The following is a 54,875-nucleotide window of genomic DNA, read 5'->3' as shown; positions in this document are numbered from 1 at the left end:
TGGAGATCGATTGCTCCCGAAGTCGCCAGGAACGTCGTGGACGTTTCCATTTCTGAAGGTTGAGAATTCACTCTGGGCAGCAAACTCCGTGCAGGCGATCACCTTCGCTGATTCCCCGCACCACTACTGCATCATTTCCGGCAGTGATATCGTGGATGTGCTTTCCCTCGAACCGCCGCAGGTGACGTGGACCACCTCTGCGGAGGCAAGCTTCGTCATGGACGCGATTGGGAGGCTCGGCGCAGTTTGAGAGTCGTCCAACCCGGCCACCGCTTCGTGACTGCGGATCGCCCCGGACATCATGCCCCCAAGGAACGGTACTTGAATGGCCATCACGCAGGAACAAGTGCTCGCATTCGCTGTCCATGAGATCCGGCTTCTACTCGCCCATCATCTTGGCTCTGGAGACAGCCAGGATCCGGCGGTCAAAGCCGCTGCCCATCTGTCATATGCGCTGCACAACCAAGCTGCCACCGTCCTGGAAGGCGGCAGGTTTGATCCGCAGCAAGCCACGCGGGCTCTGGCCGCAGTAGATCAGATGCTGGCAAGCAACTTTGAGGCAAGGCTCACTCAGGCTGTACGCGATCAGGCATAACGGTATGCTCTGGTTTGCGCCGGTAAGCAACACTGAGTGATTCAGGACTATGCTTGCACCCATCAATTCACTACACACAGTCGACGTCGCCATCGACTGATCTGCAAACCAAGCGGCTAAGGAAGGTCGTCATGATGTTCATGATTGGACAAGGGGAGCGAATCGTCCCACTGGGCTCTCCAGAGCAGAAGTATTGTCCGGGCTGTGACCAGACAACAGACTTCCAGACGCAACTCAGATACAGGTTCGGCGAGTTTGATCTGCTTTTTGGCTTTGTCTACGCCAAGCGCTACCAGCTTGCCTGCACCCGCTGCAATCACGGCTGGATCCTGGATAGGAAAGCCGTTGAGCGGACGTACGGTAAAGGGCCAATTCCTGCTCGTCTCCGTTTCGGATTCGTGATTCTTCTCGGTGCGGTTGCAGCGCTGGGGGCGGCCGCTTACGTCATCACGACTTCCGCGTAACCGTTCGTCGGGACCTGCATCCAAGATGTCTCAGGCATGTCCAAGTGCAAGCAACATCGTTGGCATCACCAGCAACGCCGCCTGTTGTTGCGCATGTCCTCTATAGAGAGCTCTTTCAACACGTTGCTGCCTCGACCGGCAGCCTGATCAAGGACATCTACCACGATGACAAACAAGCGCGAACTCGGCCTCGGCACCCGCCTCGTTGGCTGGCTTTGGCTGCTCACAGCCCTGGTCATGCTGGCGATACTGCTGAAGGCGGGTTCTGGGTCAAAGCCAATCCAGTGGGTTCATGCCAGCTTTGTCTTTCTAACAGGCGTCGCGGGAATTGCTGCAGGCATCGCTACCGGACGTGGTCGCAGCTGGGGCGCGCGTGTACTGCTGTTCCTTTCCTGGACCGGCGTGATCTATTTCGTCGCTTGGGGTTTGGCTGGGGCGTTCCTCTCTGCCCTATCCCGCCTCCATCCGCTGATAGGCGTTGCTCCCCTGATCCTCATGGGCTTGCCGGCATACCTGTTTGCCGGCTTTGTAGTCACGCTCAGCCTGGGACTGCGAGCGGGCGCGCGGTCTGGCGGACGCTTGTCCAGCCCGGGCTGATGGCTTTTCAGGATGCGCAACCCCTACACTGGATGCTGAAACCCGGCAATTCTGGATGCGTTGCCGGCGCCGGTTGATGAGCTTTCTGGCCTGGTTACGGTTGCACGACCAAAGCAGACACAGCTTCGCGTAACAGCACAACTCACTACACGGGCGACGCATCACGGCTACTGGATTGGTGCCGGATATATCTTCAAGCGCTTCCAGGTGGCCAACCGGCCAGATGCCTGACAATCCTTCCACGTAGAAGCCGTTTCGCGGCTCGGCTCGACTCAGACGTTGGATCACGGAGGCCAGATGGGCAGTACCCACAGATTCATAGCGGATCCTACCGAACCCTCCGAAGTGCTGGGGTGGTTCCGCGCGCTAGGGCGAGCCCCTGTGGAGACTCCCTCTGAGCGGGGTGCGATCCTGTCTTTCCCTGACTATGGGCCGACTTCCTATCGCGCGGACGGATCCATTGACCCATTGGCGTCCCCGGTTGTCACCGTCTTTCTCCCCCGGATTAGGCGTGGTCAGCTGTGGACCGTTGGGGAGGTGCACTTTCTGCCGACACCACTCCGACAACGGTTTCCGGAGCTGCACAGGGTGAACTCGGCATTTGGCAAGTGGTTAAGCCGCCTGGAGTGTGTCCATTCAAACAAGAGATCCGACGGTCCCTACAACTACTATCTTGAAGGATCAGTGCGGAACCATGATTCACCTGTGTTCGCATTCGCGTCGGGGATGGCCGCCCTCCGCAATGGCCGCTATTTCATTGCAGATGACGATTCCGACGGCAGGCTCGATGCCCTGTACAAGGCGCTGCGGCTGCGGGGTGTCGCGTGTTCCGCGGCCTGAGAATTCACCCAAACCAACGCCGCTTCACGGCACGGCACAAACCAGGCGTCAACCATCATGTCCCATCGCCCTGTGCAGATCGTTGATACAAGACCGCCGACACCAGAGCAGATCGAGTTCCTGAACACGGCGGGCATGATCGGCTTCGGAATCACCGCCATTGCGTTCATATGCGTCGTGATAGCCGCTTCGCTGGTTGCGGCCAAAACAAGATTGCCCGGCCGCTTTGGTGTGCTGTCAAGTATCTTGTTACTGCTTACCTGGTGGATATTCGAGCAATCGATGGGCGGCAGCCTGGAGATGACGTTTGGTCCGCAAGCGCTTCTGGTGACCCCTATCGTGTTCGCGATATTCTCGACGATCTTCTCGTTCGGATTTGTGCGCATGTGCAGAGTATTCCTGATGCAAGCCCCGGCGCACAGGCACGAAAGCTGACGGTTGGTGCAGGCCAACATCACCTCGCAACGCGACTTGATTCAGGTGTCAAAGCAATGAAGCAGGTGTTTGGCAATCTGATGCTCGCGCTTCCGCCACTAGCCAGCTTTGTTGTTTGGCGGACCGGCGCATGGGCATTCGATTACTTTGGATGCCAGGACCTCGGCAAATCCATCGAGCCATGCATTGCATATGGTCACAACATCCAGGGCGTGCTTGGCATTTCGCTTTTCTGGGCTCCGCTTCTACTCTTGGTGTCGCTTCCGGTTTGCGGCTGGTTGCTGTTTGAGCGTCTTTTGCGCGGGCTCCACACCAATGGGAGCTAGCTGCTCACGCAACGTGGCCGGACGCACCTCAGGCGTCTATTCCCTTAGGCCATGCTCGAATAGCGCCCGCCTTTTAACGGCGGCCTTGCAAACAGGGTTCATGGCACCGTGTTCGATGAATCGACCGCCGGCCATGTTGCGCAAGGGCCTGGCCGACGACGCGCTCCTCATCCACAGTGACTGCAGTAGCGCACCACGCAGGCACCGATTCAAACGCGACGTCCTCCTTGCGGCAACACCCTGCTGGTCAGTCCGAAGCCAGTTGGCTGACTTGCCACAAACATCAGGTGAAAAGCACTCATGACCGCAGAAGCACGCAAGATCCCACTGGATATCGCCCATATCGTGCTGGAGACCTTCGACATTGGCCCAGACTCGCGCAAGTACCAACGATGGCGAACGGATGGTGGATTCGAAGCGAGTGACCTTGAGTCCGTACTGTCTGAAAGTCCCTTCATATTTGCGGTGGACTGGCGGGGATGGCTGCAGGAAGCCGTCGAGGACATGGCCGTTCAACTCGGTCGCCTGGACCTGGACCTCCACCATGATCTTGGCGAAGACGGGGACGAAGGACAGATCTCCGTACTCGGCCGATCAGCGCGCATCCGGTATAGCATCGAGCAGGACGATCAGTTCCCGGACGTTGTCGCCGCTGTGAACGATCTGATCTCCACCAAAGCCCACTACCGGATGTTTCGCTCATCCATCGACACTGATGGATGGTGGTTTGGCGTATTGCCAAACAGCAAATGGCATGAACTTGATGTGGCGGCTGCCGGCGCCGTAGAACTGATGTTTGTCCAGGTATCGCCACTCGGCGATTCGATCGGCCCCAACTAGCTTGGTGACCGCGTCCTGCGGTTCAACCCGACGCGTCGGGGCACCGAAACGGCGATGCGCTTGGTCGTCCTTTCCGTTTCATTCTCGCCGGCTGCCGGCGTCTCGCTTCGCAGGTCAAAGCCACTTTCAGACTCCGACCTTGCAGAGATGCAAGCTGCTGGGATGCCCATTCTGCCGCACGGTTCTACGGACATTGGGCATCTATGCGGGGCTCCCGGAAGAATGGAGAGGTGCTGGGCCCTGTTGCCTTGCACGTCGATCCCATCAAGTGGTGCAAAGAAGCGACCGAACCAGAAACCTTCGCTATCGCTGAGGCTCGTCCGCTTGTCTCATGGATTACTTTCGGTGATCACGAAGATTCCAAGCGTGCAGCGCTTTCCGAGTGGGGTGGAAGGCGATAGTTCGGGGTGCTGCATTCACAAGCCATGATTGGTCAGTTGCGATGGGCCCGTCTTCCAACGAACCCGTCAGCCATGCATGACGTCGGTCAACCCTGGATTGATAAGCCAGCTGGCGTGATTCAGGATAGCCGCATGACCGACCCCCAGCGTATCGAGCACCATCTGGCAACCCGGTTTGGTTTCGACCAATACCAGGCTTGGCGCCATGCAACAGAGAACCGCACAGAGATCTCAAACAGTATTCGATGTGCATGCTTCTTCTGCTTCGCCGACTTCGCCCCTGACGCAATCATTCGTTGGATGGACGGCGGCCAGACCGCGTGCTGCCCAGCCTGCGGTACCGGCAACACAGTTATCGGCTCTGCCTCCGGATTGCCCATGAATCAGGATTTCCTTGAGCTTGTCCACGCCCATTGGTTCCAGGCTGCGCCCTGAGCATTCATTCCAGCCTCACCCGGCCTGCGGGATGGCGTCACCTGGATATCCCGTCCATGGAAGAGATCAGCCAACGATCTGGACGGCAGGCACAGGGTACGGTGGCACTGCTGCTAGGTCGCAACCTCCATCTGGCCCAGAATCGAGACAGCGCCTGCCAGCTAGGACACGATGCCGGTACGTCTGACCAGCGAGCTCACAATCCTGGATGCCAACCCGCCCACCCTCAGAAAATCTGATGAACAATCTTTGTTACGCAATCATTGGCGCGGCATGCTTCCTCGAGCAATCGAGTGAAGCCCTGGTCGACCCTGATGCAGCCATTGCTGCATTGGAGGAGATGGCCGCAGCCCTGCAGGCCGCTACGCTTCCAGAGAAAGCTGCATTCATCACCACCTGCCAGTCCGAGGCCATCCGCCTGCGCGCGGCTGGTGCGTTGCACTCCAGTACCTTTGTTGCCGAGCTACCTTCCACCATGGGCCTTTCCATGGTGCCGTGACCATCCTCGCCATGTCTTTCGCGGGCGCCTGCAACGGTGACTCCAGGTGCCGCCGACTGCGAAGGCGATTCAAGGGAATCCTCCAATGCGCGATCAACACATGGGTGCGTGTCTATGCGGAGCCAACCAGTTTGAAGTTGAAGGTGCGTTCGAGAGCTTCTACCTATGCCACTGCACGCATTGCCAGAAGGACTCCGGCGCTGCGCACACCGCCAACCTGTTCTCGTCATCGGCAACACTGGTTTGGCGTTCCGGGGAGGGACAGCGGACCACCTACACACTACCGGGAACAAGGCATACCCGATCTTTCTGCGCCGCCTGCGGATCTGCCCTTCCCTATACGCTGGACGGCCTGCTCGTTGTTCCTGCAGGCGCCTTGACGACGGACGTTGATATCGCGCCGAGCGCGCATATCTTCGTCGCCAGCAAGGCCGGATGGGAGCGGAAGCTAGCCGAGACTCCGAGCTTCGATGGCTTCCCGATGTAAGGCTCACCTTGTAATCTGCCGGTCCGATGCTGCGGCACGATTCCGCCCACCTCCAACGCACTACAGTGATCGATGATTTCCGCCGAAGATGCAAGATCCACGGTTCTACGTCGCTGCGAGGAAAGCGCGCCAGGGGAACGGTTCGCCATCCAGTCCTGTGATCTTTCCCCACGCGGGGATTACTGGGTGGTGTGCTGCAACAGCGAGGACTATGTCGTCCACGGGACGCTCGATCGTTGTTATGTAGGTGTATCCGCGCACCTGGTCAGCGTGTCGTCCGGCGATGTCGAAACGGTTGGCAGCGCGCAATCCTGGATGGAGTACCTGCAGGACACGTACGACCTTTCGGCCGCGGCCGGCGCGCACTATGTGATCGAACCGACCTTTGACAGGACGGACAAAGCGGCGCTGATCAACCTCCGGCAAAAGCTGTCCTGCTCGATACCGGACGCAATTGCCATGCTCGCACCTGGGCGACGGCAATGGTTGACCGGCAATCGCCGTCTGCTACAGCGAACGCAGGAGATCCTTCGGGACAAGGGGATCGACACGGTTGTCGTTCTGCACCCAACGCCGCTGGCCGCGGCAACCATCGACGAGCGATCCTGGTACTGGGACGCGGTTGCATCGTTGTTGCGCCCCTGACCGGATGCTTGAACCGGGATCGGCGCCTGGATGCGGCGAAACCGATGCTACGACCAGGTGGAAAACAATGGACGAGTCATTTGCAACAGAACTGGAGAACATCCCCTGGTTCAATGACTGCGGGCAACCCCTCATCGCGCCCCTGCCATTCGACGCAGAACAGGTATCAGGCTGACCACAGGCGATGGATCTGTGCAGCAGCCAGGCCTGGGAGGATGCGACGCTTGATGCAAGGAATCGATTGACGGAGTTCCTGCACAGGCACCATCGCGACGCATATCAGCGCTGGAATGGAATCGCTGTTTCCGCCAAGGAGCGCGTTGTTTCGCGGTTGTGCGAGACCTCATGGCGCGCTTTCGCTGACAGGATGGGGCTCGGCAAGAGCCTGCTGGACGCAGCAAGCTGGGACGTCATCGCCGCGGTGATGGAACATGAGTACCGGAGCTGCAAGGGGCGTCCAGATTTCTTCCTGCAGCTCCTGCAAGTGTACCGGGCGGGGCATTTTCCCTGCGGGTGGCAGGGACGTTGGCCAGGCGGAAGGCTATTGGTGTGGTAGTTCGCACACCTGTCGATCATTGCGGGCGAGGTGGTCGCCGGACAGTCGTGTCGTTGCTTGCGGATTGCCGAAGCGCGATTGCGTCGAACTGACACAGGGTCCATGGGCTGGACGCCATGTCGCGCATGCGTGAACATGCCCAGCAACCGTCATCCAGCATGGCGGGTGCGGCTGATGGGTCGATCCGGCCCGCAGGTTGATGGTCATCCAGGGGTATTCGTGCAAGGTCCAGGCAAGGAAGTCGGCAATCGGATCATCAAGGTCAATCACGCCGGTGAACATGGCGCGGTGAACATCTACGCCGGCCAGATCTTGATGGCCCGGCTTACCGCGCCGGCGATGCTTGCGCAGCTGGCGGAGTTCCGCTCCCACGAGCAAGGACACCGGGCGATCTTCGCTGCCGAACTCCAGCGACGCGGCGTCGGCCGCTGCCGCAGTTATTGGCTCTGCGGCGCGGGAGGTTTTGCGCTGGGCGTGGTAACCGGCCTGCTGGGTACTGCTGCCATAGCCGCCACCACCGCAGCCGTTGAGGCGGTGGTGCTCAGGCACCTGGAGCAACAGCTGTCCGTGCTTGAGGGCCGGGACCCGTCCGCCATCGCGGTCATTTCGTCCATTGTCGCGGAGGAGCAGCAGCACCATGACCAATCACTTGACCACATCGGGCCTGGCGCCTTCTGGCCCAGGTTGCTCACCCCGATAGTGTCTGTGTCGACCGAAGCCGTCATATGGGCGGGCATGCGATTGTGAGCGGGTCCGCTGCGTTTCGGCGACACGTCCTTATGACGACACGCCACGTTGGGTGCCGACCGCATGATGGATGAGCTCCGCGAAGAACTGAACTGCCTCGCCATGGCGTTCTGGTGCGGAGTCGGCAATCCCGATGAGCTGGCACGCTGGGCGGACGCTGTCGTACTGGCTACGGATGAGCTCCATCCCCTCATCTGGGAACTGTATCCCCTCCCCGCGCCAGACCTGGCCGAGGGTCTCCTGCTGACGATGGCTGCAGACCTCAATGGCTTCCGGCCGGCATCCGTCGAGGCGGAACCTGTTGCTGCGGAGGTTCTACGCCGATCACTGAACGCCTTCACCGCCAGGGACATATCCGTCCAGGCATTGTGCAGATTGGTTGACCGGCTCGATATCCTGTTCAACGTGGAAATGGCCAGCGTCCCACGGCCACAACGGCTGGTCGCCGATGGCCGAGGGTGGCTGGGGGATCTCTACAACTGCTGTGATTGGTGCGATGACAGCTGGACACACGAGACGTCCGCGCACTTGCGCGATGAGGCGGTGCGCCTATCCCGCTTGCTGGGCAGCAAGTAGTTACAGCCTGGCGGGAGGCGCTGTTCGCGTTTGTCCCGTCGGATTCCGTGGAACCGCTATAGCTACAACTGGACACATGGCTGGAACAGATTCTCGCCATCGATCCGATGCGGTTCGAGAACGCATATCAAGGAATGCGACCCAATCCTACGATGCCAGCCCCGCGCTTGCCGGTGTTGCTACAAAGCACGCAGGACCCGTATGGCCGTGGAAAAATTCTGGAGCTTCTCGGTGAGCTGGGTGATCGCGCAGTCATCCCTGTGATATCCGCAGAGCAGGATCATCCCGGGCAACATGTTCGCGAAGGCGCCAGATATGCGCTGTCGGCCTTGGATCAGGGGATAATCTGGCAGCGTTGGTAGACGTCAACGATAGTCAGCCGACAGTGCATTCGGGTCGAACCCGCTGCAACCCCCCGCCCAGCTTCAACAGAAGGAACTCAGGAAGTGATCGCTATCGTCCAACAGGCGTGGTGCTGGACCGGGCTGGATGCTGAGCAGATCGTCGGGGAGAATGATTTCGGCAACCTGATGATCAAGGACCGGAACGGATGCTACTGGCGCCTTTGCCCCGAGGACCTGTACTGCGAGGCTGTCGCCGGAACCCGCGAAGCACTCGATCAACTGTCGCGCGATGCTGAGTTCGTTGAAGACTGGCAGATGCAGGGCCTGGTTGACGAGGCACGGGAACGCCTTGGCGCGTTGCCACCCGACTACAAGTACTGCCTCAAGATTCCCGGCGTGCTTGGCGGCGAGTACGGTGGCGACAATCTCGCCATGATGTCGCTGGCTGAGCTCATTGCCGCCTCCGGCCATCTCGCGCGGGAAATTTCGGGCCTGGAAGATGGCACCCGCCTCAGGATCGCTGCTGCTGACTAGCCTTCAACGCATTCGCGGAGCCAACCGGGAATAGGGGTAGGCTCGGCTCACGACCAGGTGCATGACATGAATCAAAGGGAGTTGGTGTCGAAGCTGATCAGGCCCCTCTGCGAGCTGGAAGCCACGGTTTCGCCGAAAGATGTGGTCATGGCCGCGTTGACGTGGCCCAGCCAGGGCTGGGTTGTGGGAGCGCTGGAGTGGCTTGAGCAAGGGGTGTTGATCGATGATGAGATCGCACGTTCCCTTGAATGGGTGGCCGGGAGAAAACACTACCTGCAGGGCACACGGCATAAAGCATTCGCCTTGGCCAAAAGGTGGCGCCGAGCACAAGCATGCGAACAACCCTTCGCACCTCACTCCGGGCAGAGCGCTGCCCAGCAGACGCCATGAACAAGCTATCCGCCCGCATGCACAGGTCACGCCATGCGCGCGCACCGCATCCCGTACTATTCGTTGATGAAACCCCGTCGCACGAATGGATCAAGGGAGTCGTCTGTGGCGCCGATGGCGTGGACAGCACAGACGGTCTCGTCCCGGCACAAGGGTGGTTGCAGGACGAGGGCGACGGCGAGCATGCATGGAAGCTACTGAGCCCACGAGAAGATCATTCTTCAACGATAGTCCCCATGCTGGTCTGCCCAGACGACATGGACATGAGCTGCACCGTGGCGGTGGTTGAGCAGATGGCTGGTGGTCAGAACATCTGCTGGGTGAGGACCGGCCGCGCGCTTGATGTTGTCAACGGCATCGTCACCTCCGTGGCATGGACAGCCCCAAGCCAGACTGCGGTGTTCAGCAGGGAAGAATTTGGCAACGCGGTCGCTGAGCTCAGAAGGCTGACAGATGAGGTTTGGAAGTGAACACGCAGAAGCATCGGAAAACCGATCCGGGTCTTCAGCCATGAAAGTGCGCCTGCTGGACCTACCCGACTCGGTCTGTACTACCGAGTCGACCTCCATCACCCGTGTCGTACACGACATGAAGACCTGCACGATCTTCCTCGTATCACACCCCTCCGGGCATCAAATAGAGATTTCCTTCGCGGGGGTGATTGGGGTGAAGATTCTTGATGAACGGGATTTCTCGATGTTCTGGCGCGCCAATATCGAGAAATATGAGGAACTGGATGGGGCGCTGGTTGCCCTGGTGCAATCAGGTGGATGGCGCGAGGAAGGGGAGATATCCGGCTCGTACGTCCCAACAGGTTTCTATGGCGAAGTATTTGAATACTTCGTCAGCGGTGACTATGAGTGCGTCAATGTTCTTTGCACGCAGCCACCAAGCTTTGGTGTGCGGTATGCATAAACATTCAGGCCCGTCACTTGTTTCCCGTGCCGCTCGGCTCCTGCGTCGATTGATATCCCACCGCGCTGACTTGCAGCGACCAGAGCCAGAACCGCAACCAGTGCTCGCTGGCTTGCAATGCGATTCGGCCAATGACCGCGTCAACTGGGTGGCCGCGGCAGTTGCCGACCCGGATGCATTCCGCGACCGCGCACGTATCGCAGCCAACGAACTTGGGCCGACGACAATCGAGCATCTTGCAACGCTGTTCCATGCGGAGCATTCCCCTCCTGCCCGGTACGCCATGCAGTTCCAAGGGCTTGGTGGCTGGATGACGGCCCGGCAGTTCGCCATCTTCGAGATCTTCTACAACTTTGGCGGCGACGCCATTCCCCTCCTGCAACGCGTTGCATACGGCGAGTACGACTGGACACAAGGGAATGCAATCGAGATCCTGTGCCGCCTGGCTGCTGACGGCGTGCAAGCTGAGCAGATAGTTGCCGGCCTTGCCGCGCACCTGCCGGCAATGCGCGAGGAAGCGCACTACTATGCGCTGGGCCCACTATTGAGCTACGCGCAGTCAAACCAGGCGTTGATGGAGGTGTTGTCGCAACTCCTCAGCGTCCCGGAGTTCAAGCAAAGTCATGATCATCTGGTTTCCTCGCAGAGCGCGGCCTTATGAGCCCTGCGCCGGAATCCGCTTTCCCTCTGCGCGGCCGGCGGCATGGGCCGCGGCGATCATCATGCGGTCACGATACGCGCGCCTCGATCGACCCTTCCGTGTTCCCGGACTCGCACCCGTGAGAAGCCTGCATATCCTTTCCTTCGTGTTGTTTGGAACTGCACTCTGCCTTTACATCGCTTCGTCGACGATGAGCAGCCTGGTACTTGGCGGCGTTGGAATCTGTATCGAAGCAATTGCATGGGTCGCCTCGTGGAAGGACGGGGGCACCCATGCTGCCAATCTGCGCAGCCCCAGCACCCTCCCACCCAAGCCGGTCCATGACCGCACATCCGTCGATCCAGGAGACTCCGCATGAAGCGCGTAACCGGCATTGGTGGCATCTTCTTCAAGTCGAGCGATCCCAAGGCGCTTTCCGCCTGGTACCGCCAGCACCTCGGCCTGGAGGTAAGCGATTGGGGCGGCGCGGTCTTTCAATGGGGCGGTGCCGATAGCCCGGCAGGTGCCACGCTCTGGAGTCCGTTTGCAGCCGATACCCACTACATGGCGCCATCCAGCGCGTCTTTCATGATCAATTTCCGGGTCGACGATCTGGACGCCCTCCTGCTCGCCCTGCGCGCGGAAGGCTGTGATGTCGTGGGTGAGCCGCAGCACTCCGAGCAGGGGAAGTTCGGCTGGGTAATGGACCCGGAAGGCAACAAGGTCGAGCTGTGGGAGCCGCCCGCGGGTCAGTAGGATTCACGCAACACCCCTTCTACACCTGACTCGCCAGCGGATCGCGACGTGCAACTTGCGATCCGCCCCATTCGGGACGTCAGCTTTCTGCGCAACCGTCCTGCATCGTCACTGGATGGCATCCAGTGCTGGTGTGCGCTGGAACACCTGTTATGCCCGGCATCGCAGCGGCGAGCAATCGCAGCGCGCTTACATGCCGCACCGGCGCCACCTCATGCCCAGTTGTAACAAGGTGATCCACCGAAACTCTCGTATTCTCTCGCCTCCAAAACAGCGGCGCGCTCGGCGACGTGTTCGCGTCGGCAAACGATAGCCGGCAACGCAACGTCTGCTCGCTGCGCTGCATCAGGTAGTCGCTTCAATCTGGCAGGCCACAGGAGAGTTCCATGCATGACGGGCACCGCTCCCGAAAAACCGGGTGCGCTGACTTTTGCCATCTCGATACGCGACAGAAGTGCGAAGCGGCAGTACGACGATATGAACTGACCTTGTTGCAGCTGATTCCCGAAGAGCTCGGCGGCAGCTGCGATGCCGACAATCTGGTGTTTGTGCCGCTATGGGTTGCGGACCAGAAACACAGGATAGACACCACTACCGTATTACCGATGATGCGCCTCGGAAAGCTCAACCGTTACTCGGCCAGGCCCATCTATCGCGGAAGGAGCTTTGTTCCCGCCGAAATCGCAATCCATGCACATGATCCAGCCGGCTTCGCCACCACCATAGATATCTGGTAACCACACCCGCACAGGCACGTGCGGCATCAGCACTGCAACTACGACAGACAAGGATGTAAGCATGGGTTGGGACATCAGCTATCACCCGATAGCGCACGACGAGGTTCGTTCGATCTACTTTGCTGGCCTGGAAGACCCACTTTTCCATCGTTCATTGGCGCAGCGCTTCGGCGTTGATGCCTTCTACACCGAGCAGCTACGCCTGCGCTTCGACGAAGCGCGCAAGATCGACCATGGCGTTTCATTTGCCAGGGGCCATGCCTACTACGTTGCGGTCATCCTTGGCTTCCTGCGGCAACACCATTACATCCGCGGCGGTGCATTCTCCTTCCTGTTGAAGGATGGGTTGATGGCCGGCTACGCGGGTGACTGGAAGCAGCTGGTTCCCGATCAATTTCAGCCTATGCATTTCGACAATCAGCTGACCCAGAACTACTGCGGCGGTGTCTATCTGCCACATGAAGACCTGAAGCGGCTGCGCGGCGACTATCACCGCGACCCACGGGTGCGCGCGCGGATGGACGATGTGTTCTCACACGGACGGCTGCGCATCTTCTGGCAGGCCCTGGATGCGGCCATCAGTGCCGGCATGGGCCTGGTCGAAGCGGCGGAGGTGGTTGAACCCAGTCCATTCAACCTCAAGGAGAGCCGCAGCATGTCCAACCTTTACAACTGTCATCCCGACGGCGCCCTGCTGTATGCCGAGGCCGCTGCACAGCAACTTGGCGAAGCCATTCGGGAGAATCGCGACAGGTTGCCCGTCAAGGAACCCGGCCTGCTGTCGCGGCTGTTGGGCAGATAGCTTCCGCGCGGTGACGCTCTCGACAAGGATGTGGGAGTGTCACCGCACCTGAAGGACAGGCGTCCACGCCCATGCTGCCGGCGCTATCACCGGCGACCGCACTCATCCCAGCTGGCGCCACTGCCCGGGCTGAAGCTCATCCAGGGCATACGGTCCCATCACTGCCCGCACCAGTCGCAACGTCGGCAGGCCAACCGCAGCCGTCATGCGCCGGACCTGGCGGTTGCGGCCTTCGCGCAAAGTGATTGCCAACCAGCTGTCCGGCACGGTCTTGCGGAAGCGCACGGGCGGGTCGCGCTCCCATAGCGGCGGGGCGGTGGCCAGCCGTTCAACCCGCGCCGGCAGGGTTGGCCCATCGTTGAGCTGCACGCCATCACGCAGCGCCTGCAGCTTTTCATCGGTAGGGGTACCTTCGACCTGCACCCAATATGTCTTGGCTTGTTTGTGCCGCGGGTCAGTCAGCCGATGGGCAAGATTGCCATCATCGGTGAGCAGCAACAGGCCTTCGCTGTCGTAGTCCAGACGACCGGCCGCGTACACGTTCGGCGGCAGCCCAAAGCCTGCGAGCGTGGCACGCGGCGGCTGGCTGCGGTCAGTGAACTGGCACAGCACGTTGAACGGTTTATTGAAGGCGATGAGCATTGCGACAGGTTTCTGCGAGGGGACTGGAGAGTTGCCACGCGCCGCAGATGCAGGCGGGACACCGCATGCCTGCAGAGCGCGGCCGCGTGCTGGTGCACGGCGGCCACGCATTGTCGCACTCCCCCATCGCCAATCCCCACTCCCGCGCCGCTTACTGCTTCACGAAGCGCAGCGTCATGCGGTCGCTTTCACCAATGGCCTTGTACTTGGCGGCATCGGCAGCGTCGTGGCTGTTGGACGGCGGCAGCGTCCATACACCCTTGGGGTAGTCCTTGGTATCGCGCGGATTGGCGTTGATCTCGCTGCTGCCGGCAAGCTTGAAGCCGGCCGCTTCGGCCATGGCAATCACCTGTGCCTGGCCGACATAGCCGCTGTTGTCATCGGCCGGCACGTCGGCCTTGGCGCGGTGCTCCACCACACCGAGGGTGCCACCTGGCTTGAGCACGTCAAAGAAGGCCTTGAACATGCCCTCGGCCTGGCCAGAAGAACGCCAGTTGTGGACATTGCGGAAGGTCAGCACGAGGTCGGCCGAGCCCGGTGCGCCCAGCACCGGTGCAGCCGGGTTGTAGGCGACCTCGGTAGCGCGGTCGAACTGGGCCGGGGATGCGGCGAACTTCTTGCTCAGGCCATCGCGTGAGCGCTGCTGGTAATCGCGACCGCCGCCCGCGGGCAGCGTCGCCGGATCCACTACCGCGGCCACGTACTTGCCATTCTCGCGCAGGTAGGGCGCGAGAATTTCCGAATACCAGCCACCCCCGGGGGTGATTTCAACGACGGTCTGCTGCGGCTGCAGGCCAAAGAACGCCAGGGTCTGCGCCGGATGACGGTATTCGTCGCGCAGTACATTGGCCGGCGTACGCCAGCTGCCAGCAATGGCAGCCTGCAGCTGCGATGACACCTGCGCATCGGCAGTGGCGTGGGCCGCATCATGGGCCAGCGCGGTACCGGCAGACAGGGTACTGGCGAGCGCCAGCAGACAGGCACACAGCAGCGGGGAATGCTTCTTCATGTCGGACTCCGGCGTTTGAAACGGCGAGACTAACATGCGTTTGCACGTGCAATGCAGGCTGCAATTGTTTACATCCCGTTAGCGCAGGAACGCCACACGGAACGCTGTTTTCACCACGCTGCCACGGAATTGGAACGCATGCCGTCTATGCTGTGGAGCTGAACAACAAAGGAGCACCGCATGCCCCAGTCACGCGAACTTGGTCGCTCGGGTCTACACGTCAGCCCCATCGCTTTTGGTGGCAACGTTTTCGGCTGGAGTGCCGATGAGAAGACATCCTTTGGCCTGCTCGACGCCTTTGTCGATGCCGGCTTCAACCTGATCGATACCGCCGATGTCTATCCGGCCTGGGTGCCGGGCAACCGCGGCGGAGAGTCGGAGACCATCATCGGCCGCTGGCTGCAGCGCAGCGGCAAGCGCGACAAGGTGGTGATTGCCACCAAGGTCGCCAAATGGGCCGAGCACCCCGGCCTTTCCGCCGACAACATCAATGATGCGGTCGAGGATTCACTGCGCCGCCTGCAGACCGACGTCATCGATCTGTACCAGGCACATGAAGACGACGAATCAGTGCCCCTGGAAGAGACCCTTGGCGCGTTCGGGCGCTTGATCGAAGCCGGCAAGGTGCGGGCGATTGGCGCGTCCAACTACAGCGCCGAACGGCTGCGTGATGCACTCAAGGTCTCCGCCGACTACCACCTGCCCCGCTACGAAACCCTACAACCGGAATACAACCTCTACGACCGCAGCGGCTACGAGACCGCGCTGGAGCCGCTGGCGCGCGAACACGGCATCGGCGTGATCAGCTACTACTCGCTGGCCAGCGGCTTCCTCAGCGGCAAATACCGCAGCGCAGCTGATGTAGGCAAGAGCGCCGCGCGCGGCGCCAAGGTTGCTGATCGCTATCTCAACCCACGCGGCCTGCGCATTCTGCAGGCACTCGACGACGTTGCCGCCAGCCACAAGGCGACGCCGGCCCAGGTCGCCCTGGCATGGTTGGTCGCGCGCCCGGGCATCACCGCGCCCATCGTCAGCGCCACCAGCGTGCCGCAGCTGCAGGAAGTACTGGCGGCAGCGCAGCTGGAGTTGGATGCGGCACAGCGCGCACAGTTGGATGCCGCCAGCGCCGAAAACTGAATGCGCCAGGTTGCGCGCCCTCTGTTCGCGCCGTAGGATCGGGCGGACAGGGGGTAGACCGCGAATGGAGTCCTACCCATGCAGACCACATCCGCAGCCCAGCGCAGCATTGATCGCGACGCCGAACTGACCTACTGGCGTGGCGTGCATGCCATCGGCCATCTTGGCCAACATGATTTCGACCATTACCAGCGCCTGCTAGAAATGGGCTACGACGTTTATCAGGCCTATCCACGCGCCAACGAAGAGCAGCTCTATAAAGTGCTGCAGGACAGCTATCACCGACATAGCCCGGCGTTGGCGGTTTCCTGGGATGAAGCACGCTGGCTGGTGCGCCATGCCTGGCATCACGCACAGCAGCATTGAAGGACTTTGTGGTTGGCTTTTGTCGGAGCGGCGTGAGCCGCGAAGCCACTGCAACGTCGGAAGCTGAAGCGCCTACCCCTCCCCAACCCTCCCCTTGGCTTCGCCAAAGGGAGGGAGCGAAGCGTAGTGCCGAGCCATGCTCGGCAGGGGCTTTCCCAGCGAGCGCGAACAGCGCAAACCGCCATACCCGGGTTCATCGGAGCACACGCACGCCGTTGATTCTGACGATGTCAGCTTCGCGGCTTACGCCGCTCCTACAACCGGCGACATCATCACCTTGGGCAGGCGTTGGCGTTCTGTGGGAGCGGCGTGAGCCGCGATGCCACTGCAACGTCGGAAGTTGAAGCGCTTACCCCTCCCCAACCCTCCCCTTGGCTTCGCCAAAGGGAGGGAGCAAAAGCGTAGTGCCGAGCCATGCTCGGCAGGGGTTTCCAAGTGGCGACAAATGGCGTGCACCGCCGCACCCGACCTCATCGAATCACACGCATGCCGGTGGTTTTGACCATGTCAGCTTCGCGGCTTACGCCGCTCCTATAACTGGCTGCGCCATTGCTTCGGCCAGGTAGTCGAGGAAGGAGCTGATGCGCGCTGATACCGCGGTGTTGCGGTAGTACACGGCGTGGATCGGCTGGCGTGTGTCCAGCGTCTGCTTGGACAACACCTGCACCAGCTCGCCGCGCGCGCGCGCGGCTTCGGTGAGGAAATCGGACAGGCAGACGATGCCGACGCCTTCCAGGGCCAGCCGATGCAGGATCTCGCCGCTGGATACCGCCAATGCGGGTCGCACGTGCAGGCGCTCGCCGTCGTCACCCTGCAATGGCCAATGATTCAGCGAATCCGGTTCGTTGAAGCCCAGCAAGGTATGCGCCTGCAGCTGCACCACGCTCTTCGGTGTGCCGTGCTGCTCCAGGTAGGCGGGGCTGGCCAGCACACGCAGACGACTATGTCCCAAAGGTCGCGCATGCAGGGTGGAGTCAGACAGCGGGCCAATGCGGATCGCCACGTCGGTGCGCCGCTCCAGCAGGTCGATGTAGCGTTCGCTGCTGTTGAGCTCCAGCGCCACCTGCGGGTAGCGCGCGCGGTAGCCCGCCACCAGCGGTGCGATCACATGCAGCATGAACGGCATCGCCGCATTCACCCGCAAGCGCCCGGACGGCGTGCCCCGGCGCGCGGCGATCTGCTCTTCGGCTGCATCCACCGAGGCGACGATGGCGCGGGCCTGGGCGAGGAAAGTCTCGCCTTCGTCGGTGAGCTGCAGGCGGCGGGTGGTGCGGGTCAGCAAGGTGGTGCCGAGCTTCTCTTCCAGCCGCCCCAGCGCCCGGCTGACGCCGGAGGTGGTCTGACCCAGTTGCTCGGCCGCGGCGGTGATCGAACCGGTGTCGATCACCGCGATGAAGGCCTGCATCTCATCCAGGGTGGTTTTCATCGGGGGCGGCCAGGTGGCGATGGAATATTGTTGACTTTAAATCAATAGTAATTGGTGTGAAACCGAATTTTTCGGCAAGAGTGACGCGTTCACACTGCGCAGCCCTTTCCAAGGATTCGCCCATGTCACGCGGAATTCCCCTTGCCTTGCTGGCGCTGACGCTGGGTGCGTTCGCCATCGGCACCACCGAGTTCGTCATCGTCGGGCTGATCCCGACCATAGCCGCCGACCTGCAGATCAGCCTGCCTTCGGCCGGTCTGCTGGTTTCCCTGTATGCGCTGGGCGTTGCGGTGGGTGCGCCGGTACTTACCGCTTTGACCGGACGGGTGCCGCGCAAGGCCTTGCTGGTCGCGCTGATGCTGTTGTTCACCGTCGGCAACCTGATTGCGTGGATGGCGCCCGGCTATGGCTCGCTGATCGTGGCGCGGGTCCTGACCGGGCTGGCGCATGGCGTGTTCTTCTCGATCGGCTCGATCATCGCCACCTCGGTCGTTCCCAAGGACAAGGCCGCCAGTGCGATCGCGATCATGTTCACCGGGCTGACCGTGGCGCTGGTGACCGGCGTGCCGCTGGGCACCTTCATCGGCCAACACCTGGGCTGGCGTGCAACCTTCCTCGCGGTGGCGGCGTTGGGCGTGATCGCCCTACTCGGCAGCCTGCTGTTCGTGCCGCGCAACCTGCCGCGCAGCGCGCCGGCAACATTCGGCCAGCAGTTCGCGGTGCTCGCGCAGCCGCGGCTGTTGCTGGTCTATGCAATGACTGCGCTGGGCTACGGCGGCACCTTCCTGTCCTTCACCTTCCTCGCCTCGATCCTGCAGGACGTCAGCGGCTTCTCGGCCAATGCGGTGAGCGCGGTACTGCTGGTCTACGGCGTATCGGTGGCCATCGGCAATCTGTGGGGCGGGCGACTGGCTGATCGTCGCGGGCCGATTCCTGCGCTGACGTTGATCTTCGGGTTGCTGGCGCTGGTGTTGCTGGTACTCACCTTCACTGCCTACAACCGCTGGTTGGTGCTGTTGACCGTGCTGGCGCTCGGTGCGGTGGCATTCGGCAATGTGCCGGGGCTGCAGGTGTATGTGGTCAAGCAGGCGCAGCGCTTCGTGCCGCAGGCAACGGATGTCGCGTCCGGCCTGAATATCGCCGCCTTCAACATCGGCATCGCACTCGGTGCCTCGCTCGGCGGCCTGGTGGTCGATCACATCGGCCTGATGCATACGCCGTGGATAGGCGCGCTGGTGGTGCTGGGTGCGCTGGCTTTGACTGTGCTCAGCGGCCGCCTGGATCGCCGCGATGGATTGGATGTACGCGCCGACAGTATCGCCGTCAGCGCGCATTGACGGAACACGCTGTTACTTCCCTTTGGGTTTTTGTTCGCGCTGCACGGCGTAGCCTGTAAGCGCGAATTTCTGGAGATTTGAATGACTATTCCCGCTATTGGCCTTGGCACCTACCGCCTCAAGGACCAGGTACTCACCGACTCCGTGCACAACGCATTGGAGCTGGGCTACCGTGCTTTCGACACCGCGCAGATCTACGAGAACGAAGCCGATCTGGGTGCGGCTATCGCCAGCGGCACGGTGCCGCGCGAGCAGCTGTTCCTGACCACCAAGATCTGGATCAGCAACTTCCACCACGATGACCTGCTTGCCAGCCTGCGCGAGAGCCTGGGCAAGCTGCGCACCGATCACGTCGACCTGACGCTGGTCCACTGGCCCTCGCCCAAGGACGAAGTGCCGATGGCCGAGTTCCTGGGTGCGCTGCGCGAAGCCAAGGCGTTGGGCTTGACCAAGGCGATTGGTGTTTCCAACTTCACCATCGACCTGACCCGCCAGGCCATCGCCATCCTCGGCGCCGATGCCATTGCCACCAACCAGATCGAAGTACATCCCTACCTGCAGAACCGCGCCTTGATCGCCTATCTGCGCGAGCAGGGCATCCATGTCACCGCGTTCATGAGCCTGGCCTATGGTGCCGTGCTGAAGGACCCGGTGATCCAGGCCATTGCCGACAAGCACCAGGCAAGCACCGCACAGGTCGCGTTGGCGTGGGCGCTGCAGCAAGGCTATGCGGTGATTCCGTCGTCGACCAAGCGCGAGAACCTTGCCGGCAACCTGCGGGCGGCGCAGCTGCGGCTGGATGCGGAGGACATGGCACGGATTGCCGAGCTGGATCGCGGCGAGCGTGTAGCCAATCCGGGTATCGCGCCAGCTTGGGATTGAGATCGATCAGCCCGGCGTGGATAGCAGCCAGGCACGCATCGCGGCGTTCACTTCCGCCGGTTTCTCCAACGGTGCCAGATGACCGCAGTCCTCGATCACCACCAGCCTTGACTGCGGCATCAGTGTGGTCATCTGCTCACTGACCGACAAGGGCGTGATCGCATCGTTGCGCCCGCAGACGATCAAGGCCGGGCCCTGCCAGGCGCTCAGGACCTCGCTGCCGTCCACACGTTGCAACTGGCTTTGGCGCAGGAAGACTTCCGCGCCGAGGCGTGCGGTCATGCTGCGCACGGTATCTACCAATGCATGGTCCTCGAGCCGCGAAGCATCGATGTAGCTGCGCATCAGCTTGTCGCCGAAGCCGTGGAAGGTGCCGGGCAGGCGGACGCTGTTCTGCTGTGCCAGGCGTTGTGCGGCGCGCTCGGGCGAGTCGGGTTTGAACGAGGTGTCCAGCAGCGCCAGCTTCAACACCCGTTGCGGTGCGATGCGCAGGATTTCCTGGGCGACGTAGCCGCCGAGTGAGAATCCGGCCAGGGCGAACTGCGCCGGGGCCTTGGCCAGCACGTCTTCGGCGACCGCGCGCATCGTGGTTTGCCGGGTGAGGTCACCGACCTGGCAGTCGGCGATGTCGGCGAGCGCTTCGATTTGGGCCTGCCAGAGGGTGGCGTCGTTGAGCAGGCCGGGCAGCAGTAGCAGCGGGGTTCTGGCTGCTGGGTCTTGGTTCGTTTGCATGGCGCTATTGTCGCGCCTTGGGGTGGTTTGGGGGTGAGGGGTGGGGGTGGAGCGACAACCAAAGCAAAAGCCAAAGCACCCCTCCCCAACCCTCCCCTTGCCTTCGGCAAAGGGAGGGAGCTGATCTGCCCCCTCCCTTGCGCGTAGCGCAGGGGAGGGTTGGGGAGGGGTGCCTTTGGCTCTTGGCCTTTGGCTCTTGGCCTTTGGCTCTTGGCCTTTAGTTCTTAACCTCACCCACCGGCAACGTCACATTCATGATGGTGGAGTCATCCGGATCCGCCTTCACCTTGAAACCCAGGCTCTGGCACATCGCCAGCATGGTGCTGTTCTCACGCAGCACCTGCCCTTCCACCACGTTCAAACCCAGCCAGCCGGCGTATTCGATCATGATCTGCATCAGCTTCCAGCCGATGCCGTGGCCCTTCAGGTCCGAGCGGATCAGGATGCCGTACTCGCCGCGGTTGTAGTCCGCATCGGCGTGCAGGCGCACTGCGCCGAGCATTTCGCCGGTCTTCGGATCAATCGCCACCAGCGCGATCGAGCGCGCGTAATCCAGCTGGGTCAGGCGGGCGATGAACTCGTGGCTGAAGTGCTTCACCGACTGGAAGAAGCGCAGACGCAAGTCATCGTCGGTGACGCGTGCGAAGAAAGCGCGGAACAGGCCATCGTCTTCGGGTCGCACTGGGCGGATGAAGGCCTTGCCACCGTCGGACAGATCGATCGTGCGTTCCCACTCGGTGGGATACGGGAAGATCGCGAAACGCGGATGGCCACGCCCCTTGTGCAGGCGTTTGACCGGGGTAATGGCCACGCGCGCATCCAACGCAATCACGCCGTTACGGTCGGCCAACAGCGGATTGAGGTCCAGCGTGCGGATCTCGGGAATATCCGCCGCCAGCTGCGCCAGCTTGACCAGCACCATCGCCACCGCGCGCTCGTCCGCCGCCGGCACGTCGCCATAGGCCTTGAGGATGCGCGAGACGCGGGTACGGCCGATCACTTCATGGGCAAGTCGCAGGTCCAGCGGTGGCAGCGCGAGGGTCTTGTCGTCGATGACTTCCACTGCCGTACCGCCACGGCCAAACACCACCACCGGCCCGAATACCGGATCGTCGGCAATGCCGGCGATCAGCTCCCGAGCCTTGGGCCGGGTCAGGCTGGGCTGCACCAGCACACCCTCGATGCGCGCCAGCGGACGCAGCTCGCGGGCCCGCTGCAGGATGGCAGTAGCGGCAGCCTGCACGGCACGCAGGCTGCCCAGGTTCAGGCGTACACCATCGACTTCGGATTTGTGCGGGATGTCCGGCGAGAAAATCTTCACCGCCACGCTCATGCCCTGCTCCAGCAAGGGCTGGGCCAGGTCCATTGCTTCGTGCGGATCACGCGCGACCATCACTTCCAACGACGGTATGCCGTAGGCCTGCAGCAGCTTGTGCGTGGCCACCGGATCCAGCCATTGCTGGTCATTGGCCAGCGCCGCTTCGACCAGCGCGCGTGCAGCCGGCACGTCCACCACGAAATCCGCCGGCAAGCTGGGCGGCGTTTCCATCAGTGCGGTCTGCGCTTCGCGGTAACGCACCAGATGCTGGAAGCCGCGCACGGCATCGGCTTCGGTTGGGTAGGTCGGAACGCGGGCGGTGTTGAGGGTGACTGTGGCGCGGTCGTCATTGCCCAGCCATACCGCGAACACCGGCTTGTCGCGCAGCTGCCGCGAGCGTTGCCCGAGCGTAGTGGTCAGCGCCTGCGCGGCCTCGGCCGAGGAGGTGAAGGCGGTGGGCACATTTATCACCAGCACCGCGTCGTTGGCGTCGTCGGACAGCAGTGCTTCAATCGCCGAGGCGTAGCGGCCACCATCGGCATCGACCACGATGTCGACCGGGTTGTCGCGTGACCAGCCCTGCGGCAAGGCCTGGTCCAGCAGCGCGACGGTGGCTGGTGACAGCTCGGCCAGGCTGCCGCCGAGTGCCTGCAGCTGATCCACTGCCAGCCGGCCAACACCACCGCCATTGCTGAGGATGGCCAAGCGGCGGCCGGGGAAGGTTCCGAGACGGCCCAGTGTTTCGGCTGCAGTGAACAACTCATCCAGTGCATTCACCCGCAGCAGGCCGGCGCGGTTGAAGGCTGCGCCGTAGACCGCATCGGAATCGGCCAACGCCTGCGAATGGGTGGTGACCACCTCTGCGCTGCCGCGTGGCTTGCGCCCGGATTTGACCACCACCACGGGTTTTGCACGTGCGGCGGCACGGGCCGCCGACATGAACTTGCGCGCGTCGCTGATCTGGTCGACGTAGAGCAGGATGGCGCGGGTGCGGTAGTCGCTGGCGAAGTAATCGAGCAGGTCGCCGAAGTCGACATCCAGCGCATCGCCCAGCGACACCACCGCCGAGAAACCCACCGAGCGGGCTACGCCCCATTCCACCAGCGCGGCGGCAATGGCACTGGATTCGGAGATCAGCGCCAGATCGCCGGCCTGCGGCGTGTGTGCGGCGATGCTGGCGTTGAGCCGTGCATGCGGGGCGATGACGCCCAGGCAATGCGGGCCGAGCACGCGCATGCCCTTGGGTCGCGCTGCGGCTTCCACCTGTGCCGCCAAGGAGCCCGGGCCCTTGCCCAGGCCGGAAGTGAGGATGATGGCGGCGGCCACGCCCAGCTCGGCGGCTTGGGCAACCACCTGCGGCAACAGCGTTGCCGGCACGGTGATGACCACCAGATCCGGAATCCACGGCAGGTCCTTGAGCTTCTTGACCGTGCGCATGCCATCGATTTCGGCATAGCGCGGGCTGACCCAGCCGATCTGCCCGGCGAAGCCGCCGGCGCGCAGGTTACGGATCACCGCGCGGCCGGCGGAACGATCGCGCGGGCTGCCGCCAATCACTGCCACCGAGCGGGGGCGGAATACGGTCTGCAGGTGATAGGTGCTCATTGCGACGCCTGTTGCGGGTACCGGGTCAAAGGTACACGGCTGCGGTGGTGGGTGGGCTGCGTTGGATCAAAGTGGGGAATTGGATTTGGCGAAGAGCACCCCTCCCCGGCCCTCCCCTTGGCTGCGCCAAAGGGAGGGAGACAAGCGGCGAACTGGCAGATGGCCGCGAACAGCCCCCTCCCTTGCGCGTAGCGCAGGGGAGGGTTGGGGAGGGGTGGCTTCTGCGTTTGCCGTTGGGTTTGCCGGTAGAGCCCTTGCCGAGCATGGCTCGGCACTACAGGTCCCCCGCTACGGGTAACGCCCCTGCCGAGCATGGCTCGGCACTACATTCAAAGCAGGGTGCCGCCGAGGATCATTGCGGCGATGCTGAAATAGATCACCAAGCCGGTGACATCCACCAACGTGGCCACGAACGGGGCCGATGCGCTGGCCGGGTCGAAGCCCAGGCGCTTGAGCACGAAGGGCAGCATCGAGCCGGATAGCGAACCGAAGGTGACGATGCCAATCAGGGCCGCGCCGATGGTCACCGCCAGCAGCTTCCAGTGCTCGCCGTAGTCGTGCAGGCCGGCCAGCTGCCAGACGGTGATGCGGATGATCGCCAGGGTGCCGAGGATCGCACCCAGCACCACGCCGGTCGGCAGCTCGCGCAGGGCAACCTTCCACCAGTCACGCAGGCGCAGTTCGCGCAGCGCCAGCGAGCGGATCAGCAGCGAGGTCGCCTGCGAGCCGGAGTTGCCGCCCGAGCTCATGATCAGCGGAATGAACAAGGTCAGCACCACCGCGCGCGCCAGCTCGTCCTCGTAGTGCTGCATGGCGCTGGCGGTCAGCATTTCGCCGAGGAACAGCACGCTCAACCAGCCGGCGCGCTTGCGCAGCATCTCCAGGAAGCCGATCTGCATGTACGGCTTGTCCAGGGCTTCCACGCCGCCGAACTTGTGCACGTCCTCGGTGGATTCGTCGATCAATGCATCGAGGATGTCGTCGACGGTGACGATCCCCAGCATCTGCTGCTGTGCATCCACTACCGGGATCGCCAGCAGGTCGTGGCGGCGGATCAGCTGCGCCACCTCCTCCTGGTCCAGCAAGGCATCCACGGTCACCGGCGGATTGACCTGGGCAACGGACAGAATCGAATCCTGCGGTTCGCCGGTGATCAGCCGCCGCATCGTCACCACCTGCTGCAGCTGGCGGGTCTGCGGGTCCAGCACGTAGATGGCGTAGACCGTCTCGCGGCTGCGCTCCACTTCGCGGATGTGCTGCAGGGTCTGTGCCACCGTCCAGTCTGCCGGCACGCCGACAAACTCGGTGGTCATCAAGGCGCCGGCGGTGTTGGGCGGATAGCTCAGCAGCAGCTGGATCGAGCGCCGCGCCTCCGGTGCCAGCAGCGGGATCAACCGCGCACGCTCGGCATCATCCAGCTCATGGACGATATCGGTGGCACGGTCGTCGGCCATCAGCCCCAGCAGGGCTGCGGCGCGGGCGGGCGGTAACGCCGCGATCAGCTCGCCCGCATGCTGCAGCTCAGGGGCTTCCAGCAGTTTGACCGCTCGCGGCAACGACAGTGCCGCCAGCGTATTGGCCGCAAGCGGCAATTGCAGGGCGTTGAGATACTCCACCGCGTCGGCGGTGTTGTAATCGGCCAAGGGCGCGCTCAGCGTGGCTGCGTCCACCACGGGCCGCAGAAATTGCTTCTGGTTCATGTTGATTCGCCTGTTCTGGATTGCGACCGCAACGCCAGCACAGGGCGAACCAGCCCTGTCAGGCGGTTGCCGTCGCTGGTGTCGACGATCGCGATCGACTTCTACTGTCGCTGGACATGGGTTGGACTCCGGAAAGGTGCTGCGCGGTTCTACCGGCAGCGGCGCGAGTCTGGTCCTGTTGGCCGACGGGGTCAAGCCTGCACCGCTGCATCCCGCCCATGGAGGGCTGCCGTTCGCATTCACTCACGGCACAGTCCGCATAATGTGAAATCCTCGGTAGGCAGCTGCCCGACCGGTCAGCTGAATCAATCAAGGAATCCCTTCAAATGCATGGCACCGGTCTCGAATTAGCCTTGGTACTGCTGCTGGCGGCGGTCATCGCCGTGCCGGTATTCAAGCGCTTCGGGCTGGGCGCGGTGCTGGGCTACCTGGCCGCTGGCGTGGTGCTGGGGCCGCATGTGCTGGGCTTCGTGCAGGACGCCGACCGCATCCTCAATGCCGCCGAGATCGGCGTGGTGATGCTGCTGTTCGTGATCGGGCTGGAGCTGTCACCGTCGCGGCTGATGGTGATGCGGCGGCCGGTGTTCGGCGCTGGCACGGTGCAGGTGCTGCTCAGTGCGGTGGTGCTGGGTGGTTTGCTGCTGCTCAATCACTTCTCGTGGAAGAGCGCGCTGGTGATCGGCACCGCGCTGGCCCTGTCCTCCACGGCGGTAGGCCTGCAGCTGTTGTCCGAGCACAAGGCGCTCAATACCGACTATGGCCGGCTCGGCTTTGCCATCCTGTTGTTCCAGGACCTGGTGGCGATCCCGTTGCTGGCGGCCATTCCACTGCTGGGTGGGGTCAAGAACGAAACCCTGAGCTGGCAGGATGCCTCCATCGCCCTCGGCGCGTTGATGCTGGTGATCGTGCTCGGCCGGCCGATGCTGCGCCAGCTGTTCAACATCGTCGCCCGTACCCGCATGCCGGAGGTGTTCACCGCCACCGCCTTGCTGGTGGTGCTGGGCACGGCCTGGTTCATGGCCGAGGCTGGGCTCAGCGCCAGCCTGGGCGCCTTCATCGCCGGCGTATTGCTGGCCGACTCCGAATTCCGCCACGAGATCGAGTCGCAGATCGAGCCGTTCAAGGGCCTGCTGCTTGGTCTGTTCTTCATTGCCGTTGGCATGGGCATCGACCTGAAGCGGGTGGCCGCCGAACCCGAGATCATCGCGCTCGGCGTGGCGATCCTGCTGGTGGTGAAGTTCTCCATCCTGATCGCGCTGGGCCTGGCCGCGCGCATGTCGCTACGCAATGCGCTGATGCTGGGCAGCGTGTTGTGGCTGGGCGGGGAATTCGCCTTCGTGGTGTTCAACGAAGCCGAGCGGGCGCATCTGCTCGGGCGCATCAACCACGACCGGCTGGTGGCCGTGGTCAGCCTGTCGATGGCGATCACCCCCTTGCTGCTGCTTGCCCTGCAACGATCACTGCAACTCAAGCCAGCGCCGCGGCCAACACAGCCCGCACCGGATGAGACCCTCAAGGACGCCGGCGCGCAGCGACCACAGGTATTGATTGCCGGCATGGGCCGCTTCGGCCAGATCGTCGGCCGCATGCTGACCGCACAGCGCATTCCCTTTGTTGCCTTGGAAGCCGACCCGGACACGGTCAAGGACCTGCGCCGTTTCGGCAACCAGCTGTACTACGGCGACCCGACCCGCCCCGATCTGCTGCGTGCCGCCGGCGCCGAACACATCCGCGTGTTCGTGATGGCGATGGACAACCCCGACACCAATCTGCGCGCGGTGCGGCTGGTGCGGCGCATGTATCCCAAGGCGACGGTGCTGGCGCGTGCGCGCAACCGCCAGCACGCCTGGAAGCTGCTGGACATGTCAGCCGAACCGTTCCGCGAGGTATTCGGCTCCAGCCTTGAAGCCAGCGAGCGGGTGCTGACCGCGCTTGGCTTCCCGGAAAATGTGGCGCGCGACCACGTACAGCGTTTCCGCGAACACGATGAAGCGCTGCTCAAGGCGCAGCATCTGGTCTACGACGACGAAGCGGCGGTGATGCAGACCTCGCGCGATGCCCGTGCCGACCTGATGCACCTGTTCGAGGCCGATGCCAGCGACAGTACGACAGTCAAACCTTCAAACGACAAGGAATGAAGCGCCTGGGCTGGCGTTGTCCTGTGCGCGCTGTGGGAGCGGCATAAGCCGCGAAGCTGATGCCGCTGAAGGCCTTGGCTGCTTTGCCATAAGATGATGTAGCGGCTTCGCGGCTTACGCCGCTCCCACAAAAATGAAACTGATGGTTCTGAAGTCGTTGCTGTCTATGTCACCTGATGATGTGGTGGCTTCGCGGCTGACGCCGCTCCTACAAAAGCCGATCCAATTGAAAAGGGCGCCTTGCGGCGCCCTTTGTGCTTTTACTTGCGGCGCTGGGCCGGAATGAAGACCTCGTTGACCGCCGCTGCCAGCTGGTCCGGCGGCAGCAGGCCCTGGTCGAGCAGGAAGTTGTTGAAGGCCAGGCGGTCGAACTTGTCGCCCAGCGCCAGCTCGGTCTGCATGCGCAGTTCCATGATCCGGGTATAGCCGTAGAAGTAGCTGCAGGCCTGGCCCGGCGAACGCACGGTGTAACGGTCCAGCTCCTGCGTGGCCATGGCCTCGGACAGGCCCACGCCCTCGACCAGCACCTTGCGCGCGCTTTCGCGGTCGGTCTGGCCCAGGTTGAGCGCGGGGTCGAGCATGGCGCGGGCGGCACGCAGCAGGCGGAACTGCAGTGCGATCATCTGCCCGTCCAGCGGCTCGAACGGCACCATCTCGGCTTCGGCATACAGCGCCCAGCCTTCAACATTGACCGAATTGAAGGCGAACAGGGTGCGCGCCAGCGAGATACCGCGCTCCACCATCGCCGCGAACTGCAGGTCGTGGCCGGGGCGGCCTTCATGCGCGCTCAGCGTCCAGGCCGCCGAGCCGAAGTTGAAGTCGTCGTACTGCGCCTTCTCGCCCGAGGCCGGGTTGCCCAGCGGCAGCACGAAGGTGCCCTGCTGGCCGGTGTTGCCGACCAACGGTGCTGGCAGGTAATGCGGGGCCGGTGAGGCGGCACTTTCGGCCTCGCTGCCCAGGCGCATCTGCAGCGGACGCTGCGGCACGTCGACGATGCCCTGCTTGCGGATGATGGGGTCGATCGCATCGATGACGCCACGGTAATGCGATTCGAGCTGGTCGTTGCCGATCTTGTCCTGCTTCAGCGCGCGAATCACCGCCGCATAGTCGGTGTTGTCGGCCACCTTCAGGCCCTTGGCCTGCACCACCAGCGGCGCCAGCTGGCGCATCATCGCGCGGGTTTCCATGTACTCCAGCTGGGCACGCTGCATCAGCAGGGCCGGATCGATGTCCACGCCCACTTCCTTGAGCTGGAAGGCGTACAGCTCGGCCGGCAGGCGGGTGTCGGTACGCGCCTTGGGCAGCACCTCTTTCTGCGTCCAGGCGATGTAGTCCTTCATCTGCGTGGACAGCTCGGCCAGCGAAGCATCGGCACCGTCGATCCTGTACTTGGCGAACAGCTTGCCGATGCCGGCGATGTAGGTGTCGACGTTGGCCAGGGCCTGGTCGACCTCGATTTTGGTCGGCTGCAGCAGGTTGGGCGTGCCGCTCTTTTCCTCATAGCGCTGGCGCGCCAGGGTAGCCAGCGGCTGCGTGCCGGGGGCCTGGCCCAGATAGGCCTTCAGGCGATCCAGGGCCTTGGCCCGGCGCGCTTCCGGCACCTGGTCGGAGAGCAGGCCGTTGATGCCGCCAAACACCGCCTGCGGCACATCCACCCATGGCATCAGGTGCTGTTCGTTGAGGGTGCTGCTCTCGATGTTGCGCTCGGCCGCGGCGATCAGGATCTGCAGGTCCTGGCGCACATTGGGGTCGCGCTCCACCTGCAGCTTCTCGCGCAGCTGGTCGCGCGCCTTGCCCAGCGCCGCGCGGTAACGGTTGCTGTTGTCCGGGCCCAGATCGACAACCTTGTCGTCGTAACCCGGCACGCCGAAGAAGCTGGTCATTTCGGGCTGGAACGGTGCTTGCGCCTGCAGCAGGATCTGCGCCAGTTCATTGCTGTGGGCAACCCAGGCCGGTGCGGCAGGTGCTGCCTTGGCCGGTGCCGGTGCTGCGCCGGCGGTGAACGGCAGCGGGGCGGCCAGGGCCAGGGCGACGGCAAGGACGAGAGGTTTCATGGGCAGCTCCATAAGGGATGGGCTGACCGTACGCAGTCGTTGCCGGGGCGGCAAGGGTAGGAAGTGGGGGTGTTGGGGCAACTGCGGGAGCAAAGCTTACCCCTCCCCAACCCTCCCCTTCGCTGCGCGAAAGGGAGGGGGAACAGCTCAGCCCCCTCCCTTTGCCGCAGGCAAGGGGAGGGTTGGGGAGGGGTGCTTCTGGCTTTGGCCTGCAGCCCTCACCGACAAATCAAAACAGCAAAACCCCTCAAGGCTTCAAGCAACGCCCAAGGAAGCTCTCAGCCACCCGGTAACGGTGCAAGGCATCCGCGCCCGACAACCCATGCTTGGCACCCGGATAGGTCATCAGCTCGAACGGCTGGCCACGCTTCTGCAGCGCGCTCATCAGGCTGGTCGAGTTGGAGAACAACACGTTGTCATCGGCCATGCCGTGGATCAGCAGCAGCGGCGAGGTCAGCCCGGCGATGTGCGTCAGCACGCGTGCTTCGCGGTAACCATCGACATTGGCTGCCGGCAGGTTCATGTAGCGCTCGGTGTAATGGGTGTCGTACAGGCCCCAGTCGGTGACCGGCGCGCCGGCCACGCCACAGGCGTACTGGTCCGAGGCCTTGGCCAGCAGCATCAAGGTCATGTAACCGCCGTTGGACCAGCCCTGCACGCCGATACGGCTGCCATCCACCCACGGCTGCGACTTCAGCCATTCCACGCCCTTGAGCTGGTCGGCCACTTCCACCGTGCCTTGCACGCCGTACAGCGCACCGCCGAAGTCACGGCCGCGACGCGGCGTGCCACGGTTGTCCAGCGAGAACACCACATAGCCGCGCTGGGCCAGGTACTGGTTGAACAGGTGATCGCCACGGCCGGGCCAACTGTCGGTCACGGTCTGCGAGGCCGGGCCGCCGTACACGTAGACGGCAACCGGATACTTCTTCGCCGGGTCGAAGCCTTCCGGCTTGATCACGCTGTAATTGAGCGGCGTCTTGCCATCGGCAGCGGTCAGCGTGCCGTATTCGACCGGGCGCTGTGCGTCGCGGTACCTGGCATACGGGTGCTTGGCGTCGGCCAGGTTGTTATCCAGCAGGGTGGCGATCTTTTCGCCATTGGCGCGGAACAACTCGATCTGCGGCGGCGTGGTGTGGTTGGACCAGCTGTCCACATAGACGCTGGCGTTCTTGGCGAACGCGGCACTGTGCATACCGGCGGTCTTCGACAGCTTGGTCGGCGTGCCACCGGCCAGCGGCACTGAATAGATTTCACTGCGCAGCGCTGATTCCATGCCGGCACGGAAGTAGACAGTGCCCGCTTCTTCATCGACGGCCAGCAGTTCGTCCACCGGCCAGTTGCCCGAAGTCAACGCGGTCTGGCTGCGGCCATCGGCGCTGGACACATACAGGTGCTGGAAGCCGCTGCGCTCGGACGACCACAGGAAGCGGCCATCCTTGAGGAACTTAAGGCTGTTGTGCAGCGGCACCCAGGTCTTGCCGGTCTCGGTGACCAGTACCTGCTGCCTGCCGTCGGCCAGGTTGGCTTCGATCAGCTCCAGCGTGTGCTGGTCGCGACTCTGCCGCTGGAAGGTGAGGTGCTGGGCATCGCGCCAATTGACGCGGGTCAGGTAGATATCGGTCTGCTTGCCCAGGTCCACCCAGTTGACCGCCGCATCAGAGCGCGGCGCGATCACGCCCAGGGTGACCAATACGTTCGGATCACCCGCCGCCGGGTAGCGCTGCTCGATCATCTCCACGCGGTCGGCATACATCTCATAGCGCTTCTGCACCGGCACCGGCGATTCGTCGATGCGGGCGAAGGCAATGGCCGAGTCGTCCGGCGCCCACCAGTAACCGGTGTGGCGGTCCATTTCCTCGTCGGCGACGAATTCGGCCACACCGTTGCCGATGGTGGCGCTGCCGTCGCGGGTCAGCTGCAGTTGCTTGCCGCTGGCCAGGTCGATCACCCACAGGTTGCGCTCGCGCACGAAGCTGACGAAGCCACCCTTGGGCGAGAGCTTGGCGTCGGTGCTGAAGCCTTCGCCATTGGTGAGCTTGCGTACCGCAGCGTGGCCCTGCTTGCCCAGGTCGTACAGGTAGAGCTCGCCACCCAGCGGGAACAGCAGGGTTTTGGCATCCGGCGACCACTGGTAATCGACGATGCCGCTGAAGGCGGCGATGCGCTGGCGCTCGCGGCGTGCCTTTTCAGCATCGCTCAGGGTTTCGGTGCCAGGCAGCACCACCTTGGAGTCCACCAGCAGCCGGGTCTGGCCGCTGGCGATGTCGTATTCCCACAGGTCCAGCTGCTTGACGTCGCTGTCCTTGCCGCGCAGGAAGGTCACCCGCGAACCATCCGGGGCCACCTTGGGCTTCATCAACGTGGGGCCGGACAGCGGCGCGTTGCCGGTGATGGCTTCGAGGGTGAGCTTCTCGGCGTGGACAGCAGGAGTGGCGAGGATCATGGCAAGGGCTAGAAACAAGGGACGCATGGGATTCCTGTCAGGGACAGCACGGATCGGGCCATCCTAGCGAACCACGGCCTGCTGTGCTTCCATCGAAAGTCCTGCTTCGACGATCCCGTTCGCACCCCATGACCGATTCCGCTCCACACCTGCGCTGGCAGGCCGCCATCCATGCCTACGCCAGCCATCTCAACGATTACGTCGCCCGTGGTGATGCCTGCAACTGGAAGAACATGGGCCAGCCGCAGGATCCACCCGATCTGTCGGCGCTGTTGCCGACCCTGATGGAAGCGTTGCGCGCAGCCAATACCAACGGCGACGGGGCGGCACTGGCGCAGCTGCGCGGGCAATGGCCGCCGCTGCATGAGGCCACCCAGTCGCTGCTGGAGGCCAACGGCCAGGGCTTCAGCGCACTGGCCTGGCTGCCCGATGGCAGCCTGCTGGTGCGCACCGGGGCCTGGTACGAGCCGGGCCAGGTGCTGAGCGTGCGTGGGCTGGAAATCCGCCCGCTGCCCGACGTGCTGATGTTCGGCAGCAGCCCGGACCGGCAACTCGTGGCACTGGCCACGGCAGGGCACATCCACATCATGCGTGGCGAGCAGCCCCAGCCTATCGCCGAGCTTTCGCTGCCACGTGGTGATGAGGCCTTGCCGGCAACGTTGGCCAGCCTGGCTGCAGCCGAAGACGAGGCGGCGATACAGCAGTTGATCCCCTTCAACGACGGCCAGCGCGCGGTGGTGGTGCGTGCCGATGGTGTGTTCCTGTGCAGCGCCGCCGGCATCCAGCGGCTGTTGCCGACCGCCGAAGAACTGCGGGAACAGGCTGCCGACGAGGACCCTTATGCAGTGCGACTGGACATGGTCCATGCCGCGGTCTCGCCCGACGGGCAGTGGATCGCCTGCGGCCAGCAGGACGGCCACCACCGGATCTTCAACGGCCAGGGCCAGCCGGTCTGCACGATCGGCCCACACGGCGAGTATCCGCACCACGCGGCGTTCTTCGCCGATGGCCAGCATGTCGCGCTGAATGCCTGCCACTTCTACAACGGCGCCACCATTGCGGTGGAAACAGCGGCTTTCGGCCAGATCGACACCGACTTCTACGAAGACCACCCCGCACTGCAGGTGGTGGATCCGGGCGGCCGCATCTACGCCAGCGCGCCGGTGGCCGGCGGGCTGGTGCTGGGCGATGCCTATGGTTACCTGCGTGCGGTGGATGCGGCCGGCACCCTGCTATGGAAGCAGCATGTCGGCAGTACCATCAGCGCGATGGCCAGTTCCGCCGATGGCCGCTTGCTGGCGGTGGGCAGCTATTCCGGCACGGTGCACCTGCTCGACCTGACCTCGACCGCCGCCAATCCGGAACAGATCGGCGTGGGTGCGCATCCGGAGATCCGCCGCTGGCTGTTCTGGAAGCAGGAAACCACGCCGCTGGCGTGGTGATTGCCCTGCCCCGCAGCGTGCCGCCTGCATGGCGGCCGCTGCCAATGCCCCGACTGTGGCTCAGCGCTGCCCGAACAGCAGGCGTTTTTCCTCGTCGCTGAGTGGCTGCCCGGCCTGCGGATTGACCGTCGGCCCGATTGCATAGGCACGCTGGGTAGCCGGCCGCTCGGCGATGGCCTGGTGCCAGCGACGCAGGTGCGGGAAGGCGTCGAAGTCCACCGGCAGCTTGGCATAGGCGCCAATCCACGGATAGCTGGCCATGTCGGCGATGCCGTAGTCCGCACCGCCCAGATAGGCCGACTCGGACAGGCGCTTGTCCATCACCCGGTGCAGGCGCCGCACCTCACTGTCATAGCGCTCGATCGCGTAGGGAATGCGTTCCGGGGCGTAGACGTTGAAATGACCCATCTGCCCGCTCATCGGGCCCAGCCCGCCCATCTGCCAGAACAGCCATTCCAGGGTGGCGGCACGGCCGCGCAGGTCGGCGGGGATGAAGCGGCCGGTCTTCTCGGCCAGGTACAGCAGGATGGCACCGGACTCGAACACGCTCAACGCTGCGCCACCGTCGGCCGGGGCATGGTCGACGATGGCCGGCATCTTGTTGTTCGGCGAGATGGCGAGGAATTCCGGCAGGAACTGGTCGCCCTTGCCGATGTTGACCGGGTGCACGCGGTATTCCAGCCCGGCCTCCTCCAGGAACAGGGTGATCTTGTGGCCATTGGGAGTGGGCCAATAGTAAAGGTCGATCATGAATACGCCTCGGCAGAACCATCCTCAGGGGCCCTTACGGTAGCCGCTTGGCAGCCTTCCGGGCGACCGGTAACCTGCGCGGTTTCCGCAACGCACCATCCTTCCAATGTCCGACTACAAACCGCTGAGCCCGCTCTCGTCCCTGATCTTCGCCTCGCGCTGGCTGCAGCTGCCGCTGTACCTGGGGCTGATCGTCGCGCAATGCGTCTATGTGTTCCTGTTCGGCAAGGAGTTGTTGCATCTTGTCACCGACGCGCAGGGTCTGACCGAGCAGAAGATCATGCTGATCGTGCTGGGCCTGATCGACGTGGTGATGATCTCCAACCTGCTGGTGATGGTGATCGTCGGTGGTTATGAAACCTTCGTCTCCCGTCTTGGCCTGCAGGGCCACCCCGACCAGCCGGAATGGCTGAGCCACGTCAACGCCTCGGTGCTGAAGGTCAAACTCGCAATGGCGATCATCGGCATCTCCTCGATCCACCTGCTCAAGACCTTCATCGAAGCCGGCCAGCTCGGCATGCCGCTGTGCACCCCGGAACTGACCGCGATCAAGTCGCCTTGCACCACCTTCACCCGCGATGGCGTGTTGTGGCAGACCATCATCCACTGCGTGTTCATCCTGTCGGCCATCGGCATCGCCTGGACCGACAAGCTGATGTCCAACGGCCACGCCAAGCCCGCCGCCAACGCGCACTGAGCGACAGCAGGGACGGGCGCCACGCAATGTGACGCCCGTCACTTTTTCATTTCAGCGTCATCATCGACCGCCGCTTACCGCGCCGGCGATGCTAGATTCGCGCTTCACTGCTGATGGGTGCGGCATCGGGAAATGCCGCCACCATGCGCCGTCAGGGCCTACGCAGTCCACGTTCGTCGATTCAAGGGGATGTTTGATGTCGTACGTCATGAGTAAAGGCAAGCTGCGCCTGTTGGCGCCCGTTGTTCTGCTGAGCACGCTGGTTGCCTGTTCCGGCAAGGATGAAACCGCCGCACCGGCCGCTGCACCGGCCACCCCGGCTGCCGCCGCGCCTGCCCCGGCGGTAGCCGAAAAGGTCCAGGCCATGGATACCCAGCAGCTGCGCGACCTGGCCAGCGCCGCACTGCGCGAAAACCGCATGTACGCCCCGGCCGGCGACAACGCCATGGAGTACTACCTGGCCTTGCGTGACAAGCTTCCCGATGACGCGTCCATCAAGAGCGCATTGACCGACCTGCAGCCCTACACCCTGATTGCCGCCGAGCAGGCCCTGGGCCGGGAAGACTTCCCCGAAACCCAGCGGCTTATCGCACTGGTGGAAAAGGTGGATCCCAATGCACCCGCCCTGCCGCGCCTGAAACAGGGCGTGACGGGCAGCATGCAGGTTGCCGAGCGCCGCACGGTGGAAGAAGCCGACAAGGCCAAGAAGGACGCCGAGAGCCGCGCCAAGCAGCAGGTTGAACAGCAGCGCCTGGCCCAGCAGCAGGCCGCAGAAGCCAGCGCCGCCCAGCAACTGGCCGCAAAGCAGGAAGCCGCGCGCAAGGAAAGCGAACGTCAGGAAGCCGAGCGCCAGACTGCCGCCCGTCGTGAAGCGGAACAGCGCAGTGCGGCGGCCGCAGCTGCCCAGCAGGCCGCCGCACCCAAGCCGGCGGCCGCACCGACTCTGCGCGCGGTCAGTACGCCGGCCCCGCGTTACCCGGCCGACGCCCTGCGTTCGGGCACCTCTGGTGAAGTGCTGGTGGAACTGAGCATCGGCACCGATGGCTCGGTCACCGACGCTCGCGTGCTGCGCGCCAACCCGGCACGCGTGTTCGACCGCGAGGCCTTGAATGCGGTGAAGCGTTGGAAGTTCGAGCCGATCAGCAGCCCGACCACCACGCGTCGTACGCTGGCATTTGCGCCGAACAAGTAAGCGGTTCTTGATGTAGTGCCGAGCCGTGCTCGGCAGGAGCCTTACCGGAAAAGCCCCAGCCGAGCAGGGCTCGGCTCTACAGGTGGAGCAAAAGCAAAGGCCCGGAGCGATCCGGGCCTTTGTATATATGGAAAATTGCTGCTTCGTTCTGCATGCCGAGCATGGCTCGGCACTACAGGAAAAACGCTATCAGCCGGAGATTGCCAGGCGCTCCTGCCGGTAACGCCATACCGCGACCGCCCACAACAACACTGCCAGCAGTACCGAGGCGGTCAGGTATACCGCCCATTGGGTGGCCGAGGGCATCTCGCCACGCGTCACTTTCACCAGCATCTGGTTCTGCGACAGGAACGGCACCGCGTACTGCCACAGCTGGGTGTCCTTCAGCGGGTAGGCCATCAGCGCATAGCCCGGCAGCATCGGCAGCAACATCAGCCAGACCATATGGCTCTGCGCTTCCTTCATGCTCTTGGAACTGGCCGACAGACAGGTCAGCAGCGCGGTGCCGATCAGCACCAGCGGCAGCAGGATCACCAGCAGCTTGCCCATCGCCGCGAAGCTCACGTCCAGCGAGCGCGCCGCACCGCCGCCAATGCTGGCACTGATCTTGAACGACACCAGGATCAACAGCATCGAGGCCAGACCCAACACCACGGCAGCCAGCATCTTGCCGCTGACCAGCGCGCCGCGTGCTGCCGGCGTGGCAAGCAAGGGCTCCAGCGACTGCCGCTCGCGCTCACCGGCAGTGGTGTCCATGGCCAGGTGCGAGCCGCCGATGAAGGCGAACAGCATCAGTACCAACGGCAGCACCACCGACAGGAAGATGCCGCGCTTGGCTTCGGCCGTTGCCAGATCGCGGGTGCCGACATTGACCGGCGCGGCCACCGCCGGATTGACGCCACGTGCGAGCAAACGCAACGCACCTACCGACTGCCCATAGGCCGACAACACATTGCGGACCCGTGCGATCTGCACCTCACCGGTACGACGCGTGGTATCGGCGACAATTTCGACCTTCGCGGGTTTGCCGGCCTTCCAGTCGGCAGCGAAGTTCTCGTCGATGACCAGGGCGAGGTCTTCGCGCTGGCTGCGGATCAGCGCTTCGATATCCGCCGGTGCTTCGGTGGCATTGATACCGCGACTGGCCAGGAAAGCGACCAGGTTCGGCGCACGGGCAATGCCCACCACCGGGATGCTCAAGTCCTTCTCCAACTGCGTCTCGGCACGCAGGTTGGTGAGCTTGTTCATGCCCAGGAACAGCAAGGGGTACAGCAGCGGCGCGGTCAACAACGTCAACAGGAAAGTGCGGCGATCACGGGCGAAATCACGCAGCTCCTTGCGCATCACCGTGAAGATGGCGCGGAAATATCCAGTCTGGCTCATGCGTGCAGGCCCTCCTCGCTGCCGATCAGTTTCACGAACGCGTCTTCCAGGTTGCTCTCATGGGCCTGCTCACGCAGTTCCTCCGGTGTGCCCTGGGCAACCACCCTGCCCTGCGCGACGATCACGATGCGGTCACACAGCGCGGAGACCTCCTGCATGATGTGGCTGGAGAAAATCACGCAGCGGCCTTCCTCGCGCAGTTCCTTGAGGAAGCCACGCAGGCCACGGGTGGTCATCACGTCCAGGCCGTTGGTCGGCTCGTCGAGGATGACGTTGCGCGGGTCATGGATCAGTGCCCGGGCGATGGCGGTCTTGGTGCGCTGGCCCTGGCTGAAGCCCTCGGTGGCACGATCGAGGAAATCCTCCATCTGCAACGCCTTGGCCAGGCGCGCGGTGCGCTCGACGATGGCGGCCGAACTCATGCCATGCAGTTCACCGAAGTAGTCGATGTTCTCGCGGGCGGTCAGGCGCTTGTACACGCCGCGTGCATCCGGCAATACGCCGAGGCTGCGGCGCACGGCATTCGGGTCGACGGCGGCGTCGACGCCATCGACCAGCACGCGGCCGCTCTCCGGCGTCATCAAGGTATACAGCATGCGCAGGGTGGTGGTCTTGCCGGCGCCGTTGGGGCCGAGCAGGCCGGTGATCTGGCCGTCATGGGCGGTGAAGCCCACGTCATCCACGGCGATCACTGGCGTCTTGTCCTTGCCCTTGCCGGGGAAGGTCTTGCGGAGTCGTTCTGCAACGATCATGGAAGCGGATTCCTCAGTGATGCGGTGATGTCACGGTTCCCAGCCATTGAAGCTGGTGAACGGCGGCACGTAGTTGAGCTTCTCAAGGCAGGCACCGTCGAGCGCCTTCGGGTCGGTCTTCTCGATGAACTGCGCGAACAGCTTGGGCATGCAGCCGGCGCCAATCACGTTGTGGCCCTGGCCGCGCAGCACGAACAGGCGTGCGTTATCCAGGTGCTTGACCACCTCCTCGCCGTAGCGCGGCGGGGTCACCGGGTCGAACTCGCCTTCCAGCACCAGCGCCGGCACCTTGCCGGCCAGCGGCTTGTGGAAGTCGGCCGGCGCCGTGCCCTTGCGCCAGCTGGCGCACATCGCAGCCATGGACTCGGCCATCTGCTTGCCGAGCACGGTGTCTTCATCGCCTGCGTTGGCAACCATGCCTTCGTCGTCCTCGCTGCACACCACCGACAACTGCATGCCCATCGCCATGGCGTCCTTCATCTCGCCCTGCAGCATCTGCGTCAGCGCCATCAGGTTGTCGTAGCGACCGCCATTGGCTTCATGGATGAGCTTGGGCAGCAACGCGCCGGCAGCCGGCATGTAGGCATACATGCGCACCAGGCCGGCAACGGTTTCTGCACGCAGCTCGCCTTCCTGCTGTTCGCCGGTGCTGGCGTCGCGGTACCGCACCGTTACCGGCTGCGCGCGCAGCCTGGCCAGCAACACGTCCAGCTCGGCACGCGGGTCACCCAGCTTGTCCTTGCACGAGGTGGTCCTGGTGCATTGGGCGAACTGCAGCGCCAGTGCATCATCCAGGTTGCGCGCGAAGATATTGCCCAGCTGCAGGCTGTTCGGTACCACCGAGTCGAGCACGATGCTGCGCGTGGTCTGCGGATGGCGCATGGCGTACTGCTGGGCCACGCGTGTGCCGTAGCTGACCCCGACCAGGTTGATCTGCGCAGCGCCAATGGCCTGGCGCACGGTATCCAGGTCCGCCACCGCATCGGTGGTGGTGTAAAAGCGCAGGTCCGCCTTCTGCGACAGCTGCGTGGCGCAGTTCTGCGCGGCCGCCTGCATCGCCGTTGCGCTGAAGTCGGCGTCGTCAGGTGTGTCGCAGGCCAGCAGGTTCGACTTGCCGGTACCCCGCTGGTCCACCAGGATGACGTTGCGATGCTTGCGCACCTCGGCGAAGGCCGCGTCCACCTGGGGATAGGTGGCAACCGCCGCCTGGCCGGGGCCACCGGCGAGGAAGAACACCGGGTCCGGCTGCAGGTCGGTTTCCTTCTCCGGTGAGACCCAGGCGATGTTCAGCGCGATCTTGCGGCCCTGCGGATTGGCCCGGTCTTCCGGCACTTCCAGCGTGGCGCACTGCGCTTCCAGGCTGTCGTGGCTGCCGTCCGAGCTCAGGCTGCAGGGTTGGAAGTTCAAGCTGCCCAGCGTCTGTGGCTTGCCGGCCACAGCCGTTACGGGCGCGGCCCCGGCGGCAGCGGGCGCAGGCGTATCGGGTGACCGCACCAGGCGGTAGCCGACAATGCCGGCGATCACGGCCAGGGCGAGGATGGTTTGGGTCTTGCGGGACATCATCGGAACAGCCCCTCACGGTTCAAGGAAAAAACGGATCTGCCTGCATCCAGACGCGGGCGCGGCAGCTATGTGACTTCAGGAAAGAAAATATCTTCAATCCGGCTTTCAAACAGCCGGGCAATGCGAAACGCCAGCGGCAGGCTGGGGTCGTACTTGCCGGTCTCCAGTGCATTGACCGTCTGTCGGGAAACCTCCAGCTGCTCGGCCAGTTCACCCTGCGACCAGCCCTTGCCTTCGCGCAGCTCGCGCAATCGGTTATCCATCGCCGCGGCTCAGTGATAGCGCCGTGCGACCACGGCCTTGGCCAGCCCGTATGACAGGCAGACAAAGGGGAACACCCAGATCATCGCCACGTTGGACGGCACATCGATGACCTTGGCCGACTGCAGGAATCCGCCTGTCAGGTAGATCAACGAAACGAACGCCGTAGCAAAGCTCACCGCCTCCAGTTCGATGCGCTGTTGCAGCTCATCGGCATCGCGGATGTAGCGGATCATCGCCCGCAGCACCAGCATCATCGGTGGCACCGGCAACAAGGCGATCAAGGCGCGCAGCGGGCCGTCCTCGACCCGCTTGAGCAGCAGGATCGACAGCACCAGCAACACCACATAGCCGCCCATCGCCAGCATCACCTCGCGGGTATAGCGCTTGCGCAGCTTGGCCGGTGCGGCATCGCAGCCAGCGGGCATCAGCCAGCGCAGCAGTGCTGCGATTGCCAGGCCCAGGGCGATACCAAACAGGATGCCGCTGACTTGCGGCTGCGCGCCCATCGGCTGCCACAGCAGCAGCGCGCATGCGACCAAGGTGAATGCAGCGGCGGCGATCAGCATGCCGAGCGTCCAAAAATTGCGGCTCATCGGCCCGTCCCCTGCGGCAGCAGTTGTAGGCCGCGCGGTGCGGCAACAAACCGGCTGACAGCATGCCGATGAACAGCACGCCGGTTGCCGACACGCCGGCTGGCAACGGAGTCCGTTGCCACGGAACAAACAAGACAACTGCAACAACGCATGGCCCAACTCCTGTAAAGCACGCTTGACACATCCTGCCGCTACGCGCCGACCAATGTCAAGCTTCCTTTACATCGCCAGCAACAGGCCAGCCACTGTTTCCGCACCCTCACCGATTGCCAGCCACCAGCAGCTGTCGCAACTCTCCCTCCAGCAGGGCAGCAGCAGCATCGATCCTTCCCAGCCGGTCCTGGCCTTCATCCGTTTGGGTCTGCGCGCGATACAGCATCACGTCCTTGCTCATGCGGTCCACCTCCGACCAGTAGCGGAATCGCGACATTTCCGGCTCGCGGGCCGTGGCAAGCCGCATCATTGTTGATGCATAGCCGCTGACAGAGTGGATGTCCTCGCAAATCCGATAAAGCTTGACGTCATTGGTTCCCACCCACGCATCAACCGGCAACCGCACAGCACCGAGTCCCAGGCTCAAGCCGATGTCCTCGGCAAGATTTGCGCCGCTGAGCCAATGCAGATCGATCGCGCCGTTGAGTGCCGCAGACCTGCACTTTTCGACGCTGCGCTGGAGTTTGGTGAAGTTCTCCACGATGTCCCTGCGCCTCGAGCGCACTCGGTCCGGCAACCTGTGAACCTCCGGTTCGGTAGGCGTCCAGAACGCATACTTTGCAATCTCCAGCTCGAAGGCACTGACGATATTCAACGAGCCGATGATGCTGTGCAGATAGGCCTCGAACTTCTTTGCATCTGCCATCGCAGGAAATCCGTGGCTGATCCGCTGCATCTGCAACAAGGCGACATACGCACCGCCATAGACAAGCCGGGAGCCCTCCGGCAGGTCACCGAACTGCAGCGTTCGAGCCGTCGACAACGGATCGAAGGTCCTCTGCGTGGCCTCTGCATCGTCCTGGTGGCCGGGCCAGAACGCCGCGCAGAAGCGTTGATAGGCATTGATCGCACCGCCTACCCAGCGATCCGGCATTTCGTGCAGACCGATGGCAGTCAAGGCCAGGGGCGCATTCTGCAGAAGCTCCACCAACGGCAGCAGGCCTACCGCTTCGGCATCCTCCAGGCGGGGCTTTTCAGGTAGCCGCTCCATCCTCTGCAACGAGCAGTTGTCCAGGTTCACCTGCACCACGCGCCCCTGTGCCGCCTGTGCACGTGCATAGGCTGGCGTCAGTTGCCGGGGGCCCTCGTCGAAGCGGCGACAGGGCTTGATGAAATGGATGACGCTGTTGTCCTGCATGAACCTCCCTCCAAAGAGGCAGTTTCGAAGCAATCAGTTCTTGCGGCAAGACACGCCCCACGCTGCCGTGCAGCGTTTGGCACTCATCCACGCCACCCCTTCGTTGTGCCTCGGCTGCACGGCTGCAGCCAGGCAAAGGGCTTGTTCCGGAACGCAGCTGCGCGCCTTGCAGCCGGCGCAACGCGCTGTCGTGGCGGCATGCTGCAAGCGTGTCGCCAATCAGAAAGCTGCTCAGCTGCGCTCGATGGGAGGCTTCGGCGGGGCTGAGCTGACGTACTTCTCGCGGCGAATCTGCGGCATCGGCAGACCGGCCTGCTTCAGCGCTTCCACGCAGGTATCGACCATGTCCGGGTTGCCGCACAGGTAGGCGATGTCACGGGCCGGGTCCGGCGCGATCTCGGCCAGCTGCTGTTGCACATAGCCCTTGCGGACATCGGCATGCGGGTTTTCCGGCAGCTCGCGCGACAGGCAGGGCAGGTAGCGGAAACCCGGGTTGGCGGCGGCGAAGGCGTAGAAGTCGTCGCTGTACAGCAGTTCTTCCGGCGTACGCGCGCCCTGCAGCAACACCACTTCCACGCCGCGCTCCTGCATGGCGGTGCGCAGCTGCGGCAACATCGAGCGGTACGGGGTGACGCCGGTGCCGGTGGCGATCAGCAGGTAGCGGGCATTGTGGTCGCCCGGCTGCAGGCAGAAACGTCCGAACGGGCCGCTGCCGCTGACGTGGTCGCCCAGTTCCATGCCCTCGAACAGGGCCGTGGCGGCGCCGCCGGGGACGAAGCTGACCGCAATTTCCACCGCATCGCCCGGGCCCAGCGCGTGATCGTGGATGGTGGCCAACGAGTAGCTGCGCTTGGCCGGGGTGCCGTCGGCGTAGTCGAAGTGAATCTGAATGAACTGGCCAGGCAGGAAATCCAGCGGCTGGCCGTCGTCACGGACGAACTGGTAATGGCCGATGCTGGGCGCCAGCATGTGCCGGCCGACCAGTTTGAGGGGGAATTGGATTGGCACAGGAGGGGAACAGTGTGTAACCGGGTATGGACCACGGGGCCTCCTATAATAGCCGCCTGCACTTATCCGACGCCTGTACCCGGCGCGAAGGCCCGAGATTGGACTCCCGTACCCCATCCAGCACAGCTGCGCTGCGCATCACCGACCTGCGCAAGACCTATGACAACGGCGTACAGGCCCTGAAGGGCGTGTCGCTGGAGGTCGCCCCTGGCGACTTTTTCGCCCTGCTCGGCCCCAATGGCGCCGGCAAGTCGACCCTGATCGGCATTGTCTCCTCACTGGTGAACCTGAGCGAAGGCCAGGTACAGGTGTTCGGCAGTGACCTGGTGGCCAACCGCAGCGCAACCATGCGCCTGATCGGATTGGTGCCGCAGGAAATCAACTTCAACCTGTTCGAGAAGCCCTTCGACATCCTGGTCAACTACGCCGGCTTCTACGGGATTCCGCGTGCCGAAGCCGAGGTCCGCGCCGAACAGGAGCTCAAGCGTGCGCACCTGTGGAACAAGGCGCAGATGATGAGCCGCACCCTGTCCGGCGGCATGAAGCGCCGGCTGATGATCGCCCGCGCGATGATGACCCAGCCGCGCCTGCTGATCCTCGACGAGCCCACCGCCGGCGTGGATATCGAGATCCGCCGCGACATGTGGAAGACGCTGCAGGAAATCAACGCCGCCGGCACCACCATCATCCTCACCACGCACTACCTGGAAGAGGCCGAGCAGCTGTGCCGCAACCTGGCCATCATCAACCACGGCCAGATCGTCGAGCAGGGCCCGATGCGCGGTCTGCTGGCCAAGCTCGACGTGGAAGGCTTCCTGTTCGATATCGACGGTGAACTGCCCGCCCAGCTGCCGCAGATCGAAGGCGCCACCCTGGTCGCCACCGACGCGCATACGCTGGACCTGGACATGCCGCGCGCGATGGACCTGAACCGTGTTTTCGACGCCCTCAATGCCGCCGGCATCCGCGTGCGTTCGATGCGTACCAAGAGCAACCGCCTGGAGGAGCTGTTCGTGCGCCTCACCGGCAACCTGGAGAACAGCGCCGCATGAGTACCCCCGTTCCCGTGACCGACAGCAGCCGCAACTGGGTGGCGCTGGGCACCATCGTTCGCCGCGAGGTCAACCGCATCCTGCGCATCTGGGGCCAGACCCTGGTGCCGCCGGCCATCACCATGACCCTGTACTTCCTGATCTTCGGCGGCCTGATCGGCTCCAAGATCGGGCAGATGGGCGGCTACAGCTACATGCAGTTCATCGTGCCGGGCCTGGTGATGATGAGCGTGATCCAGAACAGCTACGGCAACATCAGCTCCTCGTTCTTCGGCGCCAAGTTCGGCCGCCATGTCGAGGAACTGCTGGTCAGCCCGATGCCGAACTGGGTGATCCTGTGGGGTTATGTGGCCGGCGCCGTGCTGCGTGGCCTGATGGTGGGCGTGATCGTGCTGATCATCGCCATGTTCTTCACCCCGGTGCGCATCCCGCATCCGCTTGTGACGCTGAGCACGGTGCTGCTGGGCGCGACCATCTTCTCGCTGGCCGGCTTCATCAATGCCGTCTACGCCAAGAAGTTCGATGACGTGGCGATCGTACCGACCTTCATCCTGACCCCGCTGACCTACCTGGGCGGCGTGTTCTACTCGGTGACCTTGTTGCCGGGTTGGGCACAGGCGATGACCCATGCCAATCCAATCTTCTACATGGTCAATGCGTTCCGCTACGGCCTGCTGGGCAGCAGCGACGTGCCGTTGTGGGTGTCGTATGCATTGATGCTGGGCTTTGTTGGCGCGCTCACCGCATTGGCCCTGTGGCTGTTGCGACGGGGCGTAGGCCTGCGCAGCTGAAAGAAGGCGCCGAAAGGCGCCTTTTTTCTTGGCTCTTTGCTTTGGTTCTTGTGGGAGCGGCGTAAGCCGCGAAGCAAAAGATCCAAAAGCCAAAAGCACACCCCCTCCCCAACCCTCCCCTTGCCTTCGGCAAAGGGAGGGGGCAACAGCTTCGCGGCTTACGCCGCTCCCACAACATCACCCGCACCCCGAACACCTATGATGTCTTCACTCCCCTTCGTTGATGGATATCCAAGCTGATGCGCATCCTGATTCTCGGTGCCGGTGGCACTGGCGGTTACTTTGGTGGCCGGCTGGCCCAGGCCGGTGTTGATGTCACCTTCCTGGTGCGGCCCAACCGCGCCGCGCAGCTGGACCGCGATGGCCTGGTGATCCGCAGCCCGCTCGGCGATGCCGCCTTCGCGGTCGCCCACGTCACCGCCGACGCACTGCCGCAGCTTGCGCAGCAGCGCCCCTTCGATCTGGTCATCCTCAGCTGCAAGGCCTATGACCTGGACAGCTCGATCGAGGCCATCGCACCGGCAGTAGGTGCCAACACCACGGTGCTTCCCATCCTCAACGGCCTGCGCCACTACACCGCACTGGACTCGCGCTTCGGGCGCGAGCACGTGCTTGGCGGGCTGTGCTTCATCAGTGCAACCAAGGCCGACGATGGCGCGGTTCTGCACCTGGACAAGCCGGCCAAGCTGACCTTCGGCGAACGTGATGGCGACACCGACAGCGCCCGCGTCAGCGCACTTGCCAAGGCCTGCGAACAGGCCGGCATCGACCATGTCGCCTCGGCCGATATCGCCCTGGAGCAATGGATCAAATACACCTTCCTGACCGCGTTGGCCGCCGGCACCTGCCTGATGCGCGCCGACGTTGGCACTATCGTCGCCAGCGACCACGGCACTGCCTTCATGCAGGCCCTGTACGACGAGTGCCTGGCCGTGGCCACACAGGCCGGGCAGCCGATTCCAGCGAAGGCACAGGAAATTGCACTGGGCGCCATCACCAAGCCAGGCTCACCGATCAAGGCCTCGATGCTGCGCGACCTGGAGGCGGGGCAGCGGGTGGAAGCGGCACATATCGTCGGTGACATGCTGGGCCGCGCGCTTGCCGCCGGCCAGTCCGCGCCGCTGCTGCAGGCCGCGTATTGCCACCTGCAGGCCTACGAGGCACAGCGCGCCGGCTGAACTGCCACCGCGGTGAGCGCATGCAGCGTTCACCGCGGTGGTTTATCTTCGCCGCTACAGGGGATGTACACGCGAAGGATCGAGATGAAAAAGTACCCAGCGCTGGCCTTGGGCTGCGCCGTAAGCATGTTGCTGCTGGCCTGCAGCCGCAGCGAGCCTGAAACAAACGCTGCCGCAACGACACCGGCCGCTGTCGTCGACACGACGCCGGCGGCAACCGACAACGCGGCCGCGGCCACTGTCGGCGGCCTGCAGGACCGCGAGGGCAAGCCCGTCGCCGTGGTGCCCTTCGATATCAGCCGCATCGCCACGACCGACAAGCCACTCGGCGCGCTGCCTTTCTTCGGCCTGCCGCAGGGTTATGAACCCCTCAATGCGCCCCATGTGCGTGCCTGGGCGCGCTTTCCGCTGCGCATGGGCGAAGGCGTGCATTGGGTGGAAGGCCCCAGCTGGTCTGCGCAGATCGTGGTCCCCAGCAGTGCGGGCAAGAGCTTCTCCGCGCTGGAGCTGGAGCGCAATCTCGATACCCTGCTCAGCGCCGCCGGTGCCAGCAAGGTATTTGAAGGCCCCGAGCACCGTGATATCTACTACGGGCCGCAGCTGGAGGATGAGATTGGCGGCGGCTTCATCGATGCGGTCAACAACGGCGCCGACGCCCCCACCTCGGTATGGGTGATCCGCCAGCCCCAGCGCAACATCTGGGTGCAGCTTTCGCTGGATGACCTGCATGCCGGCATGGTGGTACTGGAAGAAGTGCCGTTCACGCCGACCGCCCATTGGTCCGACAGTTTTCCCCATCTCAGCCTGCCGGCCGGCTACAACGACCGCAACAAGCCGCTCCAGCGTGACTTCGACCGTTTCCCCTTCTGGACCGGTGATCACTTCGAGCAGGTTGAAGGCAAGCTCTGGGCGGCCGATTTCGACAAGCCCGAGCGCGCGTATTCGCTGCAAGAGGTACGCCGCAACCTCGAGGCGATGATGGCAACGGTCAACGCAACCAAGGTGTTCGATGGCCGCATTCCGAAAGCCCAGGCCGAGTCGGTACCGGAGTCGGTGCGTTCAGCCTATTCGGGCAGCGCCGGCTACAACTGGGATGATTTCGACCTGGTGGTCTACCGCGCCGATCTGCCCGACGGTCGCCAGATCTGGGTACATGCCCGGCTGGAGTACCTGAGCGCAGGCTGGGTGGTGGTTGAGCGCAAGGGCTTGCAGCAGACCGCGGCCCTGCTGCCCGCAGCGGCGTTGAAGCAGCAGCTTGATAGCCAGGGGCGGGTCGCCATCCAGGTCAACTTCGCCACCGACCAGGCGCAGATCCTGCCCGACTCGCAGCCACAGCTGGAGCAGGTGCTGGCCGTGCTCAAGCAGGACCCTGCATTGCAGTTGTCGGTGGAGGGCCACACCGACAACAGCGGCAATGCGGCACACAACCAGCAACTGTCCGACGCCCGCGCCGCTTCGGTGGTGGCCAGCCTTGCCACCGCCGGCATCGCACCGGCACGGCTGCAGGCGCGTGGTTGGGGCCAGGACAAACCGGTCGCCGACAACGCCAGCGAGGCCGGCCGCGCCAGCAACCGGCGGGTGGAACTGGTCAAGCGCTGATCAGGCGGGGCTGCATTGCAGCCCCCGTTTCACACTGGCGGCAGGCGGAAGAAGGTACGGGTTGCAGCGGTGGCGTTGGCAGCAGTCAATGCCACGTCTTCGCCACGGTCGCGGGCCAGTTCCTCGACGATATGCGACAGGAAGGCCGGCTCGTTGCGGCGGTCCTTGGGCAGCGGCCGCATCGTGCGCGGCAGCAGGTAGGGCGCATCGGTCTCGATCATCAGGCGCTCGGCCGGGATGTGCTTGACCAGTTCACGCAGGTGCGCACCGCGGCGCTCATCGCAGAGCCAGCCGGTGATGCCGATGTACCAGTCACGGTCCAGGTAATCGAACAACTCACGACGCTCGGCGGTGAAGCAGTGCACCACTGCCGGGCCAAGCTTGCCGTCGAAGTTCTTCATCATCGCGATGAAATCATCGTGCGCATCGCGCTGGTGCAGGAACAGCGGCTTGCCGTTCTCGCTGGCGATCTGCAGCTGGCGTTCGAAGGCCTTGCGCTGGGCCGGGCGCGGCGAGAAATCGCGATTGAAATCCAGGCCACATTCGCCCACCGCCACCACTTCCGGGTGTGCGTGCAGTGCGCGCATTTCCGCATCGCATTCGTCGGTGTACTCGCTGGCGTGGTGCGGATGCACGCCAGCAGTGGCGTACAGGAAGCCGGGGTGTCGCTGCGCCAGCGCCAAGGCCATCGGCGAGTGCTCACGGCTGGCACCGGTGATCACCATCTGCACCACGCCGGCGGCTTTGGCGCGCTCCAGCACCGCGTCCAGGTCGCGATCAAAGGATTCGTGGGTGAGGTTGGCGCCGATGTCGATCAGTTGCATTGAGCTGGGTGCGGTGAGGCGGAAACTGGGAATTGTAGAGGTTTGGCCGCAGGCGAGCCCTGTGCAGCATGAACGGAGCCCCGTAGCCCGGGTAAGCGCAGCGCACCCGGGGGCTCTGTGCGAGGTACCCGATGACTCCGCGAAGAGCCCCGGGTGCGCTGCGCTTACCCGGGCTACGGAGTCCGCGCACCGCCTGCAGCGTGTGGCTTCTACAATGCGCCGATGGCAACTGCATTCCCCATCACTCCCCTGCTCCCCGACATCCTCCGGCAGCTGGCCACGCAGCCGCGGCTGGTGCTGGAAGCGCCGCCCGGCGCCGGCAAGACCACCCAGGTGCCGCTGGCGCTGCTGGACGCGCCGTGGCTGCAGGGCAACAAGATCATCATGCTGGAGCCGCGCCGGGTGGCGGCACGCAGCGCTGCCACCTTCATGGCCCGGCAGCTGGGCGAACCCGTCGGCGAGACCGTTGGCTACCGCATCCGCTTCGAGAACAAGGTCTCGGCGCGTACCCGCATCGAGGTGGTCACCGAAGGCATCCTGACCCGCATGCTGCAGGACGACCCGCTGCTGGAAGGTGTGGGTGCGGTGCTGTTCGACGAATTCCACGAACGCCACCTGTCGGCCGACCTCGGCCTGGCATTGGCGCTGGACGTGCAATCGCAGCTGCGCGATGACCTGCGCATCGTGGTGATGTCGGCCACCCTGGACGGTGAGCGGCTGGCGCAGTTCCTGGACGCCCCGCGCCTGTCCAGCGAAGGCCGCAGCTACCCGGTAGACGTCAGCCACTTCCCGGCACGGCGTGACGAGGCCTTGGAAGCGCAGACCCGCCGCGCGGTGGAACAGGCCGTGGCCCAGCATCCCGGCGACGTGCTGGTGTTCCTGCCAGGGCAGCGCGAGATTGCCAGAGTGCAGGCCGCTTTGAGTCCCTCCCCCTCAGGGGGAGGGGTTGGGGAGAGGGTAGGTGGCGCAGCCACCCGCTCTGTCCCATTGCCGGAGGCTTCGCCCGCACCCTCATCCGGCGTTCGGCCATCCCCGCCTTCGCGGGGACAGGCTCTTCTCCCGGCGGGAGAAGGCTATGACGTCCTCCCCCTCCACGGCGAGCTGCCCATCGAACAACAGACCCGCGTGCTGCAGCCCGATCCCGACGGCCGCCGCCGCGTGGTGCTGGCCACCAACGTGGCCGAATCCTCGGTCACCCTGCCCGGCGTGCGTGTGGTGATTGATGCCGGCCTGGCGCGCGAGCCGCGCTACGACCCCAACAGCGGTTTCTCGCGGCTGGATGCGGTGACCATCTCGCAAGCCTCGGCCGACCAGCGTGCCGGTCGTGCTGGCCGCGTTGCTTCCGGTTGGGCGTGGCGACTATGGCCGCAATCACAGCGACTGGAGCCACAGCGACGCCCGGAAATGGCGCAGGTGGAACTGGCCGGGCTCGCGCTGGAACTGGCGGCCTGGGGCAGCGACGATCTGCGCTTCGTCGATCCACCGCCGAGCGGCGCACTCTCGGCCGCGCGCGAACTGCTTCAGCGGCTGGGCGCCTTGAGTGCGGACAACACCATCACCGCATTGGGCAAACGCATGCTGGCGATGGGCACGCATCCGCGCATGGCGGCGATGCTGCTGTCTGCCGGCAATCCGCGCGAGCAGGCCTTGGCGGCAGATATAGCCGCCCTGTTGGAAGCCCGTGACCCATTGCGCCAGGGCGGTGATGCACTCGCCGCACGTTGGCGCGCACTGGCAGCCTTCCGCAATGGCCGTGCGCCTTACGACGCCAATCGCGGTGGACTGGCTGCGATTGATGCCGCCGCCAAACAATGGCGCCGTCGCCTGCGTTGCGATGCGACGCCGCCAGCCGATATCGAAGCGCATGAGCTCGGCGACCTGCTCGCCCATGCCTTCCCCGACCGCATTGCCAGCCAGCACCCCAACGATCCACAGCGCTACCAGCTGGCCAATGGCCGCAGCGCACGCCAATTCGACAACAGCGACCTGCGCGGCGAACCCTGGCTGGTGATCAGCGAACTGCGCCATGACCCGCGCGATGCCTTGATCCTGCGCGCAGCTCCGGTGGACGAACATCGCCTGCGTCGCGACTTCTCCCAGCGCTTCAAGACCCAGGACGTAGTGCGCTGGAACAGCACCAAGCGTGCATTGGAAGCACGTCGCGAATCCAGCTTCGAGCGCATCGTGCTGGACAGCCGCCCGGCCGGCCAGGTGGACCCGGCGCGCGCCGCACGCGCGCTTACCGATGCGGTGCGCGAACTGGGGCTGGACGCTTTGCCCTGGACCGAAAACCTGCAGCAATGGCGCTGGCGGGTGATGGGACTCAGAAAGTGGATGCCGGAACTGGAGCTGCCCGATCTATCCGACACGGCCTTGCTTGAGACACTGGATGATTGGCTGCTGCCAGCATTCAACGGCAAGACGCGGCTGGAAGCCTTGTCCGAGGAAGAGCTGGGCGAGGCACTGAAGTCCGGCATCGACTGGAGCAAGCGGCAGCTGGTGGATCGTCATGCGCCGACCCGTATCAGCGTGCCTTCTGGAATGGAACGGCGCATCGAATACGCGCTGGATGATGACGGCGTCAATCCGCGCCCACCGGTACTGGCGGTGAAGCTGCAGGAGCTGTTTGGCCTGGCTGATACCCCGCGCATTGCCGATGGGCGTGTGCCGCTGTTGTTGCATCTGCTGTCGCCGGGTGGAAAGCCTTTGCAGGTGACCGGTGACCTGCGCAACTTCTGGCAGAACACCTATGCGGAGGTCAAGAAAGAGATGAAGGGGCGCTATCCGCGGCATCCGTGGCCGGATGATCCGTGGAGCGCTACCGCCACGCATAGAGCGAAGCCGCGGGGGACGTGACTGGGGTTTGGCAAAAGCAGAAGCGAGAGCGAGAGCAAACACAAAAGCACCCCTCCCCAACCCTCCCCTGCGCTGCGCGCAAGGGAGGGGGTGGGTCCTGGCAACCTGTCAGATGCAGCGCAGCCGTTTTGGCTCCCTCCCTTTGCCGCAGGCAAGGGGAGGGTTGGGGAGGGGTAGCTTTGACGTTCGCAGTGCTCGTTACTTCAGCTTCAGCCTTCCACAACAATGCTCAACCCTTCCCGGCTAACATCCCGTACACGGCCCTCTGGTAAGAATGAGGGTCTGGCCCTCATCTACATGGAGTCCCCACATGAGCAAGTTCAGCGATATCACCGGCCCGGCACTGGAGCGTGCACTGGAACTGGTCAACAGCGCCGGTGGCAACATCAAGCACGGTGGTTCCAGCGCCGCCGAATGGCTCAAGACCGGTGCCGCCATTGGTGCGATGAAGACCGGTGGCCGTGCCGTCACCCGCGTCGCCAAGCGCAACCCCACCGCTACCGTCGCCGTTGCGGCCGTTGGCCTGGGCCTGATCGGCTATGCGCTGTACCGCAAGAACAAGCGCGACAACGAGGCCATCGAGGCCAAGTCGCGGCAGATCGCGCAGCGCCGCCGCCATGCAGCCAGCGTGACCGATGAAACCAGCGATATTGGCAGCGACGCCTGAGTTTTTTGGGTGGGGTTTGAATCAAAAGCCCCCCTCCCCAACCCTCCCCTGCGCGTCGCGCAAGGGAGGGAGAAGGTTCTTGCAGCGCCTTTATGCTTGCTAGAGACCTAGTTCTGCCAGAACGGCTGCGGTGGACTGACCGACGTCATCCAGCTGCGGGTTGATCCGCCCCGGCTCGTTGGCGAACTTGATCGGTATGCCCAGGTGGGTACCACCCTGCGCATCGGTCCAGACCATCTCACGCGCGCGCGTATGCGGATCATTGAAGGCTTCGGTCAGCGTTTTCACTGGCGCCCAGCACACGTCGATGTCGTGCAGGAACAGCGTCCATTCCACCAGGGTGCGGCGGGAAAAGGTTTCGGCCAGGAAGTCCTTGACCGGGTCCTGGCCACTGCCCGGTGGCAGGTGGCAGAGGTGGATCAGGTCGGCGCGGCCCAGCGCATTGAGCAGGTTTTCGGCGAACTTGTGCTCGGCACCGCCCAGCGCGATCCAACGGTCGTCGGCGCAGCGGTAGAGCTTGTACAGCGCATTGCCGCCCCAGCTGCGCTCTTCCTTGATCACCGGATCGCGGCCCAGCGCGAACGGCGGGCCCAGCACGTTCGGCAACCAGGCCATCAGCGCGTCCTGCATCGACAGGTCGATGTAATCGCCCTCGCCCGTGCGCTCACGGCGGAACAAGGCCATCAGGATGCCATTCAACGCCATCAACGAGCCGGCCATGTCGGCCACCGGCATATGCGGCATGGCCGGGGTGCCATCCGGCGCGCGGTTCAGGCTGACCACGCCGGTATCGGCCTGCATGGCCAGATCGTGGGCGGGGCGGTTGACCTTGGGGCCGGTCTGGCCGAAGGCGCTGATCGAGCAGTACACCAGCTTGGGATTGATCGCCCTGCAGCTGGCGTAGTCGATGCCAAGGCGCTTGGCGACGCCGGGGCGGAACGCTTCCACCACCACATCGGCCCACGCCACCAGTCTGGCGAACGCCGCCTTGCCGTCGGCGCTTTTCAGATCCAGCACGATGCAGCGTTTGCCGCGATGGGTGTTGCGGAACCAGGTGCTGGCCCCCGCCTGCTTCAGGCCGACCTCGCGTACCGGTTCGCCGCTGGGCGGTTCGATCTTGATCACGTCGGCGCCGTGGTCGGCCATCACCATGGTCAGGTGCGGCCCCGGCAGGAACAGCGACAGATCAAGTACGCGTACACCTTCAAGCTTCATCATCGGCTCCGTTGCCTCACGCGCCCAGCAGGCGCGCGCGGTCTGCATCGTTGTAGCCCAGCTCGCGCAGCAGCGCGTCGGCATCGGCGTTGAGCGGCGGGCAAGCGGCGCCGCTCAGGCGCTGGCCGTCGAGCTTGATCGGGTTGCGCAGCAGGCGCTGCGTGCCCTTTGCATGCTCGACATCCTGCAGCATGTCGACGTCGCGCACATAGGGGTTGTCCAGTGCCTGGGCGATATCCAGCACCGGCGCGATCGGAATGCGTCCGGCGAACAGCTGGGTCCAGTGCGCGCTCGGCTGGGTGCTGAGGATGGCATCGACCAGCACGGTCAGCTCCTCGCGCACATCGCGACGCGAGGCGAAGTTGGCAAAGCGCGGCTCGGCGGCCCAGGCCGGGTTGCCGATGCCTTCGACGAAGATTTGCCAGAACTTCTCCAGCATGCACATCACCATCACCCAGCCGTCGGCGGTGCGATAGACCTGGCACGGCACGGTGGACGGGTGCGCGCTGCGCGACAGGCGCTCAGTGCGGTGGCCTTCGTTGAGGTACCAGGTCGCGGGATAGCTGAGCTGGTGCAGGGCCACGTCGAACAGACTGACATCGACATCGCGGCCCTGGCCGGTACGCATGGCGCCGATGATGGCGGCCAGCAGGCCCATCGACAGGGTGGTGCCGGTCATGAAATCGACCATGGACAGGCCGAAGCGTGCTGGCGGTGCATCCGGCTCACCGGTGAGCGCCATGAAGCCGGCTTCGGCCTGCATCAGGTAGTCGTAGCCCGGCCATGCGGCGCGCTCGTTGTCGCGGCCATAGGCGGACAGGTGGGCGCAGACGATCTTCGGGTTGAGCTTGCTGAGCGTGGCGTAGTCCAGACCGAGTTTGCCGGGCTGGTCACCGCGCAGGTTGTTGAGCACGGCATCGGCGCTGGCGACCAGCTTCTCAAACACCTCGCGGCCTTCGGCGGCTTTCAGGTCCAGCCGCAGCGAGCGCTTGTTGAGGTTGAAGGTCTGGAAGAACAGGCTGTCGCCTTCGCCCAGGAAGTACGGACCGGTGGCGCGCGATACATCGCCGCCCGGCGGGGATTCGATCTTGATGACTTCGGCGCCGAGGTCGGCCAGGTGCATCGAACCATAGGGGCCGGCACCGTATTGTTCGACGGCAAGGATGCGTAGTCCCTGCAGGGGAAGGTCTTTCATGTGTGGCCTCTGGTCTGGAAAAAGCACCGCGGTTGGTTGAGGACCGCGGTGAAGGGATGCTTTGGCTTTGGCTTTGGCTTTGGCTTTGGCTTTGGCTTTTGCTATGGCATTGGCTTTGGATTTGGCTTTGGCTTTGGCTTTGGCTTTGGC

At 63.8% G+C, this 54,875-nt stretch carries 56 protein-coding genes (1 of these 56 running past the window's edge); 37 read left to right on the top strand and 19 right to left on the bottom strand.

Features of this window, described 5'->3' with window-relative positions; all coding sequences use genetic code 11:
* From ACVOLQ_RS02010 to ACVOLQ_RS01900, 23 genes are all read left to right on the top strand, one after another.
* On the top strand, positions 1-250 hold the 3' portion of the coding sequence (locus ACVOLQ_RS02010; protein WP_481526889.1) for a hypothetical protein. 203 nt of this gene lie to the left of the window's left edge; 250 of the gene's 453 nt are visible here — the last part of the coding sequence; the start codon falls outside the window, past its left edge; it ends in the stop codon at positions 248-250.
* A 75-nt stretch (positions 251-325) separates the two neighbouring features.
* A complete protein-coding gene (locus ACVOLQ_RS02005; RefSeq protein ID WP_313173200.1) occupies positions 326-595 on the top strand; it encodes a hypothetical protein in 270 nt (89 codons plus the stop codon).
* 131 nt (positions 596-726) lie between these two features.
* The gene (locus tag ACVOLQ_RS02000; protein ID WP_481526888.1) at positions 727-1,059 is read left to right on the top strand and encodes a hypothetical protein; all 333 of its coding nucleotides are present in this window, start codon (positions 727-729) and stop codon (positions 1,057-1,059) included.
* A gap of 165 nt (positions 1,060-1,224) precedes the next feature.
* A complete protein-coding gene (locus ACVOLQ_RS01995; protein WP_481526887.1) occupies positions 1,225-1,656 on the top strand; it encodes a hypothetical protein in 432 nt (143 codons plus the stop codon).
* 705 nt (positions 1,657-2,361) lie between these two features.
* Positions 2,362-2,496, top strand: a complete 135-nt coding sequence (locus ACVOLQ_RS01990) for a hypothetical protein (RefSeq protein ID WP_481526886.1) — start codon at positions 2,362-2,364, stop codon at positions 2,494-2,496.
* 57 nt (positions 2,497-2,553) lie between these two features.
* On the top strand, positions 2,554-2,931 hold the full coding sequence (locus tag ACVOLQ_RS01985) for a hypothetical protein (protein ID WP_481526885.1): 378 nt from the start codon (positions 2,554-2,556) through the stop codon (positions 2,929-2,931).
* A gap of 56 nt (positions 2,932-2,987) precedes the next feature.
* Positions 2,988-3,257, top strand: a complete 270-nt coding sequence (locus ACVOLQ_RS01980; protein WP_481526884.1) for a hypothetical protein — start codon at positions 2,988-2,990, stop codon at positions 3,255-3,257.
* A gap of 300 nt (positions 3,258-3,557) precedes the next feature.
* Positions 3,558-4,097 (top strand): hypothetical protein, encoded by a 540-nt coding sequence (locus ACVOLQ_RS01975; RefSeq protein ID WP_481526883.1) that lies wholly within the window; start codon positions 3,558-3,560, stop codon positions 4,095-4,097.
* A 533-nt stretch (positions 4,098-4,630) separates the two neighbouring features.
* Entirely contained in the window at positions 4,631-4,933 is a 303-nt protein-coding gene (locus ACVOLQ_RS01970; protein WP_481526882.1) for a hypothetical protein, read from the top strand.
* A 238-nt stretch (positions 4,934-5,171) separates the two neighbouring features.
* Entirely contained in the window at positions 5,172-5,432 is a 261-nt protein-coding gene (locus tag ACVOLQ_RS01965; protein WP_313173207.1) for a hypothetical protein, read from the top strand.
* A gap of 85 nt (positions 5,433-5,517) precedes the next feature.
* Complete coding sequence (locus tag ACVOLQ_RS01960) at positions 5,518-5,919, top strand: GFA family protein (RefSeq protein ID WP_313173208.1); 402 nt, start codon at positions 5,518-5,520, stop codon at positions 5,917-5,919.
* A 72-nt stretch (positions 5,920-5,991) separates the two neighbouring features.
* Positions 5,992-6,564: a hypothetical protein gene (locus ACVOLQ_RS01955; RefSeq protein WP_481526881.1), complete on the top strand. Its 573-nt coding sequence runs from the start codon at positions 5,992-5,994 to the stop codon at positions 6,562-6,564.
* 184 nt (positions 6,565-6,748) lie between these two features.
* A complete protein-coding gene (locus ACVOLQ_RS01950) occupies positions 6,749-7,120 on the top strand; it encodes a hypothetical protein (protein ID WP_481526880.1) in 372 nt (123 codons plus the stop codon).
* Positions 7,121-7,255: 135 nt separating this feature from the next.
* On the top strand, positions 7,256-7,867 hold the full coding sequence (locus ACVOLQ_RS01945; RefSeq protein ID WP_481526879.1) for a demethoxyubiquinone hydroxylase family protein: 612 nt from the start codon (positions 7,256-7,258) through the stop codon (positions 7,865-7,867).
* Positions 7,868-7,930: 63 nt separating this feature from the next.
* Positions 7,931-8,443, top strand: a complete 513-nt coding sequence (locus ACVOLQ_RS01940; protein ID WP_481526878.1) for a hypothetical protein — start codon at positions 7,931-7,933, stop codon at positions 8,441-8,443.
* 446 nt (positions 8,444-8,889) lie between these two features.
* A complete protein-coding gene (locus ACVOLQ_RS01935; RefSeq protein WP_481526877.1) occupies positions 8,890-9,321 on the top strand; it encodes a T6SS immunity protein Tdi1 domain-containing protein in 432 nt (143 codons plus the stop codon).
* Between the two features lie 66 nt (positions 9,322-9,387).
* Positions 9,388-9,711, top strand: a complete 324-nt coding sequence (locus tag ACVOLQ_RS01930; protein ID WP_481526876.1) for a hypothetical protein — start codon at positions 9,388-9,390, stop codon at positions 9,709-9,711.
* Positions 9,708-10,181: a hypothetical protein gene (locus ACVOLQ_RS01925; protein ID WP_481526875.1), complete on the top strand. Its 474-nt coding sequence runs from the start codon at positions 9,708-9,710 to the stop codon at positions 10,179-10,181. Before ACVOLQ_RS01930 ends, ACVOLQ_RS01925 begins: the two co-directional genes overlap by 4 nt.
* A 40-nt stretch (positions 10,182-10,221) precedes the next feature.
* The gene (locus tag ACVOLQ_RS01920) at positions 10,222-10,626 is read left to right on the top strand and encodes a hypothetical protein (protein ID WP_481526874.1); all 405 of its coding nucleotides are present in this window, start codon (positions 10,222-10,224) and stop codon (positions 10,624-10,626) included.
* A complete protein-coding gene (locus tag ACVOLQ_RS01915; RefSeq protein WP_481526873.1) occupies positions 10,580-11,287 on the top strand; it encodes a hypothetical protein in 708 nt (235 codons plus the stop codon). The genes ACVOLQ_RS01920 and ACVOLQ_RS01915 overlap by 47 nt, the downstream gene beginning before the upstream one ends.
* 354 nt (positions 11,288-11,641) lie before the next feature.
* Positions 11,642-12,022 (top strand): VOC family protein, encoded by a 381-nt coding sequence (locus tag ACVOLQ_RS01910; RefSeq protein ID WP_313173218.1) that lies wholly within the window; start codon positions 11,642-11,644, stop codon positions 12,020-12,022.
* Positions 12,023-12,408: 386 nt separating this feature from the next.
* Positions 12,409-12,759 carry a hypothetical protein gene (locus ACVOLQ_RS01905; RefSeq protein WP_313494251.1) on the top strand — a complete coding sequence of 117 codons (351 nt, stop codon included), beginning with the start codon at positions 12,409-12,411 and terminating at the stop codon, positions 12,757-12,759.
* Between the two features lie 61 nt (positions 12,760-12,820).
* Positions 12,821-13,561 (top strand): hypothetical protein, encoded by a 741-nt coding sequence (locus ACVOLQ_RS01900; protein ID WP_481526872.1) that lies wholly within the window; start codon positions 12,821-12,823, stop codon positions 13,559-13,561.
* 102 nt (positions 13,562-13,663) lie between these two features.
* On the opposite strand, the gene ACVOLQ_RS01895 is transcribed toward ACVOLQ_RS01900, so the two are convergent.
* A complete protein-coding gene (locus ACVOLQ_RS01895) occupies positions 13,664-14,203 on the bottom strand; it encodes a pseudouridine synthase (protein WP_481526871.1) in 540 nt (179 codons plus the stop codon).
* A gap of 151 nt (positions 14,204-14,354) precedes the next feature.
* Positions 14,355-15,212 (bottom strand): class I SAM-dependent methyltransferase, encoded by an 858-nt coding sequence (locus ACVOLQ_RS01890; RefSeq protein ID WP_481526870.1) that lies wholly within the window; start codon positions 15,210-15,212, stop codon positions 14,355-14,357.
* A 180-nt stretch (positions 15,213-15,392) separates the two neighbouring features.
* Here ACVOLQ_RS01890 and ACVOLQ_RS01885 point away from each other — a divergent pair, with 180 nt between their 5' ends.
* Positions 15,393-16,349, top strand: a complete 957-nt coding sequence (locus ACVOLQ_RS01885; protein ID WP_481526869.1) for an aldo/keto reductase — start codon at positions 15,393-15,395, stop codon at positions 16,347-16,349.
* Between the two features lie 78 nt (positions 16,350-16,427).
* Positions 16,428-16,715: a hypothetical protein gene (locus ACVOLQ_RS01880; protein ID WP_313173224.1), complete on the top strand. Its 288-nt coding sequence runs from the start codon at positions 16,428-16,430 to the stop codon at positions 16,713-16,715.
* A 520-nt stretch (positions 16,716-17,235) separates the two neighbouring features.
* Here ACVOLQ_RS01880 and ACVOLQ_RS01875 read toward each other — a convergent pair.
* Positions 17,236-18,141, bottom strand: coding sequence for a LysR substrate-binding domain-containing protein (locus tag ACVOLQ_RS01875; RefSeq protein WP_481526868.1), 906 nt, complete (start codon positions 18,139-18,141; stop codon positions 17,236-17,238).
* Positions 18,142-18,263: 122 nt separating this feature from the next.
* Here ACVOLQ_RS01875 and ACVOLQ_RS01870 point away from each other — a divergent pair, with 122 nt between their 5' ends.
* Both ACVOLQ_RS01870 and dkgB read left to right on the top strand, forming a co-directional pair.
* Positions 18,264-19,478 (top strand): MFS transporter, encoded by a 1,215-nt coding sequence (locus tag ACVOLQ_RS01870; protein WP_481526867.1) that lies wholly within the window; start codon positions 18,264-18,266, stop codon positions 19,476-19,478.
* 81 nt (positions 19,479-19,559) lie between these two features.
* Complete coding sequence (gene dkgB, locus ACVOLQ_RS01865; protein WP_481526866.1) at positions 19,560-20,360, top strand: 2,5-didehydrogluconate reductase DkgB; 801 nt, start codon at positions 19,560-19,562, stop codon at positions 20,358-20,360.
* Between the two features lie 6 nt (positions 20,361-20,366).
* Here dkgB and ACVOLQ_RS01860 read toward each other — a convergent pair whose 3' ends face one another.
* The 3 genes from ACVOLQ_RS01860 to mgtE form a co-directional block, all read right to left on the bottom strand.
* Positions 20,367-21,092 carry an alpha/beta fold hydrolase gene (locus ACVOLQ_RS01860; RefSeq protein ID WP_481526865.1) on the bottom strand — a complete coding sequence of 242 codons (726 nt, stop codon included), beginning with the start codon at positions 21,090-21,092 and terminating at the stop codon, positions 20,367-20,369.
* A gap of 217 nt (positions 21,093-21,309) precedes the next feature.
* Positions 21,310-24,015, bottom strand: coding sequence for a bifunctional acetate--CoA ligase family protein/GNAT family N-acetyltransferase (locus ACVOLQ_RS01855; protein ID WP_481526864.1), 2,706 nt, complete (start codon positions 24,013-24,015; stop codon positions 21,310-21,312).
* 329 nt (positions 24,016-24,344) lie between these two features.
* Complete coding sequence (gene mgtE / locus ACVOLQ_RS01850; protein WP_481526863.1) at positions 24,345-25,715, bottom strand: magnesium transporter; 1,371 nt, start codon at positions 25,713-25,715, stop codon at positions 24,345-24,347.
* Positions 25,716-26,041: 326 nt separating this feature from the next.
* On the opposite strand from mgtE, the gene ACVOLQ_RS01845 reads away from it, so the two are divergent.
* On the top strand, positions 26,042-27,853 hold the full coding sequence (locus ACVOLQ_RS01845; protein WP_481526862.1) for a monovalent cation:proton antiporter-2 (CPA2) family protein: 1,812 nt from the start codon (positions 26,042-26,044) through the stop codon (positions 27,851-27,853).
* A 260-nt stretch (positions 27,854-28,113) separates the two neighbouring features.
* Here ACVOLQ_RS01845 and ACVOLQ_RS01840 read toward each other — a convergent pair whose 3' ends face one another.
* Both ACVOLQ_RS01840 and ACVOLQ_RS01835 read right to left on the bottom strand, forming a co-directional pair.
* Positions 28,114-29,907, bottom strand: a complete 1,794-nt coding sequence (locus ACVOLQ_RS01840; RefSeq protein WP_481526861.1) for a DUF885 domain-containing protein — start codon at positions 29,905-29,907, stop codon at positions 28,114-28,116.
* Positions 29,908-30,154: 247 nt separating this feature from the next.
* Positions 30,155-32,380, bottom strand: coding sequence for a S9 family peptidase (locus ACVOLQ_RS01835; protein WP_481526860.1), 2,226 nt, complete (start codon positions 32,378-32,380; stop codon positions 30,155-30,157).
* A 101-nt stretch (positions 32,381-32,481) separates the two neighbouring features.
* On the opposite strand from ACVOLQ_RS01835, the gene ACVOLQ_RS01830 reads away from it, so the two are divergent.
* A complete protein-coding gene (locus ACVOLQ_RS01830) occupies positions 32,482-33,795 on the top strand; it encodes a WD40 repeat domain-containing protein (RefSeq protein WP_481526859.1) in 1,314 nt (437 codons plus the stop codon).
* A 60-nt stretch (positions 33,796-33,855) separates the two neighbouring features.
* Here ACVOLQ_RS01830 and ACVOLQ_RS01825 read toward each other — a convergent pair whose 3' ends face one another.
* Positions 33,856-34,545 carry a glutathione binding-like protein gene (locus ACVOLQ_RS01825; protein WP_481526858.1) on the bottom strand — a complete coding sequence of 230 codons (690 nt, stop codon included), beginning with the start codon at positions 34,543-34,545 and terminating at the stop codon, positions 33,856-33,858.
* 106 nt (positions 34,546-34,651) lie between these two features.
* On the opposite strand from ACVOLQ_RS01825, the gene ACVOLQ_RS01820 reads away from it, so the two are divergent.
* Entirely contained in the window at positions 34,652-35,242 is a 591-nt protein-coding gene (locus ACVOLQ_RS01820; RefSeq protein WP_313173236.1) for a TIGR00645 family protein, read from the top strand.
* A 196-nt stretch (positions 35,243-35,438) separates the two neighbouring features.
* A complete protein-coding gene (locus ACVOLQ_RS01815) occupies positions 35,439-36,434 on the top strand; it encodes an energy transducer TonB (protein WP_481526857.1) in 996 nt (331 codons plus the stop codon).
* Positions 36,435-36,623: 189 nt separating this feature from the next.
* Here the strand turns inward: ACVOLQ_RS01815 and ACVOLQ_RS01810 are convergent, their stop codons facing one another.
* The 7 genes from ACVOLQ_RS01810 to ACVOLQ_RS01780 form a co-directional block, all read right to left on the bottom strand.
* Complete coding sequence (locus ACVOLQ_RS01810; RefSeq protein ID WP_481526856.1) at positions 36,624-37,817, bottom strand: ABC transporter permease; 1,194 nt, start codon at positions 37,815-37,817, stop codon at positions 36,624-36,626.
* Positions 37,814-38,569 carry an ABC transporter ATP-binding protein gene (locus tag ACVOLQ_RS01805; protein ID WP_481526855.1) on the bottom strand — a complete coding sequence of 252 codons (756 nt, stop codon included), beginning with the start codon at positions 38,567-38,569 and terminating at the stop codon, positions 37,814-37,816. The genes ACVOLQ_RS01810 and ACVOLQ_RS01805 overlap by 4 nt, the downstream gene beginning before the upstream one ends.
* Before the next feature lie 30 nt (positions 38,570-38,599).
* Entirely contained in the window at positions 38,600-40,129 is a 1,530-nt protein-coding gene (locus ACVOLQ_RS01800) for an alpha/beta fold hydrolase (RefSeq protein WP_481526854.1), read from the bottom strand.
* A gap of 68 nt (positions 40,130-40,197) precedes the next feature.
* Positions 40,198-40,395 carry a helix-turn-helix transcriptional regulator gene (locus ACVOLQ_RS01795; RefSeq protein ID WP_313173241.1) on the bottom strand — a complete coding sequence of 66 codons (198 nt, stop codon included), beginning with the start codon at positions 40,393-40,395 and terminating at the stop codon, positions 40,198-40,200.
* A gap of 9 nt (positions 40,396-40,404) precedes the next feature.
* Entirely contained in the window at positions 40,405-40,989 is a 585-nt protein-coding gene (locus ACVOLQ_RS01790; protein ID WP_481526853.1) for a hypothetical protein, read from the bottom strand.
* A 259-nt stretch (positions 40,990-41,248) separates the two neighbouring features.
* Positions 41,249-42,340: a hypothetical protein gene (locus ACVOLQ_RS01785; RefSeq protein WP_481526852.1), complete on the bottom strand. Its 1,092-nt coding sequence runs from the start codon at positions 42,338-42,340 to the stop codon at positions 41,249-41,251.
* A gap of 231 nt (positions 42,341-42,571) precedes the next feature.
* Positions 42,572-43,348 carry a ferredoxin--NADP reductase gene (locus ACVOLQ_RS01780; protein WP_481526851.1) on the bottom strand — a complete coding sequence of 259 codons (777 nt, stop codon included), beginning with the start codon at positions 43,346-43,348 and terminating at the stop codon, positions 42,572-42,574.
* A gap of 98 nt (positions 43,349-43,446) precedes the next feature.
* Here ACVOLQ_RS01780 and ACVOLQ_RS01775 point away from each other — a divergent pair, with 98 nt between their 5' ends.
* From ACVOLQ_RS01775 to ACVOLQ_RS01760, 4 genes are all read left to right on the top strand, one after another.
* Positions 43,447-44,400, top strand: a complete 954-nt coding sequence (locus tag ACVOLQ_RS01775; RefSeq protein WP_313173244.1) for an ABC transporter ATP-binding protein — start codon at positions 43,447-43,449, stop codon at positions 44,398-44,400.
* Complete coding sequence (locus ACVOLQ_RS01770) at positions 44,397-45,191, top strand: ABC transporter permease (RefSeq protein ID WP_481526850.1); 795 nt, start codon at positions 44,397-44,399, stop codon at positions 45,189-45,191. Before ACVOLQ_RS01775 ends, ACVOLQ_RS01770 begins: the two co-directional genes overlap by 4 nt.
* 239 nt (positions 45,192-45,430) lie before the next feature.
* A complete protein-coding gene (gene panE / locus ACVOLQ_RS01765) occupies positions 45,431-46,369 on the top strand; it encodes a 2-dehydropantoate 2-reductase (protein ID WP_481526849.1) in 939 nt (312 codons plus the stop codon).
* Positions 46,370-46,453: 84 nt separating this feature from the next.
* A complete protein-coding gene (locus ACVOLQ_RS01760; protein ID WP_481526848.1) occupies positions 46,454-47,968 on the top strand; it encodes an OmpA family protein in 1,515 nt (504 codons plus the stop codon).
* Positions 47,969-47,997: 29 nt separating this feature from the next.
* Here the strand turns inward: ACVOLQ_RS01760 and ACVOLQ_RS01755 are convergent, their stop codons facing one another.
* Positions 47,998-48,792, bottom strand: a complete 795-nt coding sequence (locus ACVOLQ_RS01755) for a TatD family hydrolase (RefSeq protein WP_481526847.1) — start codon at positions 48,790-48,792, stop codon at positions 47,998-48,000.
* 222 nt (positions 48,793-49,014) lie between these two features.
* On the opposite strand from ACVOLQ_RS01755, the gene hrpB reads away from it, so the two are divergent.
* Entirely contained in the window at positions 49,015-51,648 is a 2,634-nt protein-coding gene (hrpB, locus tag ACVOLQ_RS01750; RefSeq protein WP_481526846.1) for an ATP-dependent helicase HrpB, read from the top strand.
* 310 nt (positions 51,649-51,958) lie between these two features.
* Entirely contained in the window at positions 51,959-52,315 is a 357-nt protein-coding gene (locus ACVOLQ_RS01745; protein WP_282268299.1) for a hypothetical protein, read from the top strand.
* Between the two features lie 99 nt (positions 52,316-52,414).
* Here the strand turns inward: ACVOLQ_RS01745 and ACVOLQ_RS01740 are convergent, their stop codons facing one another.
* A complete protein-coding gene (locus ACVOLQ_RS01740) occupies positions 52,415-53,530 on the bottom strand; it encodes a CaiB/BaiF CoA transferase family protein (RefSeq protein WP_481526845.1) in 1,116 nt (371 codons plus the stop codon).
* A gap of 16 nt (positions 53,531-53,546) precedes the next feature.
* The gene (locus tag ACVOLQ_RS01735) at positions 53,547-54,725 is read right to left on the bottom strand and encodes a CaiB/BaiF CoA transferase family protein (protein ID WP_481526844.1); all 1,179 of its coding nucleotides are present in this window, start codon (positions 54,723-54,725) and stop codon (positions 53,547-53,549) included.
* Positions 54,726-54,875: the final 150 nt, after the last annotated feature.

It is taken from the genome of Stenotrophomonas sp. STEN031 (genome assembly GCF_056759975.1).
The sequence above is the reverse complement of the archived record's forward strand: the minus strand, read 5'-3'. Positions and strand labels throughout refer to the sequence as shown.

Coding starts and splice junctions, on each gene's coding strand:
- ACVOLQ_RS01800 (WP_481526854.1), bottom strand. CDS start 40,129: ATGTCCCGCAAGACCCAAACCATCCTCGCCCTGGCCGTGATCGCCGGC.
- ACVOLQ_RS01885 (WP_481526869.1), top strand. CDS start 15,393: ATGCCCCAGTCACGCGAACTTGGTCGCTCGGGTCTACACGTCAGCCCC.
- ACVOLQ_RS01925 (WP_481526875.1), top strand. CDS start 9,708: ATGAACAAGCTATCCGCCCGCATGCACAGGTCACGCCATGCGCGCGCA.
- ACVOLQ_RS01970 (WP_481526882.1), top strand. CDS start 4,631: ATGACCGACCCCCAGCGTATCGAGCACCATCTGGCAACCCGGTTTGGT.
- ACVOLQ_RS01840 (WP_481526861.1), bottom strand. CDS start 29,907: ATGAAACCTCTCGTCCTTGCCGTCGCCCTGGCCCTGGCCGCCCCGCTG.
- ACVOLQ_RS01830 (WP_481526859.1), top strand. CDS start 32,482: ATGACCGATTCCGCTCCACACCTGCGCTGGCAGGCCGCCATCCATGCC.
- ACVOLQ_RS01835 (WP_481526860.1), bottom strand. CDS start 32,380: ATGCGTCCCTTGTTTCTAGCCCTTGCCATGATCCTCGCCACTCCTGCT.
- ACVOLQ_RS01980 (WP_481526884.1), top strand. CDS start 2,988: ATGAAGCAGGTGTTTGGCAATCTGATGCTCGCGCTTCCGCCACTAGCC.
- ACVOLQ_RS01745 (WP_282268299.1), top strand. CDS start 51,959: ATGAGCAAGTTCAGCGATATCACCGGCCCGGCACTGGAGCGTGCACTG.
- ACVOLQ_RS01790 (WP_481526853.1), bottom strand. CDS start 40,989: ATGAGCCGCAATTTTTGGACGCTCGGCATGCTGATCGCCGCCGCTGCA.
- ACVOLQ_RS01965 (WP_313173207.1), top strand. CDS start 5,172: ATGAACAATCTTTGTTACGCAATCATTGGCGCGGCATGCTTCCTCGAG.
- ACVOLQ_RS01940 (WP_481526878.1), top strand. CDS start 7,931: ATGATGGATGAGCTCCGCGAAGAACTGAACTGCCTCGCCATGGCGTTC.
- hrpB (WP_481526846.1), top strand. CDS start 49,015: ATGGCAACTGCATTCCCCATCACTCCCCTGCTCCCCGACATCCTCCGG.
- ACVOLQ_RS01930 (WP_481526876.1), top strand. CDS start 9,388: ATGAATCAAAGGGAGTTGGTGTCGAAGCTGATCAGGCCCCTCTGCGAG.
- ACVOLQ_RS01845 (WP_481526862.1), top strand. CDS start 26,042: ATGCATGGCACCGGTCTCGAATTAGCCTTGGTACTGCTGCTGGCGGCG.
- ACVOLQ_RS01890 (WP_481526870.1), bottom strand. CDS start 15,212: ATGAAGAAGCATTCCCCGCTGCTGTGTGCCTGTCTGCTGGCGCTCGCC.
- ACVOLQ_RS01755 (WP_481526847.1), bottom strand. CDS start 48,792: ATGCAACTGATCGACATCGGCGCCAACCTCACCCACGAATCCTTTGAT.
- ACVOLQ_RS01820 (WP_313173236.1), top strand. CDS start 34,652: ATGTCCGACTACAAACCGCTGAGCCCGCTCTCGTCCCTGATCTTCGCC.
- ACVOLQ_RS01805 (WP_481526855.1), bottom strand. CDS start 38,569: ATGATCGTTGCAGAACGACTCCGCAAGACCTTCCCCGGCAAGGGCAAG.
- ACVOLQ_RS01950 (WP_481526880.1), top strand. CDS start 6,749: ATGGATCTGTGCAGCAGCCAGGCCTGGGAGGATGCGACGCTTGATGCA.
- ACVOLQ_RS02005 (WP_313173200.1), top strand. CDS start 326: ATGGCCATCACGCAGGAACAAGTGCTCGCATTCGCTGTCCATGAGATC.
- ACVOLQ_RS01895 (WP_481526871.1), bottom strand. CDS start 14,203: ATGCTCATCGCCTTCAATAAACCGTTCAACGTGCTGTGCCAGTTCACT.
- ACVOLQ_RS01855 (WP_481526864.1), bottom strand. CDS start 24,015: ATGAGCACCTATCACCTGCAGACCGTATTCCGCCCCCGCTCGGTGGCA.
- ACVOLQ_RS01915 (WP_481526873.1), top strand. CDS start 10,580: ATGTTCTTTGCACGCAGCCACCAAGCTTTGGTGTGCGGTATGCATAAA.
- ACVOLQ_RS01825 (WP_481526858.1), bottom strand. CDS start 34,545: ATGATCGACCTTTACTATTGGCCCACTCCCAATGGCCACAAGATCACC.
- ACVOLQ_RS01875 (WP_481526868.1), bottom strand. CDS start 18,141: ATGAAAACCACCCTGGATGAGATGCAGGCCTTCATCGCGGTGATCGAC.
- dkgB (WP_481526866.1), top strand. CDS start 19,560: ATGACTATTCCCGCTATTGGCCTTGGCACCTACCGCCTCAAGGACCAG.
- ACVOLQ_RS01815 (WP_481526857.1), top strand. CDS start 35,439: ATGTCGTACGTCATGAGTAAAGGCAAGCTGCGCCTGTTGGCGCCCGTT.
- ACVOLQ_RS01785 (WP_481526852.1), bottom strand. CDS start 42,340: ATGCAGGACAACAGCGTCATCCATTTCATCAAGCCCTGTCGCCGCTTC.
- ACVOLQ_RS01960 (WP_313173208.1), top strand. CDS start 5,518: ATGCGCGATCAACACATGGGTGCGTGTCTATGCGGAGCCAACCAGTTT.
- ACVOLQ_RS01905 (WP_313494251.1), top strand. CDS start 12,409: ATGCATGACGGGCACCGCTCCCGAAAAACCGGGTGCGCTGACTTTTGC.
- ACVOLQ_RS01735 (WP_481526844.1), bottom strand. CDS start 54,725: ATGAAAGACCTTCCCCTGCAGGGACTACGCATCCTTGCCGTCGAACAA.
- ACVOLQ_RS01995 (WP_481526887.1), top strand. CDS start 1,225: ATGACAAACAAGCGCGAACTCGGCCTCGGCACCCGCCTCGTTGGCTGG.
- ACVOLQ_RS01810 (WP_481526856.1), bottom strand. CDS start 37,817: ATGAGCCAGACTGGATATTTCCGCGCCATCTTCACGGTGATGCGCAAG.
- ACVOLQ_RS01760 (WP_481526848.1), top strand. CDS start 46,454: ATGAAAAAGTACCCAGCGCTGGCCTTGGGCTGCGCCGTAAGCATGTTG.
- mgtE (WP_481526863.1), bottom strand. CDS start 25,715: ATGAACCAGAAGCAATTTCTGCGGCCCGTGGTGGACGCAGCCACGCTG.
- ACVOLQ_RS01770 (WP_481526850.1), top strand. CDS start 44,397: ATGAGTACCCCCGTTCCCGTGACCGACAGCAGCCGCAACTGGGTGGCG.
- ACVOLQ_RS01870 (WP_481526867.1), top strand. CDS start 18,264: ATGTCACGCGGAATTCCCCTTGCCTTGCTGGCGCTGACGCTGGGTGCG.
- ACVOLQ_RS01945 (WP_481526879.1), top strand. CDS start 7,256: ATGCCCAGCAACCGTCATCCAGCATGGCGGGTGCGGCTGATGGGTCGA.
- ACVOLQ_RS01975 (WP_481526883.1), top strand. CDS start 3,558: ATGACCGCAGAAGCACGCAAGATCCCACTGGATATCGCCCATATCGTG.
- ACVOLQ_RS01880 (WP_313173224.1), top strand. CDS start 16,428: ATGCAGACCACATCCGCAGCCCAGCGCAGCATTGATCGCGACGCCGAA.
- ACVOLQ_RS01920 (WP_481526874.1), top strand. CDS start 10,222: ATGAAAGTGCGCCTGCTGGACCTACCCGACTCGGTCTGTACTACCGAG.
- ACVOLQ_RS01900 (WP_481526872.1), top strand. CDS start 12,821: ATGGGTTGGGACATCAGCTATCACCCGATAGCGCACGACGAGGTTCGT.
- ACVOLQ_RS01955 (WP_481526881.1), top strand. CDS start 5,992: ATGATTTCCGCCGAAGATGCAAGATCCACGGTTCTACGTCGCTGCGAG.
- ACVOLQ_RS01985 (WP_481526885.1), top strand. CDS start 2,554: ATGTCCCATCGCCCTGTGCAGATCGTTGATACAAGACCGCCGACACCA.
- ACVOLQ_RS01860 (WP_481526865.1), bottom strand. CDS start 21,092: ATGCAAACGAACCAAGACCCAGCAGCCAGAACCCCGCTGCTACTGCTG.
- ACVOLQ_RS01740 (WP_481526845.1), bottom strand. CDS start 53,530: ATGAAGCTTGAAGGTGTACGCGTACTTGATCTGTCGCTGTTCCTGCCG.
- ACVOLQ_RS01910 (WP_313173218.1), top strand. CDS start 11,642: ATGAAGCGCGTAACCGGCATTGGTGGCATCTTCTTCAAGTCGAGCGAT.
- ACVOLQ_RS01795 (WP_313173241.1), bottom strand. CDS start 40,395: ATGGATAACCGATTGCGCGAGCTGCGCGAAGGCAAGGGCTGGTCGCAG.
- ACVOLQ_RS02000 (WP_481526888.1), top strand. CDS start 727: ATGATGTTCATGATTGGACAAGGGGAGCGAATCGTCCCACTGGGCTCT.
- panE (WP_481526849.1), top strand. CDS start 45,431: ATGCGCATCCTGATTCTCGGTGCCGGTGGCACTGGCGGTTACTTTGGT.